The sequence below is a fragment of the Nostoc spongiaeforme FACHB-130 genome, assembly GCF_014698475.1.
Taxonomy (GTDB): Bacteria; Cyanobacteriota; Cyanobacteriia; order Cyanobacteriales; family Nostocaceae; genus Nostoc_B; species Nostoc_B spongiaeforme.
In genome coordinates, this window is the sequence record NZ_JACJTB010000012.1 from 1 (window position 1) to 57,671 (window position 57,671).

Sequence of the window (57,671 nt, forward strand, 5' to 3'; positions counted from 1 at the left end):
ACCTGCTCTGTAACGATACAACACTGCTTCTACAAACAATCGATTATCTTTAGCTGTGACTCCCACATAGCCCTCTCTCCCTGGCAACAGGTTTTTGATTCTCTCCCACTGGTCATCACGCAAGAGCGTATCGGCGTGTCATCCTTTTTCTGTTATTTATGTTTTCTTCAACAGTTTTGATTCCAGTTTATCTAATTGATGACACACCCTAGGTATTTTAAGAAAATTTGCAATCGAACAAAAAATCAGTTCGCTACAGTATTTTGAATTACTTGAAGGACTGGAAGCATACATAAATGTACAACCTACTTTACGCCAAAGTTTAGCAAATGACTATTTTGGTTTAGCGATCGCTGAAATAGATAACGCATTACGTCAAGAAGAAATCGAAGCACCTTTTTTTCAAGATTTAAAACGTGCATTACTCTGTCTTAACTCAGATTCAGCAAATGAGCTTGTTGAGTATCGCCAGCAACGTCGTGCTGAGGCTACTAGGCTGAATGTACAAGTAGCTTCAGATGACAACATAGTATTAACAACTCAAAACTTGGCATCTATAAATCTTGCGTTAGTGGGTGGACACCAAGCAACTCGACGAGAAGTCATCCGTGAATTGTGCGAAAACTACGGTTTAAAAAATTGTGTTGAGGTTGCCCCCTCAAGTGAAGCATATATAAGTCGCAGTAACGTACAGGCACAGATAAGCAATTGTAATTTAATTGCAATAATTACTGGATATATGGGTCATGATTTAAGTCAAATTGTCTCTGACTTAAAAAAAGATGGCACTTTAACAGGTGATGTCTTTTTTCTAGCTTGTCGGGGCAAAAGTGGTGTAGTTCGCGCAATTCTTAATAAGGTGCAATAATAAAATGGCTGATTACACACTTGGAAAAATCTAATTTCATCACATCAATTTCTTTATGTTGTCCACACTTGAGATTAATTGTTAGAACACCAATGTATTAAACCTTTTTGCAAAAAGAAGTGACTTCGACAATCAACTGTACGCCAAACGGAAGGATGTAAACTAATTGTGCCGTCTAGACCTTCTGTTAAGTGCCACCTCGGTGAACCTTCTGGCATTAAACTCATATGTAACGTTGCACCACAACCACAAGGACAGCACATTGCAGCGTACCAAAGATACTCACCTTCACCAGCAATGTAAACACATTTGGAATGCAGTTGTTCGGGTAAATCCATTACCCATACAGTTCTTAGTGGCAATGGTTTTCTCAACAGCCATAGCTTTAGTACTCGACAGGCATAATAAAACCACTTCATATACAAATCGCCTCTGTGTCACTTAACTCAGGATTATCTAATAGAGGAATCACATCACCCCGGCCTATATGCTTCACTAAAGTTGGACAAAGAGTTGTCATTGGCTCAGTGTATAGTTGCATTTGACTAAAACTGAACATCAAGGAATCATACTGTGAATTAGGTTCTTCTCGGTAAGGACGCAGTCTTACTAAGAATTCCAGCACGGCAAACGATGCAATGTTCATATTGACGCTAATAACAGCAGGTCGTTCATCTGGTGGTAATCCAGCAATATATTTGTCACGATGCTATTGCCTAAACTCACAAAACTTTTGGCTGGAGAGCTTTTGCCAGCAATGCTCCCAAGAGTATGTTATCTCTTGAACACGCTGTACTGATTTATCGAGACGAATGGATTGCTGAACGTGGTTTTCATCGTCTCAAGGGTGCGTCACTTTCGATTGCCCCAATGTTTGTGCAACGTGATGACCAAGTTACAGGTCTGATTAATTTACTGAGTCTAGCCCTACGTTTGCTGACAATCATCGAGTTTGTTGTTAGACGACAACTGACTGTAATTGAGGTCAACTCTCTTGCTGGAATGTATCCAAAACATCCAAAAAAACGCACTGCTCAACCTACTTTGGAAGGTGAAAAACGGCGAAAATCAAGGTAAGAATTTGAGATACCTTCAAAAAGCACAGATATCTAAAAACAGCAGATTCAGCATAGTGCAAAAAGTATTCTCACCAAAATGCTTGACTATACAATAACTATGCAACGCTGGCCAAAGCAATAAAAAAGCGATCGCTGTTCATATCAGTTATCGCCAAACTACAAAAAATATCTTTTGTGCATAATTTTACCAGCAATGGCAGAAATACGGCTCAGGAAGTTCTACAGGATTTAAGACTAGTATCGAAAAATGAATGGGCCATTAACCTCACTTAGAAATAATGCAGAATCCCTGAGGAATAATTAGCAAATAATTTTCTTGATACTGCCTAAATCTTAAATAGATGTTGACATTAAGAGCTGATTTGCGATCGCTATTAGCTCAGATGAGCAACAGCATTATTATTGTTGGGGATTCTGCTAATGATAGAACTGCTGCATGGATAAAAGCAGCAGGTATTGCTCTCGATAAGGAGCATTGCAAGAAAGTCGCTTGTGCTGAAGATATTGATAGAGAAAGCTATGAGAATAGTTTTGGGAAACAACTGGGGTAAAAATGTAGAGAATTGATCATGGATGAATTTTGTCATTATTTAATTGATTTAAACCAGATAATTGCTGTTATTTTACTAAAGTGATTTGTTAAAAGTAGGCATCTTAAATCAACTAATCAAACCTCCACGACTCCAAAACATAGCAATACTGGTAAAGTTGCAAAAGAACAAGCATCTAGTATCAGCCAGGAGGAAAGTATTGTGAAAGCCGTCTTAATGACCGCAGCCGGTAGTCCCGAAGTACTGCAATTACAGGAAGTCCCAACCCCTAGTATTCCTTTGGATAATACTCAACTTTTAGTCCGTTTGGTAGCGGCTGGTGTTAACCCAATTGATACGAAACTGCGTAAACGTGGCACTTTTTACCCTGATCAAATGCCGGCAATTTTAGGATGTGATGGTGCAGGTGTTGTGGAAGCAGTGGGTGCTGGTGTACAAAAATTTCGTCCAGGGGATGCAGTGTATTTTTGCTATGGTGGTTTGGGTGGACACCAAGGTAATTATGCAGAATATACAGTTGTGGATGAGCGATTTGTAGCACGTAAACCGGCTTCTGTGTCTTTTGCAGAAGCAGCCGCAGCACCGTTAGTACTAATTACGGCTTGGGAAGCTTTATACGAACGGGGAAGATTGGAACCAGGGGAACGGGTGCTAATTCATGCTGGTGCTGGCGGTGTGGGACACGTAGCGATTCAACTGGCGAAACTCAAGGGTGCTGCTGTCGCTACAACGGTGAGTACTCAGGAAAAAGCGGATTTTGTGCAGCAACTTGGTGCAGATTACCCGATATTTTACAAACAAACAGATTTTGTTCAAGCTACTTTAGATTGGACTAGTGGTGGAGGTGTAGACTTAGCTTTTGATACCGTTGGTGGTGAAACTTTTCACAAAACCTTTCCGGCGGTGCGGGTGTATGGTGATATTGTGACGATTCTGGAACCTGATGCGAATACGGTGTGGAAAACGGCGCGGAATCGCAATCTCCGCATAGGGTTGGAATTGATGCTAACACCAATGTTGTTGGGACTGGATGAAAGTTTGCAGCATCATGGGGAAATTTTGTCACAATGCGCGAGTTGGATGGAACAAGGGAAGCTGAAAATCCAGGTTAATCATCAGTTTCAGTTAAAAGATGCAGCAAAAGCCCATGAATTAATTGAAACAGGTGCGATCGCGGGTAAAATTGTCCTGCTGATTAGTGATGAATGATTGACATTTGAGTAATTTATTTCTTCCAGTCCAAAATACGCTGAGAAAAGCGCAGAGGTTCGCTCAGAATCTGATGTTTGTGTGCCTCTGCGGTTTATTTTTGAGTTTTTCGCTACCTGCGTCTGCTGTCGCCGCACCAACGCAACTAGAACGCACACCCCTAACACTGGAAATCTTACAAGAAAGAATAGGTAAACCAATACTCCGCGAAGGTAATTTAACTGTTGATTTGCGGCAGATGGTGATTGATTTGCGTCCAGAAAATAGCAGTTTTCGGGATGCTTTTTATCAGTTGTTACGGAAAGAATTGCAAAAGGCTGGTGCGAAACCCTTGGGTTTAGATTTGAGTTATTCTGTGATTCAAGGTGATTTTATCGGCAGTGATTTGGGTTTACGTACACCTTTATATGCTCAGGCGATCGCACCAATTTTTACCGCTACCGAACAAGCACAATTAGAAAGTTTACGTCTGGTTTGTCTACAGTCACTAGCCATTGCTTTACCTAATTCTAAAGATTGTCGCTCACTTTTAGCAACTGATTCAAATACTTCTGGCGAAATTAATGTTTTTCGTGGCACTTTAACGCTGGTAAATACTCGCTTTAATGGACAAGTTAATTTTCTGAATACTTTCTTTCTTCAAGCTGTAGATGCTCAAAATGCCACATTCTTACAATCAGCTAACTGGAGTGAAACTAGATTTAGTCGTCTGGTTAGCTTTATGAATGCAACTTTCCGCCAAGGAACTAATTTTCAAGGTGGGATTTTTTTTGATAACGTTAATTTTAAACAAGCTCAATTTCAAGAATTAGCTGATTTTCGTAGTAGTTTTTTTGTTCAATCTGCTAACTTTAATCAAGCTTTGTTTAAGCAGTTAGCTAAATTTAATAAAGTACAATGGCAAGGTAATATTAATTTTGCTGATGTTCGCTTTGCTGGTCAAGCCCAATTTACCAAAGCCAATTTTAATCAGTTTCTGTTATTAACCGAGGTAACTTTTGAACAAGCTGTGAGTTTTCGGGAAGCTCAATTTAATCAGCCTGTGAATTTACGTGGTGCTAGTATTCTCAATTTAGCAGATTTTAGTGATGCAATTTTTGCGAAAACTGCTTTTTTAAATGTGCCAGGATTGAGTTTTAATTCTAACCAAGCCAAAATCTTAGGAAATCTTGGTCAAATTGGTAAGAGGTTTTGTGTACCAAGCTTACAAGGTAACCAAAATGTTTTGCGGAATTTAAGCCAGAATTTTCGCCAACAACAACAAATTGCTGATGCTAATCAATTGGAATATATCAAACAGCAACTTAGATTAATTGAGTTAAGTCAACGGTTGCTGAGAACAAATATTAATAGTGCTTCTAGCACGCGGTTGATCAATTCGGGTTTTTCCGCAACCCAAGCAGAAGAAATAATCAACCGTCGTCAGTTCAGAATATTTCAAAATAGTGCTGAGTTATTAACTTTAGCAGATATTAATTTAGAAACATATCATGAATTGAGCGATCGCCTGAGTTTTGGTGAACCTCTAGCTTTAGGTGGATGGATATTACAAGCTTGGAGTTGGTTAGCTTTAAGTTTACTGCTATTACTAAGTGGTTATGGCACAAGTTTTTGGTTAGCTTTTGGTGTAGGTGGTGTAGCGATCGCTTACTTTGGGTTACTCTTTTGGTTAGTAGACCGTTGTCGTCGTCTTCATCCTGTAGCAATAGTTCCCACCTACTACGAAACTGTTTCGATATTGTTAGGTTTTAGTTGTATAGAATTTTTCAGTTTATTAGCTATATTCCGCAATGCCGAACAGCCTTGGCTCACATTGGGATGTTTATTATTGATTATTATTCCAGTGCCAATCACTTTAATAATTCGATTATATCAACAAGGACGCTATCATGATTTAATGGATGTTTCTTACTTCACTGAAGATGGAACATTCCGCCAATTAAGATTATTAATTGGACGTTTACCAGTGATTCCCCGCAATCAAACATTTCGGGAAAGATATATGCCATTATTGAGCGATCGCCGTTGGAATTGGTTGAATTATTATGACTTTAGCCTAAATAATTTAGTGCGATTAGGATTTAATGATATTCGGTTGCGTGACCAACATTTACCAGGAATTATTGCTACTCTTGCTTGGTATCAATGGAGCTTGGGTGTACTTTATATTACCCTCATTTTGTGGACACTTTCACGGACAATTCCTGGCTTAAATTTACTGATTTATCTGAAATAAAGGATCAATATATCATCTCAGCAACGGAGTTTTTTGTGGCTATTTTAAGAACCTTGGAACCTGGTGATGAAGCATTTCTAGAAAACTTTTTGTTGCAACACGCCGATACTTCGATGTTTTTGCGCTCAAATTGGCGTGAAGCAGGGTTACTCGACCAAGGTGCAAGGTTTCAGGGAACATATATAGCTGCGATCGCTAATGAAACTATAGTTGCAGTCGCCGCACATTATTGGAATGGGATGCTCATAGTCCAAGCGCCAGTGCATCTGGTCGAAGTGGTACAAGCAGTAGTTAACCAGTCCCATCGCCCGATTTTGGGAATTGCAGGCCCAGCAGTGCAAGTTGCAGCCACGAAGCAAGTCTTAGGACTAGTTGAACGACCAACTCAACTTGATGAAAGCGAAATATTGTTGTCTTTGGCATTGCAAGATTTACAAGTACCTCCAGCTTTAGCATCAAGAGAAGTTGAATGTCGATTGCCTTACCCAGAAGAATTTGATTTACTTAGCCATTGGTGTGCTGACTATAATATAGAAGCCTTGGGACATCTCTACACCCCTGATTTAGTCGTGAATTGTCGCCGTGAGTTAGAAGCACGCCAAGCCAGGGCGAGACATTGGATTTTAGTCGCCCAAGATACTCCCATAGCTTATACAACTTTTAATGCTTGGCTACCTGATATTGTGCAGATTGGCGGTGTATGGACACCACCAGCCTTGAGGGGTAGAGGTTATGCCAAATGTGTAGTAGCTGGCTCATTATTAGAAGCGCGATCGCACGGAGTTGAACGTGCTATCTTATTTACCAATCGAGAAAATTATCCAGCCCTAGCAGCATACCAAGCGATCGGTTTTCGTCCCACTGGTGAAGAATTTGGTTTGGTGATGTTTCAGTCAACATAAACATGACTATAGGAATCCGATTTGATTTCCGAATCTAGTTGTGTAGGCAGGGAGTAGGGAATGGGGAGTAGGGAGTAGGAAAAAAGCCTGACCTGGGTGTACTGATTTTTTTCATAAATCAAATATGAGTCCTATAGTTGTCGGTGTTAAATTTTCTAGTTCCAGAATTAAATACAATAGAAATTGTCGCAATTGAAACCATAATTGCCACCAGCCGCAGACAGCAATTCCCAATCCAAAATCTAAAATCCCAAATTCAAAATTCTTATGAGAGGTACAAGCCCAATTGTTGCATCTGAGCAACTGGCAACTCAGCAACTCTCAACCGTCAGGCGATTTTTACAATACCTGCGGCCATATCGCAAAGAAATTCCCATTGCCTTGACATTAGTACTAATTGGTGCATCAACTCAGGCGATCGCACCTTTTTTACTTGGTTGGTCAGTTGACCATCTAATTGCCCAAGGTAATTTACCCGGTTTGTTGCTGCTGTTAGGACTATTAGCAATCATCTACGTACTTGGTATTTCGGCAACCCGTGGTCAAATTGTGCGTGTCGGCTGGATTATGCAGCGATTATTGGCACAACTGCGCCAAGATATCTTTCTAAAAATTCAGAGTTTGCCACTCAGCTTTTTTGACCGCAGTGAAGCAGGCGATTTGATGAGTCGCTTATTAAATGATGTCAATACCGTCAATCAAGCATTCGGACAAACTGTCGCCCAAATGTTGGGTAACGTTTTTAGTTTGATTGGGATTGTAATTGCGATGTTGGCGATTAATGTACAACTCGGTTTGTTGAGTAACCTAGTTGTGCCACTGATGATTTTTACTACTAGCTTATTTGCTCGTTGGGCAAGAGCTAGATTTCGCGTCACCCGGCAAACCATTGGCGACCTCTCAGCCAAATTAGAAGAAGATATTAGTAGTGTGCGCGAAGCCCAAGCATTTAACCGCGTACACATCAACATTCAAGAATTCGACCTGCTCAACGCAGCTAACCGGGATGCCAATGTCGAGGCGGTGGCCATTACTGCGGCGTTTTTACCCTCAATTGATTTTCTCAACACCCTCGCCACCGCAGGCGTACTCGCTTATGGTGGTTATCTTGCTGTTACTGGAGCCGCAACCGTTGGTGTAGTTACATCCTTTTTACTCTACGTCCAACAATTTTTTCGCCCGATTCAAATTCTCAGCCAGTTTTATACCCAAGCACAATCAGCCTTTGCTGGATTAGAGCGAATTTTCCTGCTGTTAGATGAACCAGCCCAACTCCGAGATGCACCGGATGCAAAAGAAATGCCAGCAATTCAAGGTGAGGTGAGATTTGAGAATGTCACCTTTGGCTATAATCTAGAACAACTGGTTCTCAAAGGCGTGAATTTACACGCCAGTCCTGGACAAATGATTGCACTGGTGGGGCCGACAGGTTCAGGTAAAACGACAATCATTAACCTAATATTGCGTTTTTATGATGTCTCTGGCGGGGCAGTCAAAATAGATGACATTGATGTGCGGAGTGTCACCCAAGCAAGTTTGCGCCGTCAGATTGGGATTGTTTTGCAAGATAATATTTTGTTCAGTGGCACTGTCGCCGAAAATATTGCCTTTGGCGCTCCTTACGCCAGCCAAGCCGAAATTGAAAGTGCGGCTCAATTGGCAAATGTGCATGAATTTATTACTTCCCTACCACAAGGTTATGCAACCCAACTAGGTGAACGAGGTGCGCCCCTCAGTCAAGGACAGCGACAACTCATTAGTATTGCCCGTGCGGTGTTGATTAATCCCCGGATTTTGATTTTAGATGAAGCAACTAGTAGTATTGATACTCGTACAGAAGCATTAGTGCAGAGTGCGATCGCGCGTTTGTTACAAGGTCGTACCAGCTTTGTCATTGCTCACCGCCTCAGCACCGTCACCCAAGCAGATCAAGTCTTAGTCATTCAACAAGGACAAATAGTCGAACAAGGCACTCATACACAACTCATAGAGCAACAAGGAGTCTATGCAAATCTTTATAGTCTTCAACTAGGGGCAAATAATTCATAGGCATCATCTCATGGTATATAGGGGTAGTCAGATATGTTAGGACAGTTTGAAAGCTTGAATGCAAGGGATAGTAAGACTCTCCCTCCTGCCTTCTGCTATATCTGGAAGTTGTTGCTCAAATTTAATTATGTCTGTTCAAGTCTACGGCATACCCAACTGTGGTACTTGCAAAAAAGCTCTAACTTGGCTGCAAAACAACCAAATTGACTATGAGTTTATCAACACTAAAGAAACTCCGCCCACCCGTGAAGAAATCGAAAACTGGGTAAAATCCCTGGGTTCTGCTGTGATGCGAAATACCTCCGGGCAATCTTACCGCGCTTTAGGCGAACAAAAAAAGACTTGGACTGAACAACAATGGATAGACGCATTCACACTTGATGCCATGTTACTCAAACGTCCATTGTTCGTTAAAGATGGAACAGCCGTATTGACTGGTTTCAAAAATGAGACATTAGTGCGAGAAAAATTAAATCTAAACTGAGTCTATCCCTTCCTTGTCCCTACTCCCACCCAAAAAGCAACGTGAGATCAAATCAGCTTGGTTCCAAAATCGAACCCATGAATAAAATGCTACCTGTTTGATTATCTCGAATGGCACAGAAGAAAGGACGGTCAACAATCATCCGGAATGGTTCTGGCTTTTCTCTCACAGATGTGGCTACAATTCCTACTGATGTCGCCGCCGCCGCTTCTGTACCTTCTTCATTAACTTCTACAAAAGTTTTATGTTTTACCTCGCTAATAGCTAAATCTTTCCCCATTCCCGAAAAATTAGCTTGTGAACTAAAAGCTTCCTGCATTCCTAAAGCTTTTAGCGCATCGTTGAGTGTGATTTCGTAGTCAGTTTTAAACTTGGGTAGGCGAATGAAACCTTCTTGGCTATGAAATTGTGTTAACCATTTTTCCCAATTCTGGGCATTTAAGTTTTGATAAAAAGATTTGAGATTGGAGTTTTGTTTTGGCAGAAAGACATAAAAGCTGACTTTACCATCTTTGCCATAAGGTAAACTTACTGCTTGAAACTGCTCATTTTCATAATATTTATACTCTCCTGTTTGAGACATCATAGAGTGTAGCTTTTTCTGCCCTGATGCGCTGTAAAAAGGATGTTCAGCAGTTTGGTTTTTATCAAACTTTTCACTCCATTGCCCTTTAAAGTAAATAGCATTAATTAAAAACAGCACTTGATTGGGTTGTATTTGGTCAACAATTTTGCTGATTTTGCCTTGGGTATTATCATTAACCCAGTTATTAATGGTATTTAAGGCAGATGCAGATTTAAAGTCTAAATTGGCTACTTTGGCTTTGTAAAATTCTTGATTTCGTTGCAAAAAGTCGGGGCGCAAATTCACATCTTTATTTACCCAAAGTGAGTTAGCAATATTTAACTGCACATTAGCATTGGGATTTTCTAAGTTACTTTTTAAAGCAGCATAGTTAGAGTTAATTGCTGGCAGACTCAAACCTTGTAATTCCAGGGTTTTAGCCATTGCCTGTTGGGTAGAACCACTAGCACCGTTGTAGGTCATAGCTAAGGCGATCGCTACACTACTAGGTGAAATAAAAATGTTTTTTTCGCTACCTTCTGTTTGTAAAACTTCCGAAAACAACTTAAAGCCAAATTTGTTATTAGCATTTACTAATTTTGTATCAGCTTTGACGGTTTTTTTTTGCAATGGTAATTCTGGTTGAGGCATTTTCGAGTCGGCAAGAGCATCACTATTACTATTGACTTGAGAACAACCAAGTACACCTAGCAAAACTACACTTGCAGCCGCTAGAACATAGCGTCTTCCTAGACTCACACCGTAACGTCTTTGTAGAAAACTTGCTTTCATCCCGCTTAACTTTTGCCGATTCATTCTTCCACCTCACTTACCAAAGATTAATCAAGATTTATGCTTAATGCGTTAATGATTAACTATTGCATTAATTCGAGTCTCATCCTTTGACGGTTACAGTTTTTGTAACGGCAATTAAAAGGAAGTGGTAAATGGGAAATGAATCTACTTATGATAGGAATGGGTAAAAATACTATTACATTACTATAGTGATTAGATTCTGCACCAGGGAGTATGGTTGTAAATTTAACTGGGCTGAAATTTGATTTTGTGGCATCATAATAGTTGTACTCCGATATGGGGATTAAAAGAAGGCGATCGCAGTCTTTTGTCTGAGAGCGATCGCTTTTTCCATACCTGAGAATAAGGTATTAGATTATACTAAAATAACCTCTAACTTAAATTAAAAATTCAAAATATCTAACGACTCTTCAATTTGTAAATCTAAAACTCGTCCTCGCGCATCTTTAAGGGCATCTAATTTACCTTCTTTACGATAAAGTTCTACAGCTTTTTGAAAATCTGTCATTGCTGCTTGTTTATCGCCGATTGCTGACTGCACATTGCCGCGATTATAATAAGCATCGGCATAATTTGGGTTTATTTGTATAGCCTGAGTATAATCTTCAAAAGCTCCGGCATTGTCACCTAAATCATAACGAGCATTACCGCGATTATAATAAGCATGGGCATCATGAGGGTTAATCGCAATTACTTGAGTATAATCATCAATTGCACCTTCATAATCACCCATATCTGCACGCGCGTTACCTCGGTTTTTGTAAGCAATAGCATCATGAGGATTTAACTTAATAGCTTTAGTAAAGCTTTGCTGATAACCTAAAAAATAACGGGACATGCCACGGTTTTGATAATTTATGGCATAGTTAGGATTAATTTTAAGTGCTTGGCTGTAATCTTCAATCGCGCCTTGATTATCTCCTAAATGAGAACGAGCATCGGCACGATTTTTATAAGCTACTGCCAGATGAGGATTGATATTAATTGCCTGGGAGTAATCATGAATTGCTGAAGTATAATCGTTTAACTGGTAACTCGCTAACCCACGTTTAATATATAACTTGGCATCATTGAGGTTAAGTTGAATCGCTTGGGAATAATCTGCGATCGCTTCTGCATAATCTCCCAATTGATAATAGCTTAATCCCCGTTGATAATAAATCTCTACATCATTTGGGTGTAATTTTAACGCTTGACTGTAGTTAGCGATCGCATTTGCATATTCTCCCTTGGCAAAACAATCATTCCCTAGTTTGACATAATCAATTTCTGTCTGCACAATCAAAAGTTGATTATCTTGATTAGCTGCGGGACGCGCCACTAATATTGGTGATTTATGGTTATCTTCTGTCCGAGATTCTTGATAATTAATAGTAGATTGATATTGTTCTAAATAACAACGCAAGCCACCACCATATAATAATTGTTCTATCCCAAAGGCAATTCTCCCTGTTTTGAGTTTAATCATCCGAGTCGGTAGAAATCCGGCTAAAAAAAGATGATACTCAGATTGTGCTTCGTGTACTTCTTCTTGAATTAAAATACAAACTACAACTGCATTTTTTTCTACTTCTTCCGAACTAACAGACCATCTCACCCGCTCCAGGCTACCATGCCGAGATTTAACTTCAATTCCCACTGATGGGTTAGTAGTCAGGGTAAAATCTATCTTGCCATCACCACCAAAGCGTTTCTCATAATCAACTTCGGTAATTAAATCAGCCAAACGTTCTTTAACAACTTCCTCACCTAATTTACCTTTGAGGTAGCTGATAAAAACATCACGCACTGGCGAAACCCGCTTGTATTTTTCAGCCATTTGCCAACAAAAGTCGCGGAGTATTTTTAATCTCTCCCCAGAGATTATAGTTAATTCGCTGTATTGACCTTCCGTTTCGCAACGTAGCAGAGAACCAGATGTTAGCCTTTGAATAAAATCAGACTGTAGCGATCGCAGCAGCGTAATCCAGTCCATTGATATATTGCAATCCTATTTGATTTCTAAACATCTTGTCGAGACAGGGAATCAGGAGACTGATATATCTGCGAATCTTGGAATTAGATTATTTTATTCAAATATCCCATATACGTAAACATTTCCCCAGAAAAACACTCTCTACCTTGTCCCCCTTGTCTACCTTGTCCCCCTTCCCTCATCTCCCTCATCCCCTTCTCTCTAAATTTCTCCAGAATAATTTAGTCTGGTCATAGACTTTGCGAATGGCTAATTGCAATAATTATTGATAAACTGAATCAGCGATATGGTTTTACCTAAATCAGTAAAACTATATACAAAAAATTATTGTAATTAACAGTAATACCCGGTACAACCTCAGAACCATTGTATACAGATAGTACTTATCAGTAATTAACCTTATTTATGGCAGTATTACACCCTTCTCCTTTAGGTGGAAAAAAAAATACACGTACAGTCGGGCGCAATTTTCAGTCTATATTTTTGATGATATTCACCCTCACAATGCTGAGTGGCATCGGGGCGCGGTTAGCATATTTGCAAATTGTTGAGGGAAACACACACCGCCAACGCGCCGAGTCTAACCGGATTCGAGTCATTGCGAAACAGCCAGAACGGGGGAATATTTTTGACCGCAATGGCAAACTTTTAGCCAGTACTCGTTATCCTCGTTCCGTGTATCTTTGGCCAATGGCGCACACCAAACCCTCTTGGCCAATTGTGGGGCCGAGGTTAGCCAGCATTTTAGAGATTCCCCAAGCAGACATTGAAAAAAAGCTAGACGAAGCAGGTGCAAATTCATCTTCTTTAATTAGAATTGCCCGTGATTTGAACGAAGCCCAAGTCACAGCAATTAAGGAGTATGAAAACGAACTACCAGAAGTTGAAATTCACACGGAAGCTGTACGTTACTATCCCCACGGCACAGCCTTAGCTCATGTACTAGGTTATACTAGGGAATTAACGGCGGAACAGTTAAAAGAAAGAAAAAAAGACGGCTACCGTTTAGGCGATGTTATCGGTCAAATGGGAGTCGAAAAAGCTTACGAGAAATTATTACGGGGTGAATGGGGTGGTCAGCAAGTAGAAGTAGATGGGGCTGGGCGACCATTGCGGGTGTTAGGGGAAAAACAAGCCAAAGCCGGGAATGATTTGCATTTAACTTTAGATTTAGACATTCAAAAAGCTGCCGAAAAAGCTTTAGGCGATCGCGATGGTGCTATAGTAGCCATCAACCCCAAAAATGGCTCAGTTTTAGCCTTAGTTTCCCATCCCACCTTTGACCCCAACATCTTTTCTAAACAAAAACTCACACAAAAAGACTGGGAATCGGTACAAGGTGAAGACCATCCCCTAGTGAATCGCGCCCTCAGCGCCTTTCCCCCCGCCAGCACCTTTAAAATTGTCACAACCACGGCTGGTTTAGAATCAGGAAAATTTTCTCCCAGCACAATTTTACAAACCTACGGTTCCTTAAATATTGGCGGAACCAGATTTGGCGAATGGAACCACGCAGGTTTCGGGCCTTTGGGATTTGTCGGCGCGATGCAATGGAGTAGTGACACTTTCTTTTATCAAATAGGTAGAGGTGTTGGCGGCCCGACTTTAATTGAATGGACTCGCAAATATGGATTTGGTCAAAAAACTGGCTTTGAGTTCGCCTCAGAAGAAACCAAAGGTTTAGTCCCGGATGAAAACTGGAAACAAAAAGCCTGGAAAATACCCTGGACTGTAGGCGACACAATTAATATGTCTATTGGTCAAGGTGCTTTACAAACCACACCTTTACAAGTAGCAATTATGTTTGCAGTCCCCGCTAACGGCGGCTATCGAGTCCAGCCACATTTACTTAAAGATAATGAAGATGCTCAAAGTTGGCGCGAATCTTTAAATATGAAGCCGATAACCATTAAAATCTTGCGTGATGGACTACGCAAAGTTGTTTCTGACGGTACAGGTAAGGTTTTAAATAAACCCACAATTCCTCCTGTAGCGGGTAAAAGTGGTACAGCCGAAGCTTGGAAACGTCGTGTTAAACAAAATCATGCTTGGTTTGGTGCTTACGCGCCAGCTGATAATCCAGACTTGCTAATTGTCGCCTTTGCAGAACATTCTGGTGGTGGTGGTGGTAGCGTCGCTGCGCCGATGATTCTACAAATTATGGAAGACTACTATCAAAAGAAATACCCAGGTAAATATCAAAAACCAGAGGCGAAAAAACAATAGTTTGAAAGAGTGCTAAGTCTGATAATGTTTGGTTTCTCACAATAACATTCAGGAGTCAGGAGCAAGAATTTGGTATTACATTCTTGGTGATATTCTTGATTTTGACTTCTGAATTATTCTTCAATTAATATTCTGACTGTAGACTATGAATTTTAGGTTGTTATAACTTTAGACAGAGAAAGGAACAGCCTTCTGAGTTGTAGTATTTAAGATGTCTTTGTTGATTCATTTAGTAAGAAGATATTCTCAATCTTCTGACAAATGTATTGCTAATTTAAAAGACTAAAACAAATTAAGTCTTTTATTATTTTTATCATGCCTATATGCCAAACCTGTAGTGCAGAGATTAGGCGTTAATTTGTTTGGAGCAACATATCAGTTCCCAAACTGATGATGTTGGCTATTGATGGGAGTCCGAGCCTGGATTTCTCACAAGAGAGAAATCCAGGGGTGTGGGAAGGGTGGGAGGTGTGGGAGGTGTGGGAGGATGATGAAGAAATCTTTCCCCCCTCTCTTCCCACACTCCCCACACTCCCCTCTCTCCCCAAACTCACCACACCCGCTACCCATACGTGAGAAATTCGGGCGAGATAGCAGAAGTTTTGCAACTAGGATTTTATGAAAGCATTATTGCTCTACCCTCAGTTTCCCCAGTCCTTTTGGTCTTATGATCGCTTCATGGAAATCGCTGGACTTAAAGCCGTTTTACCGCCACTAGGAATTATCACAGTTGCAGCACTACTACCCAAAGAATGGGAAATTAGATTTTGCGATCGCAATGTCAATCTGGAAACAGAAGCTGATTGGGAGTGGTGCGATATCGTCATCTTGTCGGCCATGCTGGTGCAGAAACCAGATTTTCATGCCCTGATTCACAAAGCAGTGCGCTTAGGTAAAAAAGTAGCAGTTGGTGGCCCTTACCCAACATCTATTCCACAAGATGCTTTGAACTCTGGAGCGCATTATTTAATTTTGGATGAGGGGGAATTAACTGTTCCTCAATTTTTAGCAGCCCTCAATCAAGGCCAAGAACAAGGAATATTTCGCTCCCTCGAAAAACCGGATGTCAGCCAAAGCCCCATGCCCCGGTTTGACTTGCTAAAACGGGATGCTTACTTAATGATGGCTATCCAGTTTTCTCGCGGTTGCCCCTTTAACTGCGAGTTTTGCGATATTATTACACTCTACGGTCGCAAACCACGCACAAAAGAGCCTCAGCAAACCATTGCTGAGTTACAAGCTCTGTATGATTTAGGCTGGCGAGGGTCACTGTTTATTGTTGACGACAACTTTATAGGCAATCAACGGAACGTCAAACGTTTCTTGCGAGAGTTGATTCCTTGGATGAAACAACACTCATATCCCTTCACATTCATCACTGAAGCTTCTGTGAATTTAGCCGAAGATGAAGAACTGTTGCAATTAATGAATGAAGCAGGTTTTTATGCAGTCTTTCTCGGTATAGAAACGCCTGACCAAGAAAGTTTGCAGTTAACACAAAAACTGCAAAATACTCGTAATCCTCTTGTGCAAGCCTGTCAAAAGATTAATCAAGCAGGCATACTCATCTATGCAGGGTTTATCCTCGGTTTCGATGGAGAACGCCCAGGCGCAGGAGAACAAATTCAAGCTTTTGTCGAACAAACCAATATTCCTCAACCAATGTTGGGCATTCTTCAAGCTTTGCCCAATACTACTTTGTGGAACCGTCTACAAAAAGAGCAGCGTTTGTTAGAGAGTAAGGGTATTGGTGGAACTGAAGTGGGAGACCAGAATACCTTAATGAATTTCATCCCTACACGCTCCATTGATGAAATTGCTAGAGAATATGTAGAAGGCTTATGGAATTTATATGAACCCAGAAACTATCTAAGACGCTGTTTTCAGCAATGTCTGAGTCTTGGTTCCCTCGCAGGGCGAAAACAAACTATGCAATTTTCTCCAGGAAAGGCATTGCGGCTTGTTGTTCAGTTAATCTGGCTTCAAGGCTTACGTCAACCGGAAATTCGTGTGCAGTTCTGGCAACAACTCTGGGCAATTCTGCTGACAAAACCGCAAGTTCTGAATATGTATTTAGGACTATGCGCTGCTGGAGAACATTTTTGGGAGTACCGCGTTTTAGCTAGACAACGAATTACTCAACAATTAGGCTACGACCCACTCACAGTCTCTGCGTTACCTACGCAAGAACCAGTACTAGTCAAGTAGGGTGCGTGACGCTGATGCGATCGCATACCCTACTTGAGTGCGGCTTTTATGGACATTCCCAAGCTCACTAGCTCAAAGCTAGTCAAGCTACTCTTATATATACGTCTTCAGAAATCAAATAGGATTTCTACAGAGAAATTTCCAAAGCAAGTCTAAAATCTGGCCAGAGACTTTTTAGAAGCTGTTTAGTGTGCATCAAAGCCTTATTTTAGACTTGCTATATTTCCTCAATATCCTGACGAATTTAGTGCGTTTTTATTTATTGTTCATGTTGATTCGCTGAATCAATTGTAGACATAGGGAACCATTAAGAAGTCATCAATGTATCTTGATTTTGTGAAAAACCAAATGCGATAACTATGCCACAATGCTATTCAATGAATTTGTGTTTGTCAATATATTAAACACCTATCTGTTGCTTTAATTTAATTTACAAATCAGGAAATAAGTCACACAATCAGACATTTAAGACAGTTAAAATTATTAAACTAAATAAAATCAGACATTTAAGACAGTTAACTGCTTAATTCAGAATTTCTTATGCAATTTATAAAAATCTTAAAGAAGTCGGGGATCTGATACCAATTCACAATGACGCTCCTTCATCACTAACGCAATTTGCAATGACGCTCGCAGGCTCGCTACCGCTTCGCTAACGCAATTAATAAATCTTGATTTGACAAGGGTTTCTGGGTTTGGATCTGTATCAGAATTTTAGTGAATTGGTATGAACACTCTCAATTTTGAGATTGATCAATGTTTACTATTTCTTAATTCATCTAAAGAAATACCAAAATTTATATTTACATGATGGAAATTACAATTACTGTTTTGGTAGTTGTTTGAACTGGGTAACTGTAGAGAGCTTTGCCAACATTTGAGTGCGAGATGAAACTTCTAGCTTGCGGAACATTCTTTTTAAAGCTTGTTTAACAGAGTTTTGAGTAATCCACAATTCACGACTGATTTCTGCATTGGTACACCCTTGCGCCACTAGGGTAGCAATTTCCACTTCTCTAGGCGTTAAATTTGCTATTTTTAAAGGTGGATGTGAGGGTTTTGTCATTGTTACCCAAGTAGAAATATGCAGACAAATCGCACTCAAATCTGTGAGATTTTGCGAATCGAATGCAGGTACATTTTGTTGACGGGTAAAACCTAATGCACCAATTAATTTACCAGTGCTGACAATTGGCCCGGCCATGACATGATAGTGATCAGGACGGGGACAAATCAATTTCCATATTTTTGGTTCGACTACTAAGGCTTCGTGAACTGGGGCGTGGCGTTCTAGTAAGTAGCGTGCGACTGGGTTGTATTGGGGTGATAAGGCAATTAGTATTGCTTTATCAATCAGATGAGTTTGATCAAAGAAAAACAGCCCACTGCGTGTAGCGGCAAAATACTGACTGATATCTGTGGATATGTGCGATCGCAATGTCTGTTCATCTTGAGCTTGAGCAATTTCCCGAAATATATCTTGTAATGCAACCATAGGCAAATTGTACACTTTCGAGGTCTAGAAGTAATATCGCCCCAAATTTATCTTAGAGCAATGTACTGAGTGCTGAGTGCTGAGTTTTGAGTGTAGATTTTGGGATAAATTAACTATGACTGCCAATTTTGATTACGCTTATCCATCAGTTATCGTTGATACTCAATGGTTAGCAGATCATCTCGATGATCCGAATGTTCGCATTGTTGAAGTAGATACAAGTCCAGAGCCTTACAAAAATGCTCATCTACCGGGTGCTGTATTTTGGAATATTTTTACAGACTTACTTTTACCAGATTTCAAAATTAATTTAGATGCGATCGCTTTTGCCAAACTCATGGCACGCTCTGGTATCACTAATCATACAACAGTTATTGCTTATGGCAATTATCCCGGTATAGGTGGCTGGATTTTTTGGTTATTAAAAGTCTGTGGTCATGATAATGTTCGAGTTCTCAATGGTGGCTATCAAAAATGGCAGTCCGAAAATCGTCCACTCGCAACTGAGTTATCTACATTTCCCACCACTGATTATCAACCCCAAGCGCCTGATCATAGTTTGAGGGTCTTACATTCTGAAGTTGAAGCGGCAATTCATCAACAGGAAAGCATTTTGTTAGATGTCCGCACAATTCAAGAATACAACGGCGAGTGGTTTTTTAACCAACCACCCAAAGCCAATGAACGCACTGGACATATCCCCGGCGCAGTTCATCTTGAGCATATCCTGACACTGAATGAGGACGGTACTTTTAAATCATTTGCTGAGTTAAAAAATCTTTATACCAGCCAAGGTATTACACCTGATAAAGAAATTTTCCCCTATTGTGCGATCGGTGGACGTTCTGGATATATTTGGTTTGTTTTAAAGTATTTACTAGGCTATCCAAATGTTCGCAATTACGACGGCTCTTGGAATGAATGGAGTCGTCTGAATGACTTATCGTAGGGAACAGGTGATAGGTGACAGGTAACAGTTTTGATGATGTTGGGTTCTGTTCCTCTACCCAACTCTAGTCTCTATTAAAGTTTCTGTTCTGTTCCCACCGACGTAGGCGTTTCTGTAGGTGTTTCTATCGGTGTGGGGGTTTCTATGGGTGTTTCTGTGGGTGTTTCTGTGGGTGTCTCCACAGGGATGGGACTTTCCGCAGAGATGGTGAGTTGATAATCTACTGGGGTTGCGGCTGTAGAAACAATTACAAATTCGTAGTATCCTTTTTCTGGTAGCTCTGTAGTTAAAGTGCGTTTTGTTGAGTCTTCTAAGAGTTTGAGTTTGCCAGAAGGGGAATAAATTGATAACAAAACTTTAGAACTAGCTTTGAGATTTAAGTCTAAGGTTTGCCCTTTGGCTAGTCCAGCAATGAAGACTTTACCATTCCCTGGTTTGAGAGTTCCACTGACGGTTTCACTTGTTGCGCCTGTATCAAAGACAATCTTGGCAAAAGCATTGCCATTGAGGATAGCATTTAGTTGATCGTTCACAAACCCATGCCAAACTTGACCGATGGGTTCCTTCATAAAATCTCGTCCACGTTGTTCGGGAAAGACGCGGTAAAAAGCTGCATCGCCTAAATCATATAAAGCGCGACTACCAACGTTAATGTTATTTACGGCAGCTTTCCAGCGATCGCGGTCGGTTGCGGTATAATTCCCTAGTTGCCGTCGGGATTGGTCGCTGAGAAAGGCTAGTTTACCTAATAATTCATCCGCAGTTTTATCCCAAGTCGCCCGCAGACTTTCATCTTCTGGTTTATTGCTGAGGGTGCGTCCTTGTAAACTCGGATTTCTCCGCCAAAAAATTTGATTCACCACGTTTATATAAAAGTCTTGATCAATTCCCAGTGCTTGACGGCGATCGCTTAATTTTTCTTTGCGTTGCTTTTCTTCTGGGGAATAATTATCGGAAGCATCCACAGGTTGAGTAACTGTTGGTGTGGGTGTGGGTTCGACATTTCCACCATCACCACGATTGCGATTTGTGCCTATCCAAACAGCTCCAATCACACCCACTACAGCTAATGTTGCCATAAAAGTTTTCGTTGTTGTCCACCGACTTTTGGCTTGGGGAATAGGTGCGGGAGAGGGCGAAATTGGGCGGGGTGGTGTGGAGTTGATATGAGGAGAAGGAGAGACAGCGACAGTTGCAGATGTTTCTGGCGCTGGTGGTACTGGTGGTTGAGTGATGGGGTAGTTAATTGGTGTTGGGTTCAGGACGTACAGAACTTGACTAGCAGATTGATAGCGATCGCTTGGTCGGGGTGCTAACATTTTGTCTAACACCTGTCCTAACATCGGACTCAGACTAACTTCTTGATGCCATTTCCAAGTTAGGGTGTAGTTATCTAATAATTCTTGCGGTTGTTTACCTGTTAATAATACTAATATGGTGACTGCCAACGCATATAAGTCACTATGGGGAGATACTGCACCAGTTTGCATTTGTTCTGATGGTGCAAAACCGATTTTTCCTAGTAGGGTTGGTGCAGGCATTTGACCTGCTGCATCTGGTTGGTAATATTGAGAAGCTACGGTGGCGACTACTTGTTTAACACCACCAAAATCAATTAAGACTGGCAGTTGGTCGGCGGCGCGTAAAATTAAATTATCTGGGGAAATATCTCGATGTATTACACCCAGGGAGTGAATATAATCTAAAACTGGTAAAATTTGCTGTAATAGTTGTCTGACTTCTACTTCTGTAAATCGTAACCCTTGCTGCTTGCGGGTGTTTAATAAGGAATTGTAAGTTTGTCCTTCGACATAATCTTGGACTAAAAACAAATATTCCTTACCTTGAAGATTTGTGCGAAACAGTTCCCGAAAGCGGGGAATTTGGGGATGTTGCAATTTATAGAGAACGCTGGCTTCGCGCTGAAACAGTTCTTCGGCTTTTTGCAGCACGTAGGCTGTTTGCACTTGGGGAGAAAATTCTTTTAAAACACAAAGTTCGCGGAAACGGTTGATATCTTCCGCTAAATAAGTGCGTCCAAACCCACCTTGTCCGAGTTGACGAACAATTACATAGCGATCGCTTAAAGTTAACCCAGGTTGGATACCATAACTTACAGGTATCTCTTGCAAATTTTCACCACACTGGAGACAAAACCGACTACCTGCGGGATTTACATGACCTTTAGAGCAATAAAATTTAGTCATTTGTCATTTGTCATTTGTCATGTGTGCTTGTCTCCCTTGTCTCCCTTGTCTCCCTTGTCCCCCTTGTCTCCCCATCATCACCCTGACACCTTAACTAATTGTTCGATTGTATTTTACTAACTTTATCAGCCGCGATCGCATACCAAATTTGACCGTAAGTTTGTTGGTTCTGTTTCTCCCGTTGTTTTCCGGGAAATAACTCTTCAAATTTTTGATTGGTTTCTCTGTTCAACTGACTCATTGTATAGTCACCGAACTTTCCACTTCTGGCTTGCTGTCTCCATCTTTCGTAATCTTGTTGACTATAACTACCCAATTTCCGGCGGGCGGCGGGACTAAGTTCAGCCTGTTCTAGTTTATCCAACAAGTCATCAGCAATTCTCAACCATTCATCCCGCAAAGCCTTATCTTCTGATTTTGAGGTGATGGTTCGCCCTTGCATTTCCGGCTTTTGGCTATAAAACAACGAGTCTACCATACGAATAAAGAAGACTTCAGAAATTTCTAATTCTTGGCGACGCGCCATCACATCCCCGTTTCCTTTGTTACTGACTGGTTGCGCTAGGGGATTCGGTAATGATGGCATTGTGGGCAGAGAAATGGAAGGTATGCTGATAGATGTGATACCCCGCACAACCGCATTTACCGCCGCCCAAGTTCCCGCCACGGTTAACCCGACTATGGCTGTCCCCGCCATACTCACAGCAAAGGGACGTAACCACATAGGTAAAGGTAATTTGCGGCTGACAGCTTGAGTTCTTTGATGAATTTTACTGACAATAGCGTTAGCGCGTTTCTGCCCAGGGGCAACAATTTGAGTTTTTAACTTGGTAATATAAGGATTGCTGGGTTGGGTGACAGCAGGCGATGGTAAATCTTTGAGGACTTGTTCGGCTGTTTGATAGCGATCGCTTGGTTTATAAGCCAGCATCTTTTTCAATACCGATTCTAATTTGGGGCTAACTTTAATTTCCTTACCCCAATACCACAGCCCTTGATAGCTGTCGTATAATTTTTGCGGTTCCTTCCCTGTTAATAATACGAGTATCGTCACCGCTAAAGAATATAAATCACTACTTAAAAATACTTTTCCCTGGCGAATCTGTTCTTCTGGTGCGTAGCCTTTTTTACCTAACAAAGTATGATTCACGGCTAACTTAGTAAACCAAAAGCCTTGGGAAGCGGGTAACTGCTTCACCCCACCAAAATCAATTAATACAGGTAAATGGTCAGAACGTCGCCAAATTAAATTATCGGGTGAAATATCCCGGTGAACAACATCTTTAGAGTGGATGTAGGACAACACAGGTAAAATTTGTTGCAGCAGCAGAATCACTTCTTCTTCACTAAAAGTTTGTCCTTGGGTTTGACGCTGTTCTAATAACTGGCAATAATTTTCACCCTGGATATAATCTTGCACCAAAAAGAAAAAATCTTTACTGCCTAACTGCACCTGTAAAGAAGCATGAAACCGGGGAATTTGCGGGTGCTGGAGTTGCTTCAGTACATTGGCTTCCCGTTCAAATAACTCCTTGGCTTTTTGTAAATCTTGCTGTGCTTGGACTTGGGGAGCAAATTCCTTCAGCACACACATTTGATTCGCTTTTTGTTTATCTTCCGCCAAATAAGTACGTCCGAAACCGCCCTGCCCTAACTGACGTATAATTTGATAGCGTTGATTAACAATCTGCCCAACCGCAAGCGGTAACGGTTCACCACAAGAGGTACAAAACCGATTACTTTCAAAATTTGCGTGTTGTTTACTGCAATAAACCTGCATGGTGCTGAAGGATAAGGTAGGGTTTTTATAAATTACTACAGCTGAGGTAGTTCTGTTTACGGACAGCTCACCATATACACCAATCTTCTTAAAATAGACTCTATTGGTGGTAAGGGATACTCAGTCAAATCAATAGTAATTGTACTGTCTTGCAACCGCAGAAAACGCCAAACTGTGCCAGTCGTAACAGTTCCATAAATGGTATCTGCAACACATTGTCCTAAACGACCTTTTAAGAGTCAGGTTGAAATCTTTAGGACTTAAGCAAGAACTTTCTTAAACTCTTAGAACTTCTTGTCCTTTGCGTCCTTTGCGTCCTTTGCGGTACCCTGCGGGAAGCCGCTTGCGCGTCTACGTTTTTTCATACTTCTACGTAAGTCCTAATCTTGAATAACTCTTGGCAAACTAAACTGGCTGTACGACATATTAGTTAGTAAAGTTTTTAGCCAACTGAACACTCAGCCTTACTTCGCGTTTACCAGTGCGTTTAAAATCAAATCTAGCTTGATATTCAACGACTGCATATAGATTTATGAACGCCAATTCCCAACAACAGCGCAGTATTAAGGCATTTACAGACTTTATCTCTACTCCTATAGAAACCCTACTACAGAGACATCACAACACTGTTAGTTCACAAACAGTCTTAACATTGTTTCGGGATGTGGCGGCGAATGTGCCAGCATACAAGGCATTTTTAGCCGAAAGAGGCATTAATCCAGCGACAATTCAAAGTTTAGAAGATTTTCAGCAATTACCTGCGATCGCTAAAGAAAATTATATACAACGTTATCCTCTGCCTGATTTGTGCCGTAATGGACAGTTAGCAGAGTGCGATATGATAGCCGCTTCCTCTGGTTCCACAGGTAAACCCACATTTTGGCCTCGCTTCTTCACCGATGAACTGCAAATTGCTGTCCGCTTTGAGCAAATTTTTCATGATAGTTTTTTTGCAGATACTCGACGCACCCTGGCTGTAGTTTGTTTCACCCTGGGAACTTGGGTAGGAGGAATGTTCACGACAAATTGTTGTCGCTATTTAGCGAGTAAAGGTTATCCCATCACCCTTATTACTCCTGGTAACAACAAAGAAGAAATCTTGCGCGTCGTTCAGGAATTAGGGGGAAACTTTGAACAAGTGGTTCTGTTGGGATATCCGCCATTTCTCAAAGATGTTATTGATACTGGTTTAAGTCGTGGTGTGCAGTGGTCACAATATCACATCAAACTAGTTATGGCGGGAGAAGTATTCAGCGAAGAATGGCGCAGTTTAGTTGGTGACAGGTTAGGTTCCCAAAACCCTTGTTATGATTTCGCTTCACTTTATGGAACTGCGGATGCTGGGGTGTTGGGAAATGAAACGCCGTTGAGTATTTGCATTCGCCGTTTCTTAGCGAATAACCCCGATGCTGCTAGAACTTTATTCGGCGAATCTCGTCTACCCACATTAGTCCAATATGACCCCACCAGTCGCTTTTTTGAGGTGCAGAATAACTCATTATTATTTTCTGGCGATAATGGCATTCCCCTAGTACGTTACGACATCCTCGACACTGGCGGAATTATTACCTACGATGCAATGCTAGAATTTCTCGCCGCCTGGAACTTCAACCCACTAGAAACACTCAGCACTCAAAACTCAGCACTCAAAACCCCCAGAGGAATACACCCCTTACCTTTCGTCTACGTTTTTGGACGTTCTAATTTTACGGTGTCTTATTTTGGTGCCAATATCTATCCCGAAAATGTCTCTGTCGGCTTAGAACAACCCGCAGTACAAGGCTGGGTAACAGGTAAATTCGTCTTGCAAGTCAAAGAAGATGCAGACAAGAACCGATTTTTATCTGTAGTTGTAGAACTCGCACCCGATGTTGAAGAAAGTGAAGACAAACGCCAAGTTATCACCGAGTCGATTTTGGCGCAACTTTTACGCCTCAACGGTGAGTTTGCTAATTATGTCCCCCCAGAATATCAAACACCACAGGTAACTTTAACCGCAACAGGCGATCGCGAATATTTCCCCATCGGCGTTAAGCATCGTTACACACGTAGATAGGAATTTCGTAAAACTTTATTAATCTCCGTAGTATCAGTCTGTTATTACTTTACAAATGCTTGCTAAATATTGTAGTAAGTTGCTTAATAAAACCTTTTTCAACATTAAATATAATGCAAGTAAGTACTTGCAAGCAAAATGACTAAAAACATCCGTTCATCCACCCTCACCCGCACACGTTTAATTACAGCAGCCTCACAGGTATTTGCCAGTTTAGGTGTGCAAGGCGCAACCACCCGCGAAATAGCTCGTGTTGCTGGCGTGAATGAGGTTACTTTATTTCGTCACTTTGCCAGCAAAGAACAACTCCTGAAAGCAGTTATTGAAAATGCTGTAGCACTCCAGTTAGAAGCTTTAGCTCATCCCGAAACCTGGACACAAAATCTCAGTGTTGATTTGAGAAACTATGCCAAACTTTATAACTCCATGTTAGAAGCGCAAGAAGACTTAATTCGTACTTTCATTGGCGAAGCTAAACGTCATCCAGAAGCAGCTAAACAAGTTATTCAAGAAGCGGCTCAACCCTTAAGCGAAAAACTCATTACTTATCTCAAATCTTGTCAGCAAAATGGTACAGTCAGACCGGAACTTGACCCCACACCCGCAGTTGATATGTTTACGGGAATGCTGCTAGCAGGTATGCTCTGTCATAATGCTAAACTCAAATACAAGAGTTATACCAATGATGAATATATTGATACTTGTGTAGATATTTTTGTCCGGGGTATTAGTTTAAGTTCTGTGCCAGTTATCAGTGGGGATAAGATAAATTGCTAAAGCAAAATCCTCCCAGATAATAGCCTCCGCACAAAGCCAAATAAACCAATTGCCACATTAATCTGCGTTTGAGTTTTACTGGCTTCATCTATATTCGCCAAAATTTTCTGCATTTCAGCGAAATTATCAGAATTAACTTCAATCACAATTTTATTAATAATTGCGGCTCTCACGCTATCAATGGTATATTTACATTCTTGAATTGCTGGTCTTAAGGTATTCACCAAATCCCAATTACTTTTATCTTTAGCTTGTTTTAATTCAAATTGCAGCATAAGTAAAATATCTTCTAATTCATCTTCTGTAGACTGCAATTTTGATAAGTCAATGCTATCTTTAGGTTCTGTTTGTAACTGTTGAATAATTGTAGCTAAACTCTCTATTGTTTTGTTGCCAACCACAGCTATAATGTTATTCACAGGCTGATTATTCATAGTGTTCATCTTGCTAAATTTGGCATTTAAGTTGAGATTTATCAGGCTGAGATTGTCCGTTAACAACATCAATGAAGAAACTACTCAGGGTTTTATCCGATTTTATTTCTTGCTCAACAATATTAATTCTGCCTCTGAGTGAACTGTAATTATTCCCAGTGACATCTGTAGTTAAATTTAAGATTTGGGTAATTCTCGCCGCCACCACATCAAAGCTAAGATGGGGATATTCGTCAATGAGTTTGGATAGTCTTTGCCCTTTATCTGCTGCTACTATAAATTTAGCGATCGCTGCTTCTATCAGTTCCTTTTCTTCAACATCCAAACTGCGCCACTGATTAACTAACACACCAACTTGCTTTTCAATTGCTTCCTTCTCGGAATCTGATATATCCACTTGTCTATACGCTTGACGCAACTTAATTAACTCGGCTCCAATATCTGCTCGTTCAGGATTTTTTGGCTTGGGTGGATTTTCTTGCAAAAGTTTCGCTAAACGGAGCATTTTCACCGTTAAACACCTTGCTGGTCGAGCCGTTTGTGCTACTATCTTGCTACTACCATAATCAATTGCTTCTAGATTGCTAAATATCTCAACAACTTGATCATATTCTGCCTGTAAATTGTTTAATGTTGTATCCAGTTCTGTTGGTTGCTTTTTTTCTCCTAAAATAATTAAATCTAACTCTTGAAAATTGATACCACCATTATTATTATCTTCCAGAATAGGATTATTTAATAATTCCTCAATCATTTTCTCTGGATCATCCCTGGTGGAATCTCTCAGTTGCAATTGATTAATCTCTCTATATGAATTAATTGCCTCAGAAGCTTGATTACGAAAGTTTTCCGCCGTAGCTCTGAGCATAGCTCTTCTTTCTGGTGTACAGCTGCTAAGAGTAAAACTAATAGCAACAAAAATTAAAGTCAACTTACCAAGTATATTTTTGGGTAAACAGCAAAACTTGATGGACATAATTTTTTAAAAGAAATATGCCAATCTTGATAAAATACTATTATTGAATATCTGCTACTATAATCTCTTAAATGCTGTAATTTTTAAAACTTAAACAAAATTCAGCATTTTATTTTTCATTTAAGCAGAAAAAATATTTAAAATTCTAACTAAACTAAGAAATGTAAATATATATTTAGCTGTGGAAATAAAAAATTAACCAATCCAAAAACAACATCATCAAACTAAATTAACTGATTTTTTTAGATTTTCTTAATCTGATGTTTTATAAGTGACTAATAAATACATAGTTATATGATTATAATAAAGAATTGTAAAGGGTGTAACTTTAAACCTGTAAAATTAACTCCAAACTCTCAGATAGAAGCGGCAAAGCATAGGAGCAAGTTATAATTCTCTTGCGGACGAGCGTAACAAAAATTTATGAGTAACCCCCTTTTACAAGCCTTTTTTGTAGGCAGAGCAGTAGCGGAAGTGATTAACGAGCGCCTAGAAGTCGCCTTGACTGATGCGTTAAGTGAGTTAGGTAAATTTGATGCCGAAGCCAGAGAGCAACTGCGTCAGTTTACAGAAGAAGTCACAGCCAGAGCAAATCGCGCAGCAGAGGCGGCTAATGTTGGTCAAACCACAACAGTGGGAGAAGACCCAGTTGATTTGCAAGCCAACATTGACGAACTACGCGCCGAAATTGCCCTATTGCGTAATGAACTACAGCGATATCGCAGCAGTTCTGTTTAGTTAATGGTCAAGAGTTAATAGTCAAGAGTCAAAATGACGACTGACAAATGACCAATGACGAATGACAAATGACTCTTTAATCAAACACAGTTTAGGAATCAGAGTGTCTTATCTTCCAGTTGATTCAGTGACAAACCAACGGTACGCAAAAGATATGGAACAAAGTTATTCAGACAAAGCATACCGTTGGAATCGTGAAAACTACTCTAGCAAACGCCGCTTTGTGGACATTTGGTCTTTTGTGTTGACCTTTATGTTCAAAGTTTGGCGTTACAACAAATCTTGGAGTTATCCAGGTGGTGTAACAGAAGCCAAACAAGCAGCAAGGCGCAAAGCCCAAGCTATTTGGGTGAGAAATACATTACTAGATTTAGGTCCGACTTTTATTAAAGTTGGGCAATTGTTTTCAACTCGTGCTGATATTTTTCCGAGTGAATATGTCGAAGAGTTGTCAAAACTGCAAGATAAAGTGCCGGCATTTAGCTATGAGCAAGTAGAAACGATTATTGAGCAAGAATTAGGGAAGAAAATTCCGGAACTTTTTCAAAGTTTTGAACCTATTCCACTAGCGGCTGCGAGTTTAGGACAAGTACACAAAGCTGTGCTGCACAGTGGGGAAGCTGTTGTCGTTAAAGTACAGCGTCCTGGATTAAAAAAGTTATTTGAAATAGATTTACAGATTCTTAAAGGAATTGCTCGTTACTTCCAAAACCATCCTAAATGGGGGAAGGGACGAGACTGGATGGGGATTTATGAAGAATGTTGTCGCATTCTTTGGGAAGAAATTGATTATCTTGGGGAAGGCCGTAACGCTGATACATTTCGCCGCAACTTTCGCGGTTATGACTGGGTGAAAGTGCCTAGAGTTTATTGGCGTTACGCTTCGCCGCGGGTTCTGACCTTAGAATATTTACCCGGCATTAAAATTAGTCAATATGAAGCTTTAGAAGCTGCGGGTTTAGACCGGAAATTAATTGCGCGTCAAGGCGCTCAAGCTTATTTACATCAACTGCTGAATAATGGCTTTTTCCATGCTGACCCCCATCCAGGTAACATTGCTGTCGGTGCAGAGGGTGGTTTAATCTTCTACGACTTTGGGATGATGGGGCGCATTAAGTCCAATGTCCGAGAAGGACTGATGGAAACCCTGTTTGGCATTGCCCAAAAAGACGGCGATCGCGTAGTAGAATCACTAGTTAATTTAGGAGCGATCGCACCAGTCGATGATATGGGGCCAGTCCGGCGTTCTGTCCAGTATATGCTGGACAATTTCATGGATAAGCCGTTTGAAACCCAATCAGTGGCAGCAATTAGTGATGATCTATACGAAATAGCTTATAATCAGCCATTTAGATTTCCTGCAACGTTTACTTTTGTGATGCGAGCTTTTTCCACTCTAGAGGGGGTAGGTAAGGGCTTAGATCCAGAATTTAACTTTATGGAAGTTGCCCAACCTTATGCAATGCAGCTTATGACAAACATGAATGGCGCTGATAGCAATAGCTTTTTAAATGAATTAAGTCGTCAAGCAGTACAGGTAAGTACAACCGCATTCGGCCTACCCCGCAGGCTAGAAGATACCCTGGAAAAATTAGAGCGGGGCGATATGCGGGTGCGGGTGCGTTCTATCGAATCAGAACGTCTCTTGCGGCGACAGGCAAGTATTCAACTCGGAATTAGCTACGCTTTGATAATCAGTGGATTTACTCTGTCAGCTACCATTTTATTGGTGAATCATTATGTATGGTTAGCGGTGGTAGCTGGCTTGATTGCAGCAGCCGTCTCAGTAATTCTGATCCGTTTGCTTCTTCGCCTCGACCGTTATGAACGTATGTATTAAATATTGCCTTAAAAAATTATGAAATTAAAATTCACGGGTTTTAGTGATCCGGGACTTATTCGTTCTAGTAACCAAGATGCTTATTATATCGATCCTGAAGGACGATTTTTTATCGTTGCTGATGGGATGGGTGGTCACGCAGGCGGTGAAGAAGCAAGTCACATTGCTACAAGGGAAATTCAAGCCTATTTAGTAGCCAATTGGGATGGGGCTGAATCAGATGACGAAATCCTCGAAAAAGCTTTATGGCAAGCTAATGAAGCCATCTTACAAGATCAGCAAAATCATCCCGAACGCGCTGATATGGGTACTACTGTAGTTGTAGTACTGTTTCGTCAATCACACATTCCTTTGTGCGCTCATGTTGGTGACTCTCGATTATATCGCCTGCATGATTCACAACTAGAGCAAATCACTGAAGACCATACTTGGGTAGCCAGAGCTATTAAAATTGGTGACATCACGCCTGAAGAAGCCAGAATGCACCCCTTCCGTCATGTGCTGTCCCGGTGTTTGGGTCGAGAAGACCTGAACCAATTTGATGTACAAATACTGGATGTGAAAAGGGGCGATCGCTTGCTATTATGCAGTGATGGTCTTACCGAAGAACTGGCAGACCAACAGATTGCTGATTATCTGCACAACACCCCAGTACTGGAAAAAGCCTCTATCTCCCTCATAGAAGCTGCCAAAGAACAAGGAGGACATGATAACATCACAGTCGTGATCGTAGAAATACAAGACTGAGTAAAGAAATAATCAATTGTCAATGGTCAAAAGTAATTTTGACCAAAAACTTCTTGTGTTTTCCGCCAGCCAATAGCCGCGCTAGCGATGTTTGTTGTGGCTAATGGCAAGTTTCTTCATTTCTATGTACCACCTGACCATACAGCCCACCTCCACCAGCCTAGAATGTAGGACTTATGCAGTGATATGAAAAATCCAGGGTGAAAGGGTGTAATATCCAAAACCCTTATACTCCATACCCTTTTACCCCTAAACCCAAGCTTTATGCGTAAGTCCTGAAATGAACCGACTCAAATTTTCGCCAAAGGTTATCTTTAGTAGATATACTCAGCAATTTGTTCAGCCTGAGCATTTTTATTTTTTACAACTTGATAAAAATACTCTTAACTTCCAAAATTTAGCAGTTGGAGGTAGAGTTTATATAATTTGTTGAATTGACATCTTGCACCTAATACGGTATAGCGAATATAATTCAGGTTTAATACCTTATATTTACCTTTACGCTCACCAGTTTCTCCCTCCCAGAGAAGCTTGACTCGGAAAGGCTAAAATCAGGTATTGAGATTAACTATTTGTGAAATTTCCCGGAATTTGCCTCAATATACTTGAGTTGTATACCAGTAGGTTTAGGCGAAGACGGTTAAGGACACAAAAAATTTAATCCCCAAGGGTGTGGGCAAAGAGTCAAACAATTGTTATCTTTCTTAATACGTAGGAACAAATGTAGAGCTACTGCTAGTCCCAAAACTATCCTTTGAGGGATTTCTGACCCTAAATCTCACTTTTTTGCGTTGTTTTTCGGAGTTTACTATGAACCAGCCAATTGAATTATCTTTGGAACAACAATTCAGCATTCGTTCATTTGCTACTCAAGTACAGCACATGAGCCATGACCAAGCAAAAGATTTTTTGGTCAAACTCTATGAGCAAATGGTTGTGCGCGAGGCCACCTACCAAGAGTTACTTAAGCACCAGTGGGGCTTAGATTCAGGTTCCACTCTGGCATAGACTTATTTTTGTGTCGCAGTGGGCGACCTCCTTCTCTTGCTCGGTTCCAAGAAGGAAAGGAGCTGGGGATGCTGGGGCGTCAACTTTAGTTCCGCGATTGTAAATTGATCGTTTTAACCCAAAACTATGACCAGCCAACTGAAAGGCTGCACATAATTGTTAAGAGTAAATTGTATTGTAGGGGATAAATTAGCAACTTTAGGTAGCCAAGGTAATTAACTCAAGGCTAGTTAAGCAAACTAATTTAGGTGCTGTATTGGACACATAGCACAATCTGCGTAGATCCAATTAAATTTAGTTGACCACTCGCCATCGCTAATCATTATATTTGCTATAACGTAAGGCTTACAACCGAATATAGTTTTTTCGTCACAAAAGTTTACATTTTGCAATCTGCCACATTCTAACTGGAAAGATCAAAGGGAATGTCTGTAGCTGTTGCTTCTAATTTAGATAAGATTTGGGGTTTAATTCTTTCGTATTCGCTTTTTAATACATTTTTACTAAGTTGCGGATCAACAGATGAAGCTGAGATTTGACTTTCTTCAGCCCATTGTTCAAGATTTTGGCGTTGAGCTGTAGCGATACTACAAAGTAGGATATGAGAACAGCGACTGGGTGCTTCCCGCGCAAAGAATAACAAGCGATAATAACCAGTTTTTGCGAGTAATCTAGCTATTTCTTGGCCAAAACTAGTTTTGAGGTCAAGATAGTAAGGCAGCCACTTTACACCATGTTGACGATTGTAGATAACAGTAATCCAAAGTGTCATCGGATGCGGTGCAGGCAGAAAGAGAAATTGATTATAACGATTACAAGCAAACCTTTTAATAATTTCCTGCTGTGGTAGCATCACCCAAAGAGTTGGTAAAACTTCGTTATTCACACGAATTGTTTTGGGGAAGACAATATCAGCAATTGGCTTGTTGTCTGGCCAAGCAGTAGAACGTAGGATTTCATCATGTGAAGATAAGACATGTACATCAGCTTTTGTCTTGGGCTGAACTTCTACAGGAATTGTTAAGCTGCGAGTCGCTACAGCTTTAGGTGCTGGTTTATCTGGTTGAATTATGGGCGAGCGATCATTCTGTTCGATGGATTCTAACACCTTCAGAATTTCGCTCACCTTTTGGGGGCGATCGCTTGGTGATTTAGCCAGACAACTCATGACCAAATCTTCTACTTGTTTAGGTATTTCCAACCCAGGGTTCACTTCAGCAAAAGAACGTGGTTCAAGCAAATGATGGGTTTTGTACCATGCACCAAAGGAATGAGTTGCAGCTACTAACGGCATTTTGCCAGTTAGCATTTCAAACATCATCACACCTAAACTGTAAATATCCGACCGATTATCTAATTCCTTACCCTCCATCTGTTCGGGAGAAGAATAAGCTAAAGTTCCTAAATAAAATTTTGTTTGGTCGTTGTTATTGGCTTGGAGTAACTTAGCAATGCCAAAATCAAGAATTTTGATTAACTCCCCAAAGCTGGAGTCTTGAATGACGAGTATATTACTGGGTTTAATATCACGGTGAATAATCGGGTAAATAGCGCCATCAACAGGAATCCCATCATGGGCGCACTGTAACCCCAGCCCAATTTGACGCACCATACTCAAGAATCTGGGTAAAGCTAAATGATGCTGACGAATAATCTGACTCAGGCCATGTCCTTGAAGATATTCCATCACGTAAAAGGGCGTATTATTTTCATCTACGCCATAATCCATGACTCGCACAATATGAATGCTTTTTTGTCCTAGCAAAGCACAGGTTTTTGCTTCTCGCTCAAAGCGTTCTTGTAACCGCATTTTTTCATTTTGAATCGAGAGGGCGAGAAACTTAACTGCAACTGGTACACCTCCCAACAAAATATCTTTAGCACGATAAACTCGACCCATTGCTCCAGTACCAATTAGTTCCTGAAGCTGGTAGCGTTTGCCGAGTAAGCGTCCAATGTTGGGGTCTGACATAAAATATTCGACTCCAAAAGCAGATTGATGTTAAGTGTGTAGGAAAACAAGTATTTTCAAACTGGCATTTTTGATTGATCTAGAATTAGTTTCTAGATCAATCAAGTTCAGAAGCAGTTTTTACTTCTCTTGGGGAGAACTTATACTCTTGGCCTGCGGTTTGTCAGCAATTAGTGTTTACAATTGGTGGAAGATGCCAATTCAAATCTACGGAATGGTAGATTCATCCTGAAGTTTGCTCACATTCCGCACGCTGATGTTGATGTATTTCTAGTCTGCCCAAATTTAATTAAATAATTATCTATAGTTTCTATTGATTTACAATCGCTGATATATGGCAAAGTGCTGAATGCTGAGTAGAAACCCAGTAATTTCAAGGACAGGACTCAATACGGTTCAGTTAAGGTGATGAGAGTTGATTTCTCAATTTCTGCTCTACCTATTAGACAATGAGAAAGATTTGGGGGATTCTCCCCCACGCCCCCGATTGGGGGACGGTTGCGTCCCCCAAACCCCCTCCAAAATCATTTTTTCGTTTTTTATTGAGTCATTAGTTATTATTTGTTGCTTTTGTTGTCAGTTAGGATTCTTATCTGAACCGTATTGGGTCAGAACTGATGCACAGGCTATGGAAAGTTAAACCACTCCAGACGCAAGACGCAGAGTCCAAGGAGAAGTGAGAGTTTGAGGGGTTTTTGCGTCAGTTCTGAGTGAATATCTTTACAACTCATCACTCAGCACTTTCAACTCAGCATTATTTGAGCGGTTGCCGTTCTAAGCTGGCTTCCATTGTACTCGTGAGGGAATGACCGGACATGACACCACAACTTAGATAGTAAGCGTCATCGGAGAGACGATACACTGTTTCAAAGCCACTGCGACGTTGACGATCGCTCAGTACCCAATAACGTTGCACAATTGTATCGAGACCAATCCAACCTTCGCCTTCGATCTGCCCGAACAAATTATGCTGAAGTAAGAAAGTATACTGACGTTCACCTTCATGCAACCGCCCTTTGTATACTAAGGAAATTTCTGAGCGATCGCTACCAGGAAAAATCAGCTTGGTTGCCATTGTGAACCAGTTATCTCGATTCCAAGCAACTAAGGTCATACCCTTAACGCTGATTGGCATCCCATTGTGTTCTAGCCAATTGCCTTGTAATGACCAGCGTCCTGGTTCCATTAAAAAAGTATGACCCACCTTCTCAGTTCCTTGTCTTAATCAAGTACCCTTACGACTTAAAGATATATTTGAAACCTAAAAATGTCAGGTGCTAAGTCCGCAAAACTTATTTTTCGGCTGGATGAATTTCTCCCAGCAGGACTTCATGGGGTGCGCCTGTGGCTGATGGTAGGTTTCCGGGCATATCTAGCTGTCGCCAGTAGGCTAAAACTGCAAAAGCGATCGCTTCTTTAAAGTCTCCACTCAAGCCGACTTCATCGGTAGTTAAAACGGGGATTGTCTTTAATAATGACTGCAAACGTTCTTTTAAATACAGGTTTCGACTACCACCACCACATAAAAATACCCGTTGTGGCATTTGCGGTAAAAAGGTTTGATAACTGTGAACAACAGAAGCTGCTGTCAGTTCCGTGAGGGTAGCGAGAAAGTCCGCCGGACTGAGTTGGTATGGCCCGGCATCTTTTAAACATTGATTTAAGTAATCTACACCAAATAACTCACGTCCTGTAGATTTGGGCGGTGGTAAATGAAAGTAGTCTTGCTGTAACCATTGTTCTACTAGAGATTGACAAGGACTACCTGTAGCTGCCCATTTACCATCTTCGTCATATTTTTTAGCACCATTAGTTAAATGCTCTACGGCTAAATCTAACAAGCTATTGCCTGGGCCTGTATCCCAACCGCGCATTTTTTCTAACCAGTTATCGCGGCGGGGTGGGATGTAAGCAACATTACCAATACCGCCTAAATTTTGAATGCAGCGTGCTTCATCTGGATGACTGAGTAAATAGGCATCAACTCTCGGTACCAGGGGTGCGCCATGACCACCAATTGCAATATCAGCGACACGGAAATTACTGACGGTGGTAATTCCTGTGATACTAGCAATCAATTCACCTCGTCCCAGTTGCAGTGTATAACCCAGGGACTGGGGTTTGCCGATTCCCTGGCTTTGTGGTGGTCTATGGTATACTGTCTGCCCGTGAGAACCGATTAAAATTGCTGGCTGATGACCTGTTTGAATGTTTTGCGCCGCTTGAGCAAAACTAAAGGCGATCGCATCATCTAATGCTGCTAATTCTGCCATTGAAATGGCTTTACCTGCACAAACAGCTAAAATACTGTCTCGGAGTTCAGCAGGATAAGGATATGTTTGTCCTGCTAATAACTCGACTTTCAGGTCTAAATCTGTACCAGAAATATCTACTAAAGCAGCGTCAATGCCATCTACAGATGTACCGCTGATTAAACCGATAATGCGAGTCATAAAAGATGATGAATAGTTTGATTGCTCAATAGTCATCAGTCAATCAATTTTGGATGGACTGTGACCACAAGGGTACAGTTGGGGACTTTAAATAAATCAGACAAGTTACTATATCAGTCTGATGACGTATAGTAAATCTATCTTAAGTATGTTATGTGAGATTGCTACTCAATACATAATTACTAATGTTCCACTTTTGTTTGTGCAGCGATCGCTCCCTTAATTTAGGCTAATAGGAGCGATCATTCCTCTATATAGTCAGACCAGATTATTTGGCTGATTAATTTAGTTTTATAGCAATTATCAATCATTAGTGAATAGCAAGATCCCCGACTTCTTGAAGAAATCGGGGATCTAAGTTTGAGGAATATACTAATCTAACTGACTTAAAACTGCCCTTACATCAACAGCTAACTTTTGACCTAATTTTAATAACTGCCGACATTGACTAGTATCCTGTTTATTAATCAGGCTGGCAAAACAAGCGGGTACTATCTGACTGTGCAGACAACTAAAGTATAGTTCTTGAGAACGATAGAGAGAAATACCCAAGTTGAGTTGATATCCCACATCAATCAATCTTTCTAATAGTTGGATATCGGTGGCAAAACTACCGTTGGTGTCATGTAATAATTGCCAGAGCGATCGCAAAATTAATTGCTCTAATATTTGCTTACCTTCGGGAATATTGAAGCGACAACGCAAATGTTTGGCCTCTGTGGCGATCGCTTCTAATTCTACAATGTGATTTCCACAAGATTGCGGTTCTGTGATGTCTTGCTCTAGCGATCGCAATGTCGTCATACAGCGATATCCTAAAGCAATCTCGGCTGCAACTTGCAATTCTTGGGGTACTTCGAGTTCATCCCGATGAAAGGCCATGAGTACGCCGTAGTTTTCGCGGTATGTTTGGGTATACAGTTGATCAAGTCGAGTTAAGGTTTCTTGACTAATTAACCGCATAATTCGGTGGCGTTCTTCAGCAAATAAATTCTGTAAGCTAAAGGTTTCATTGCCAAATACCTGTGTCATCACCAAAATAGTCTGGGCTGCACTGGCTTGCTGGAGTGCGGTAAACAATTTTTCTTTTAACTGGCTGTAATCACGTCGCCCTGTAAACTGTTGAATGCAGCAGTGAAAATCCCAACCGCCTAAATGCAGCACTGCAAACACTAAATGTTCGCTTTCCCAGGTAATTTCGGAAACTAATTTTAAATGTCCGACAACTAAAGTCAACGCCCCCATTCGTTGCCGTTGATAGTCTAACTCATTAGTTGTGTAGCAATAAACTCGCTTCTGGCAATGATGACGCAGTTTACCAGAGGTATCTTGCCCTGGTAAATTGCAAGTCTCTACGGGTCGATGATTATTAAACAGCGAAGTAATGGCATAGTGAGCCGCAACTTGCTTGAAGCTAACTTGAGCAGTTAACACTAACTGACGATATATTTCACCGCCATGTTTGAATAAGTCTACATTGCTTGGTGCTAAACCCAAACGTTTGACGAAGCCTTTTTCTAATTGCACACCTGCGACATCTCCCGCCAGTTCTAAGGCGCGGGCGGCGTAACGCAGAATTTGAGTACCTTCTGGGCGAGATAGTTCTTCAAAAAACCAGCCGCAACTGGTGAACATTAATAAGGAGTGACGCTGCATTTCTAATAAACGCAAAGCATCTACTTGTTCGGCGGCGTTGAGTTTGTGGGTTTGATGGCGGGAGAGAAAGCGGCTGACATTGGCGGGTGAGCGATCGCGGATGACTTTGATATACTCATCCCTAGCTAACCAAGGATCTTTGAAAAATTGCTGCCCATATTCTTCATACACGTCCACTAACTGATCCCGCAGCCAATTTAAGGCATTACGTAAAGGTCGCCGCCATTTTTGATGCCAAACACCACCCTCACCACCACAACCACAGTCATCTTGCCATCTATCGACACCGTGGGCGCAACTCCAAGCAGTGACAGGCTTGAGTTCGACTTCCCAAGTCGGGGGGTTTAAGCTGAGGTAGTGGGCAAAGTTGGTGACTGTCCAACCATGACGGGGAAGTTCTGCTGTAAAGGCGTAGGCGATGGTTTTTTCTGTGCCTTTTTTATGATGTCCAAAGGTTTCCCCATCGGTAGCCACAGATATCAATTGGGCGGGACGATGATCCCCACGCACAGCTGAACCTATACGTCCGGCTAAGTGATGGGAACTATAGGTGACATCTGTAAAACCCATATCGCGGGATATGGGGCCATCGTAGAAGAAGATATCTATATATTTAGAAGTGTCCGGTGTCGGGAGTGGTGAGTTGAGAATGTCTCCTTTGTCAACTCCCCATTCTTTATTTCCTTTCAAATAGCAACGATAGGGACGGGTGGGATCAATCTGACTACCGCCAACTTCGTGCCATTCTGGTTGGGGATCATTTTTGGTGGGTAGAGGACGACAACGTTGTGCTTGGGATGGTGCCAAGATAATGAAACGAATCCCTTCGGCAATTAAAGCCTCTATAGTTGCGTAGTCTACACCTGTTTCTGCTAACCAGATGCCTTCGGGATCACGACCAAAGCGGGATTTGAAGTCTTCTTTGCCCCAGCGAATCTGCGTATATTTATCCCGTTCGTTAGCCAAAGGCATGATGATGTGATTATATACTTGCGCGATCGCATTGCCATGACCTTGCAGGCGATCGGCACTTTTGGCATCTGCTTCTAATATTCGCTGATAAACCTCCACATCATAGCGTTCTAGCCACGACATCAAGGTAGGGCCAATATTAAAGCTGAGATACTCGTAATTATTCACGATCCCCATCACTTCGCCTTGGTCATTGACGATTCTGGCAAAGGCATTGGGACGATAGCATTCATAGTGAATCCGCTCATTCCAATCATGGAAAGGTGCAGCACTTGGTTGACGCTCAATTGCGTCTAGATAAGGGTTTTCACGCGGTGGTTGATAAAAATGACCATGCACTGTGACATACACACCAGTAGCTGTTTTTAGGGGATCATGCTGGTGAGTATCGTGGGTAGTGGGATGATTAATAGACGTAGCGCCAGAGCTGGCTGGCAATTCAGCAGCAGAAGTCATGTAGTATATTTATCCAAAACAAAAAACTTGCAGCAACACGGAAAGGCTTGTTTTCCAACCTCATCTACACAGGGTTGGAGACAAAATCCGGTATAGACTAAAACTATGGCTATAGGATACAGTTTAATTCCTGAGACAGCAGTCTGACTAGAGTGTGAAATCTGCGTTATCCTATTTCTGTTTCTCAAGTATTACTAATTTTTCAGCTATTTCACAATTTTAGATTTTAGACTGACCCCGCAGATAAATCTGGGTATTTGCACCATTTAGGGACTATTGGTCAACATGAATTGTCTTTTAATCTATTAAACTCTATTTTCTGTGTAGTATGCTACCTGAAAATTGATAGTTTTGCTACAAAATGTTGCAGAAAATCTGTAAAACACAACGTTAGTTTACATTGTGCATTGATCTGTTTTCATCAATTTTGATAAATTGCCACGAGTTTAGTAAATTCTCTCAATGGGTTAAGTAAAGGTTGAGAGTATCCTATTGGAGTGCTGAGTTATGAGTACTGCGGGGGATGAGGAAGAGAAGCAAAACAAGGAAGAATCATTTTTATTAACTCACTTTACTTACTTCACTGCCTCATCTTCCCCATATTTCACTCAGCATTTTTCCAGGATAACTTTTACTAAAGTAACCAAATGTCAGGTAAAAACATTATTTTTTTCGTGCTGTTACTGTTTATTCCCGTGTCGCTGGCGGCGCATTTTCTCGAATGGGGAGACTTAATTGTGTTTGTCGCTGCTGGTTTGGCGATTTTGCCTTTAGCAGCTTGGATGGGAACAGCAACAGAGGAAATTGCTGTGGTAGTCGGCCCAACGCTGGGAGGGTTATTAAACGCCACCTTTGGTAATGCGACAGAATTAATCATTGCTTTAGTTGCTTTGAACGCGGGACTGGTTGGTGTTGTCAAAGCCAGTATCACAGGGTCAATTGTCAGTAACTTATTACTGGTGATGGGTCTTTCGATGTTTTTAGGAGGACTGCGCCACAAAGAGCAAACATTCCAACCTATTGTAGCGCGTGTAAATGCTTCTTCGATGAATTTGGCGGTGATTGCTATGTTACTTCCCACAGCAATGAACTATACTTCCAAAGGCATTAATGAACAAACTCTCCAAAATCTTTCCTTGGCTGTGGCAGTGGTGTTAATTGTGGTTTACGCCTTGACATTGCTGTTTTCGATGAAAACCCATACTTATTTGTATGATGTGGGCGTGGCTGAGGCGGAAGACAATGAAGGTTCCCACGAGAAACCAAATATGTGGTTGTGGACTGGGGTGTTATTGGTTTGTACCTTGCTAGTCGCACTGGAATCAGAAATGTTAGTAGATTCCTTAGAAACCGCCACATCCCAATTAGGTTTAACAGCACTGTTTACAGGTGTAATTTTAGTGCCGATTGTGGGTAATGCCGCAGAACACGCCACGGCGGTGACTGTAGCGATGAAAGATAAGATGGATCTTTCTGTATCTGTAGCTGTGGGTTCTAGTATGCAGATTGCTTTATTTGTAGCCCCAGTATTAGTCATCGCTGGGTGGATACTTGGTCAACCAATGGATTTAGATTTTAATCCATTTGAATTAGTAGCCGTGGCTGTGTCGGTATTAATTGCAAACAGTATTAGTTCTGATGGTAAATCTAACTGGTTGGAAGGTACTTTGTTGTTAGCTGCATATACAGTTTTAGGTTTTGCTTTTTACTTCCATCCAGTAATTACCAGTATTGGATAGTGATAATTATTCAGATAGCGATCGCTGTTACTTTGATGAGCGATCGCTTCTGCTGAGAGATAGAATTAATTTGAATTTTTGTTCGCTACGTAACCATATTTTTGTATCTTTATCAAGTCTGAAAAATCAAAGTAATTTCTTATTCAAATCTTCTTAACCATCAGAGATACCGCTTCCGATAGAGTCAATTTTTTATTATCTAGAGTTTATTATTTTCAAGGAAAGCAGGGACATAAAAGCAAATAGACTAGTGATGCTCGATTGTGTCAGACATGATTGAGTATTGCTAGGCGATCGCGGTTGTTTATGATTACGCAAAATTATTATATTTTTGATTTTTAGGACACACCATTCCGGAACTACGACAATTTTTCTGTCAAAGGAAATATGGGTGTTAATAACATCAAAAAAAATGAGTGATATTGTCCTGCTGATGACGGGCGTGTTAATTGTCAAACAACCATCTCCGTCTCATATCAACCAGCAGCCTGTAATTCAGCTAGACAATGGCGTGCAGAAAACACCACAGGGGCAGTCATCTCAATTCGATTTAGATAAACAAAACACGCCGCCTGAATTCATGCAGCTTCAAGAAAAACCTCAAGCTACTCTAGTAGCTTTTAATGCTAATTCTGAAAAAAATCTAGTAAAAAAAACAGACAAAAAACCTGCTAAAGACTTATATAGCGTATCAGAATTTAAGAACTTTCAACCTGTAAATATCAAGTTTCCACGTTCACAACGCTTCATCACCCAAAAACTGAGTGACGATGAACTTTTATTAGCTAGGTCTACAAGATTAGGTGGTCGTACTGTACCTAATTTACGTTTTGGAAATTCAGGTCTAGCCGTGAGAGTTTTACAAAAGTTACTCATAGCTAATGGCTATACAATTCGTGTGGATGGGGTTTACGGTGCATTGACAGAAAGTGCTGTTAAAGCCTTTCAAAATCGTCGCAATATCAATGTCGATGGCATAGTCGGGCCAAGAACTTGGTTTCATCTAACAAGATAAGAATAAAAGTAAAAAGTTAAAAGGCAAAAGCTTATTTTCTTTTATCTTTTAACTTTTACCTTAAATAATTATCGATATTTATGCTGTTCTAGAAGTTGTTGCGCCCTTGGTTTATAAATTAAGTAAAACAGTGCTTCTAGATAGCGCAATAAATCTTCGCGATTTTCTTGGGAAGTAAAATTCCAGAAGCCGTAAATTCTGGCTAAAGATAACAGCTTTGTGGTGTGAATTTTCCAAGTATATGTACTATAAACTCGGTTAATTGCTTTTTGAGAAATTGTTTCCCAATAGTCTGAATTTTGTTCGCATTTAGTAACAAAATTTAAAATCTTTGTGGCTGTTTCTGTTACATTTGTGGGGTTAATGTAGAATCCATTAACTTTATCTTGAATGATTTCTAGCGGCCCGCCAAATTGAGTAGCAAAGGTTGGTAGTCCAGAAATCATTGATTCTAAAATTGTTAAACCAAAGGCTTCAAATAAAGCAGGTTGGACAAAAATACCTTGATGGTCAGCAATCACGCGATAAATTTCGCCAGAATCGCTTTTTGACAACCTGACACCTAACCAACGAATTTTGCCATGAAGATTATATTCATCAATGATGTGATAAAGTTTGATAATTTCGTCACGTTCTTCGTTGTCGTCTGATTCTTCGGTGCGTAATTTACCCGCAACTAAAATCAAGTTACAATGCTCTTGCAAATCTTTACTTTGACCAAAGCATTCAGCTAAACCAGTCAAGTTTTTAATGCGGTCGAGACGCGCCATTGAAAAGATAGGGCGCTTGTTGGGGTCATCGAGTTTGCCGAAAATTTGGCTAGAGTCTTCTAAAGTAAATAACATTTCAGCGAGACGCAAGCGATCGCTTTCTACCCGTTCTTGAGTCTTGGTGTAGGGGAAGTAATAACTCTCGTTCACCCCCGGCGGGACAACGTTAAATTTCGGGCTGAATAACTCAATGCCATTCACCACATGATACAACTCTGGCATGGTGAAGCATTTATAAGACTCATATTGTCCGACACTATCAGGTGTACCGACAATTTCTTGATAAGTGCTGCTGACGACAAAGTTAGCAGCATTCATAGCTATCAAATCAGCAGTAAATTGTAGAGAGAAATGATATTTATCTTCTAAATCTTGCCAGTAGAGGTTACTGAACAAGTATTTAGATTTTTCTAAAGCATGGGCGATATTACACTGAGTAACTTTCATCCGTCGCGCCAAGAGAAAGGCGACTAAGTTCCCATCAGTGTAGTTACCCACAATTAAGTCGGGTTTACCGTGGAATTCTGCTAACAATTCTCTTTCTGAGTCGATAGCGAAGGTTTCGAGATAAGGCCAAAACTCAAAGCGAGAAATCCAGTTTTGAGTCATGTTGGGATTGAAGTCCCGCAAAGGTACGCGCAAAATCCACGCATTATCTGTACCGTAGACTTTCTCTAACCTTTCGTTACATAAAGTACCATCACTATTGGGAATCAAGCGCGAGAGAATAATTACTTTTGGTTGGACGTTCAGTCCGTCTAAACCAGCGAGTAAGACATCTTCTTGTAGTTGCTTTTCTAAATTTCTGGCTTGGTCGAGTACATAAACTACTTGACCACCTGTATCGGGTCTTCCTAAAACTCCCTCTTGTCCAAACCAACCATGTGCGGAAACCAAGACGATTCTAAAAATCATCGGGACGCGGGAAATAAATTCTTCGAGAATTTGGGGGGCTGGTGAGTCAATTAATTCATCTAAAATATTCAGGGTTTCTTGTACTCGTTGGGCGGTGTTACCCCAACCAGGTTCAAAACCCATTGTTTGCAATTGAAAGCGAAATTCATCGTATTGTTCATCACTGGGGCGTTCGTTGACAAATGCGATCGCTTTTTTAACTTGCTGCGAAAGTTGCTGCTGTGATTGAATCCGATTGTTAATTAGGAGTTGAATGCCGTTATATTGGTGCAGACGCAAAAAGTTAAATAAGCTTTCTAGCCATTGTTTGGGGTCTTGGAAGAGTTTACTAGAAAGATAACGGTTGAGATACTGCACACCCTTACCAATATTTTTGGGGTCACGGATAACTGGGGTGTAATCGTAAAAAGGGCCGAAGTCTAATTCTAGCAAGTCGCCTTCGTTGGGATGATATTTATTGACGAGGCGATCGCGCAGATCCAGCAGTTCTTGTACTGTCATTGCTTCGGCCGTCAAATCTGCTGTGAGTCGGTAAATTTCTTGACTAGCAATATAAGGGCGGATAATTAAACAAAAATTGGAGTCTTCCTGAATAATCTCTTGCGTGTAATAGAGGAGTTTTCCTAAACAAGAAAAACCATTCAACTTTTCGGGTTTCCCGTTTTTAGCACAATATTCACTATATACATGGAGTATGTCATTTCTCAGTAAATAATTCTTTTCTTGTTGGCGTAATTCACTAATAAAAGCACGCAAATCATTTTTTTCTTCACTTTCTAGAACTGCTTGAATCAATTCAGACATATTCACCTCACAGTCAATAAGTACAAACACGAATAAACACAGATAAACTCTTTCTATCTGTGTTTTACAAAGCCTATGGACTTCTTGCGTGTTCTTATTTACCTAAAGTATCGAAGATTCCGTATGATTCCCTCTAACTATAGATGGACAATTTTCCTAACTTTAGACTGATTCAGCAAATTTATTGCTAGAAATGCCTCAATTCCCACTTGATATCGAAAAGCGATCGCCTGATAAATTATCTCCTTTTCTCCTTGGCTTAATTTATCAATCACGGCCAATTAAAAAGTAAAATTGTTTTGCTTTAAATGTAAAAAATTCATACTTATTCGTGGTCAGTACACTCATCATTTTATATAGATTTTGTTACAATTAATTATCTTAAAGCATTTTTCATCTCCATGAGGTAAATTCCTCTAGTCTTGAGCATCCTAGCCTCTATCAACTTTTACCGCACTCAACTAAAAAATTCTTTATTCATGCAATTTAAAGTTCTATCAACTAACAAAATCATCACCTAATTTTTAGCAACAAAAATTAATCTTTATGTTGTGATATCAACAATGAGTTTGTATTTAAATCACATAAAATCAACTTTTGATATTAGTGAGAATAATTTAAATTTGTCCTCGCTATAATTGCATCACAAAGTAATTAGAAACAGGGACGGTGTATATGCAAGACCATTCACATAAATTAACAACTACCGATCACAGCATAGGCAACATTTTAATTGTCTCATTCATGATATTCTGTGGAATGACTTTTATCTTTCTTTTAGGAATTTTCTAACAGTGACATTGGGAAATCAAGGATTTATGGGGAAGCAATCAACTAAATTTGCTTCCCTTTTTAATTAGAATTTACGCAAAAAACTATGAAACTTATCCAGCCTAGAACTAAAGTTCCAGGCTAATAGCCAAAGTCCGCTTAAGTGGTTTGGAATGAATTTTTGCTTGAGTTTTCTCAGAGAGGACTTGCGCGATAAGACTCAAAATCAATTCCGAGGCGTGACTTAAAATTAAAGTTTTGATAAAAGTGTGACTGAGATAGCTAAAGGTGATTGTAGCCATTCCGGTTTATAACTTTTAATTAGAGTAATTTGTATTATCTAGGGCGAACGATGGGACTCGAACCCACGGATGGTGGTACCACAAACCACTGCCTTAACCACTTGGCTACGCTCGCCATTGACTTATCGATTAATAATCATAGCATCTATTTAGTGATTGAGCAAGGGTTTTTTTCAAGGAACGGACTTTACTAATGTATAGTCCAGGAACACTAATGGCTATCAGAAGATGACAGTGAGAAATATGAAGCTTTTGACGATGATGGCATTGGCGATCGCTACTAGCATAGCTGTAGTTAGCGTAGCCATGTCTAAAACCAATCCGACCTCCAAGGAGTATGAAGATTATGCAGTCAATCAACTCACCCAATATCTCAAAAATGATGTGTGTCAAAAAACCTCAAAGTTGATTGAGAGCTTACTTAATTCTCGCTGTGACAAACTTGTTGATTCCACTAACCCCCAAATGCGAGATTTGATCAGAACAACAACGGAACGGCAAGATTTTTTGTTGTTCAGTGTGTATCGTACAGATTTAACCCTTGGTGCTTGGCTACCAGGGTACAAGTTTGAAACAGTAGGAGCTTTTCATAATTTTTATACCTACAGTGCTGAACAGCAATAGTCTTCACTAACTCCCGCATCTAAGATTAAGCTTAGTTAGCAAGAGTTACACCTTTACCCATGTCAACTGCATATCTGTTGGTATCTCACGGAAGTCGTGACCCACGTCCAGAAATTGCTTTACAGCAATTGATAAAATTCCTCAATCAAAAACAGCAAAGTTACTCATCAAGCAAAAAGCTAGTAGGCTTGGCTTACTTAGAAACACGTCCAGAACCTCTGCACATCCAAATCAAAGAATTTGCTCATAGTGCCGTTTTGGCTGGATGCGATAGTCTCAAAATCATACCGCTATTTCTCTTACCGGGAGTCCATGTGATGCAAGAAATCCCGGAAGAAATAGCAATAGCACAACAAGTCCTGGGTAAAAATATTAATTTGGAATTACTACTATATATAGGTAGTAACCCTGGTTTAAGCAAGTTGCTGTCTCAACAAATGGCTGAAATCATCACCCAAGCCTGGGTTTTAATTGCTCATGGTAGCCGCCGTCCGGGTTTTCAACAGCCAGTGGAAACCATAGCAGCAAATATAGGTGCAGTAGCAGCTTATTGGTCTGTGGCTCCTAGTTTAGAAGCACAAGTAGAACCGTTGGTAGCTGCTGGTAAAGAAAAAATTGCAATTTTGCCATATTTTTTATTCGCAGGTGGCATAACCGATGCGATCGCACAACAAACAGAAACGCTAAAATTGAAATTCCCTGCTGTGACTTTCCAATTAGCTCAACCTTTGGGAGCAAGTGCAGAGTTAGCTGATTTGATTTGGGATTTGATGAAGGAATGAACTGCACAGAAAAAGAAGAGCAGAAGAATTTGGGAAAAGTTTATTTAGTAGGTGCAGGGCCGGGAGATCCCGGACTGATGACTCTCAAAGGCAAAAGTTTATTAGAATGTGCCGATGTCGTGATTTATGATGCGTTGGTCAGTCCAGCCATTTTAGCTATGATTAACCCCCAAGCCGAAAAAATCAACGCTGGTAAGCGGATGGGGAGACATTCACTATTACAAGATGAAACTACGCAGTTATTAATAGATAAAGCCCAAGACAACACCATAATAGTACGACTCAAAGGCGGCGACCCGTTTATTTTTGGTCGTGGTGGCGAAGAAATGGCAGATTTAGTCCAAGCCGGGATTCCTGTTGAGGTTGTGCCAGGAATTACATCGGGAATTGCCGCTCCAGCTTATGCTGGCATACCTTTGACCCATCGCTTGCATAGTTCTTCAGTAACTTTTGTTACTGGACATGAGTCGGCTGGCAAGTATAGACCGACGGTAAATTGGCAAGCGATCGCCCAAGGTTCGGAAACCATTGTCATTTATATGGGCGTTCATAATCTGTCGCACATTATTGAAGAGTTAACGGTAGCGGGTTTAAGTTTAGCAACACCAATTGCGTTAGTGCGCTGGGGTACAAGACCAGATCAAGAAGAACTCATTGGTCAGCTAGGCACAATTGTAGAGCAAGTTGAACAAACAAAATTTGATGCACCAGCGATCGCGGTTATTGGTTCTGTAGTGAATCTGCACGATATCTTATCCGGTTGTCGTCCAGAACATTCATCTTTTCATTTAAATACAAACAATCAATCACCTGTTGAATCTGAACCTGAGAAAGAGTCAGTATCTTCATCTCAATTCGCTTGGTTTCCAGAAATGAGATTTTACCTCTTGGTGATCATCGGTTTTATCTTATTGATTTACTATCAAGCATTGTTTTCCAGGCTAAGTGTAGTTATTGATATTTGTGTTTTGCTATTGCTTAGTCTACTCATCGCCATTATGGCTGGGTTTCCTGTTCGTCAAGCGTTCAACACCATTATTAAAAACATACTACAAAGTATCTAAATACTTATTTATGTTTTGCTAAATACTTGTGCGTACCTTAATAAGAATGTGATTTGCTCCTGAAAAGCAAATCATTAGGACTGATGAAGGCTACTTTTACCCTCTTTATTTCTGCTGTAAAACTTGACATCAGCAATTAACTTAACACGCAAAAAAATAAATGTATTTTAGTTAAAGATTAAAGCAAAAATTTAAATTTACTCCAAAGAAAATCTCGGTAATATCACTATACAACTAAACATATTTTACCTACGTAGATACGCACTTACAAATTATATTAAGTTTATATGACGTTATTTAAATTACTCAATTTTGAAAAATTATTAAAGGCTAAAGAGTATATACTTTTTCCTGAAATACTCGATTTTAATAGCATTGTACTTCTGCTTTGAATTAACTAATAAGTTACTTACTCATATTCATTTACCGTATTAGCACTATCGGTAATGTATTAATTAAATTTAGATTTTGTGTATAAAAAACAGCATTATAGCACGTCACCTAAATTCCTTTTTTATTATTTGTAATAAATCCGTATGTTTTTACTCGTGAATATTTTATTTAGAATCCAAAAAAGCTAAGTTATACTACTTACTAGTGTCGATAGAATTAACCTTACTCTTAGAGGATGTCTGAAAACTTTTTGATGTTGTAATGAAATCTGACAGATTACTCTAAATCACCCTTAAAAAAGGATACTTTGAAGCATTCTGGGGGAATGAGTATAGGTGCTGATGACCTCTCGAAAATCCTCTAAAGAGGATGTTTTGAAAACCTTCTTGATTATTAGCAACAAGTATTAGATTCTCTCAAATCCTCCCACGAAATAAAAGCCAGTTTGTTGAATATCAATAGCTGTGTTAAGGCTGTGCAGTCTTAGGATTTCTCCTGGAAATAACTGCTGCAATCATCGGCTGACTTAAAGCGGCTGTTGTTGTATGTAACAACTTCTGGTCAGACTCTGTTTGCCTATTCATACTCTATAGACATATCTGAATAGGGTCACTTTGGAGGATGAAGGGAAGACACAATGCTGATAATTACAAGCAAATTCTGTTGAAATAACCTCCCAACTTTCAGCTAATTGTTCACTTTGGTCAGAATCAACACACCTACTTGTAGAGATAAAACCATCATGAATACACCCTTGATTAAATTGGAAGAATTGCAACAAGGTAAAGTTCTTGTTGATGAGTTGGGGTTGCTAACCGAAATGCCTGATGAGATAGTTCAACTCTCTCAGAGAGTTAAACAAATCATGGGTGCTTCTAAAGTAGTCCAAGGTATGTGTGCTGGTGATTATTTTTCTCTAGTGTCATATTCAGCAATTTATTGGGGAATAGTCAAAACCTTTCCTCGCACTGTTATTAGAAACGTCAAAAAGTTTTTGAACCGTTTCTCTGAACAAAATTCCAGCCGTAATTTGCTTTTAGTCTTCAACTACACAGGTAAAGAACGCGAAAAAATCTTAGCTTCTCTACAACATGGTATTTCTGGTATTGCCAAAGACTATGGTTTTGAAGAAGGTAGTCATTTAGATTATTGGAAAAAGTTGATGACTGCTGTCGGAATCATGACTGATTCCCATACAGGTAAACTTTCTCCTGAAGGTGCTAAACTTCTAGCCCAGCTTGAAAAAGCAGAACCAATTATGACGATGGATACTTTGATTAATAAAGAAGCCGATATGCGAAACGCCTTAATAGCGATGTTAGCTGTTGAATTTATCGCTGTAGGTATTTCAGAATGTGTTATCGACTCTCCAGAGTCTCAAATACTGTTTGCACCCAATGGAAGAGGAATTACTAGAGAGTGGTTTGATGTTCATTACCATTCTGGAGACCATCATATATTAGAGAATAGCGAATATGATTTGACTCCAGATTTTGACCAGCTAAAATTACCCCATGATACTATCAACTACAATATGTTGAAAATGGCACATGCTGCTGATTATGAGGGTGAGTCATTGCAAGATGTTTTAGAAGCAAAAATATTACAAGTAGCTGAGGCTTTTGCTACTGCGGGCAATTACACTTGGAAATTTGACGAGTCGATTAATCTGCATTTGGCGACTCTAGCTTAAAAATTTCAAGCTAGAGTCTAGTATGTGTAGTGGCGTGTCAAGGCTAAAATGTTGCATTAAAAAACTTATTTCATCCGCGTTTATCCGCGTTCATCTGCGGTTAATTTTTCCAATCTAATGCACTACTTTAGTCTAGACAATCCACTACGTACATTTCAGAAATCAAATATTGAGTATATTGAGTATTAAGTAATGAGTAATAAGTAAATTTCTGACTCATTACTCATTATTTTTTTCAATCAGTTGCTGTACCTTATAAACATCGAATCTGCTGTAATTAGTTAATCTCAACCAACTGAATGACATTCAGCAATTCTTCGGCGGTGTAAGGCTTGCTTAAATAAGCATCCGCACCCTGTTTTCTACCCCACACCAAATGACTGGTTTGATTTGTGGTACTACAAATTAAGATAGGTGCTTTGGCTTGACTGGGATGACTTGTGAGGAAGCGACACAATTCAAAACCATTCATCCCTGGCATAAATACATTAGTAATAATCGCATCTGGCTTTTCTTCTAAAGCCATTTCTAAAGCTTCTTTTGCAGTTTTAGCTTTAATAATTTTATAACCTTTATCTCCCAGAACATTTGCTAGTTCACTGAGAGTGTCTTCTAATATCAGAATTGTCCCTACCCATGCAATACTCAATTCTGAATCTCCATATCAGCGATTTAGTTGATTTATTCTAACTAAATCTGAAAATTAGACAATATGCTTAAAGATAATTTTCATTAAATCTCCTTGGTTAAAAGGTTTAGTTAAATAGCCAGAAGCTCTGACTATTTTAGCTTTTGCTCTGTCGATGAGGCTGACTTTTTCGGTCAGCATAATTATGGGTGTATTTTTGAAATATGCGTGCTGTCTTAATAAAGTGCATAACTCATAGCCATCTAAATCAGGCATATCTACATTTAATAAAATAATGTCTGGTTTAGTCCGCAAAATTTCCATTAAAGCTTTTAAAGAATCTGTAACTCCAATTACAGAAAATATTTGCTCATCTAAAGCATTCTTCACGACATTTAATAAAGCAGGACTATTATCAATACAAAAGATTGTGTAGACTTTCTTCTCTGGTGATGGTGAAGAATTTGTTTGATAATTATGATGGCTAGGGCTAGTAGCCTGTGATGGATAGCGGTTGATTTTGGGTAATTGTGGTTCCGGTTTAGGTTGTGTTCGGGTGGTGGTGGTAAATGGTGATGGCTGCGCCACAGTTGTTGATGAACGGAAATCTTGATGATTGAACCCAACAGAGCTACTTTCTGTATATGGTGAAGTATCTTGATAAATTCCCTCTTTTCCCCGCTTTTGACAGCGTTCGACTAACAATCGGAGATTAAGATGACAGAATTTAGGCATATCATCCAAAAAGCTTTCGGGGATGAATTCATAACTACCTTCTTCTAAGTTCAAGAATGAGTCGAGAACTTCTAATGCTAATTGTTCGATGAGTACGGCTGCTTCTGTTGGGCTAATATACTTTTGATTAACTAACCAGCAAATTGCCAAATAATCTGGGTTAGGTATGGCTTGACTACCAGCGCCATTTTCAAATATTGTCCTGAGTTGAGCGTCAATACCATAAGGTAAGGTCGAAATTTGCTCACTCAAATGTTGTAAATTCCGGTAAAGCGGTTCAAACATCTTTTCGGAATAGCAGGCATAGATTAGCTTACCTTCATCTATATATATTGACCAAGCGCCAGAGGTACTAAAGACTTGTAAACAACCAGTCACAGATTTACTGGTGATTTTCTTCAATAAAGATAAGGGCTGGATTTTTTGGAAAAATCTATATCTACTAATAGGGAGGGTTTTCATAGGAATATCTTTAGATAAAAGTACATATTGGTATGTCAAATTTGTGAATTACCTAGTTGGTATCCACAAACAAATATTTTTGAGATTCTATTCAGCTAAATATAGCGGTCATATTTGGGTTCGTACAGAGATTCTTTACCCCTAACTCTAAAGTAGTCAATCTCTGATAAGATGTTGCTAACCTAACTACATTTAACTAAGAAATACCAAACTAAGCGATCGCTCAACAAAAAAGTGGTTGGATTTGTTCACGATAAACATTATCCAAAAAACAATTTTGCTTTCTTCGCTTGCAATAATCTGGCTAGTTTAACAGTACATCATATTTTGCATTTAGAAGTATTGGCTCCAACCCATCAGTAGCAAAATTATCTTTTAAATACGGATGTTTTGGCTAAAAATGCAAATTTCAGTATATACTGACTCATCTATTTTTTTGTGGTTTTAGTATATTTTAAAACTCCGTAAAATAATTTTTCTCAGTAATAAGTTGAAAATTGATTCTGAACAAGACTTACAGCAGTTAATGGAAGCATCAGCACTAAAAACAGGCTTTGCTGTTATCAGTCGAAAAATATTTATCCGGAAATATTTTTGTGTTCTGTCAATCCAATCTGATGTAAAAGTCAAAAATGTACTTGATAGAAGCTGGATATCTAAACTCAGCTAAATGGTAAATGGCAACATCATAGATTTTTCTGTATTCAGATAAAAACTAGTTATTTTTATGATAAACAACCTCTAAAGATATGAATATAATTATTATTTAAAGATTTTAATGGTCGGAAATATAGCAATAAATCCGGAGAATTTAAAGAAGTACAGTATTTAATCATCTTGAGTAGGGGTAAAAAAAAGGTAAGAATTCAGTGTTCAAAAGTCAAGATTTATTTGCTGCTTATTTGGCAATGCTTGGTGAGTTATTCAAATCTAATGAATTCTGACTTATGGATTCTGAATTCTAGCTATTGAATGATTAAGCTAAAATTAACTATGCCACTTGTGTAATTTGGACTTACGCTCATGGTGACTCAATTACCTTCTTCTACCAAAAAAGACATCATCTACCCGGAAACTGATGGACAGCCGATGGCGGAAAATACGAAACAATATCGCTTGATTGTAACGATTCAAGGCGGATTAGATACTTTATTTCAAAATGAGCCAAATGTATTTGTAGCGGGTGATTTGTTTTGGTACCCTGTTGAGGGTAATAACCTAAATCGAAGAGCGCCTGATGTGATGGTGGTGTTTGGTAGACCAAAAGGCGATCGCGGTTCCTATTTACAATGGCAAGAAGGTAACATTCCGCCACAGGTGGTATTTGAAATTCTTTCCCCTAGCAACACTGCTAAAGAAATGATTGCTAAGTATAAATTCTACGATCGCTATGGGGTAGAAGAATACTATATATATGACCCAGAGACAACAGAGTTAAGTGGTTGGTTGCGTTCAGAAAATGAACTAGCCGAAATTCCCCAAATGATTAACTGGATAAGTCCACGTCTGGGTATTCGCTTTGACTTATCAGACGGCGAACTTCTAATTTATCGTCCCGATGGACAGAAGTTTCTTACCTATTTAGAATTAGCGCAACAACGCGAACAAGCACAAATAGCAGCCGAACAAGAACGTCAACGTGCTGAACGAGCCGAAACTCAACTAGAAGCACTCCGCGCTTTACTCCGCGATAGGGGAATTAATCCTGATGAAGTGTGAAATTTAATTATTTATTTAGTTTTTAGCTGAAATACTTGAAATTCCCTATTCCCCATTCCCCACTCCCTATCCTCAATGCAGACTGATATTAATTTAGAAGTTTTAGAAAATAGCGCACGTTTAGACCGTTATCTTGCACAAGAGTTATCGGATGTTTCTCGTTCTCGCATTCAGCAGTTGATTGAACAGGGAAATGTCCAAGTTAACGGTCAAGTCTGCACGTCTAAAAAGGAGAATGTGAAAATAGGCGATCGCATTACTCTACAAATACCAGAAGCCCAACCCCTAGAGCTACAAGCAGAAGATATTCCCCTTGATATTCTTTACGAAGACGAACAGTTACTCATACTCAACAAACCTGCTGGCTTAGTTGTCCATCCTGCACCGGGACATTATGATGGCACATTGGTAAATGCTTTGTTGGCACATTGTCCTAACCTTCCCGGTATTGGCGGAGTTCAGCGTCCGGGAATTGTGCATCGATTGGATAAGGATACCACTGGTGCGATCGCGATCGCTAAAACCGACATCGCTTATCAACACTTACAAGCACAACTCCAAGCCAAAACCGCAAGGCGAGAATATTTAGGTGTAGTTTACGGTGCGCCAAAAATTGAAAGTGGTAAGATAGATTTTCCGATCGGTCGCCATCCCCAAGACCGCAAAAAAATGGCTGTCATTCCAGTAGAACAAGGTGGACGCACAGCAGTTACACACTGGCACATATTAGAACGATTAGGCAATTACACATTAATTAAATTTCAATTAGAAACAGGTCGTACCCATCAAATTCGAGTTCATAGTGCCAAAATTGGTCATCCTATTGTGGGTGATCCTGTTTATAGTTCTGGTCGTTCGGTGGGTGTAAATCTTCCTGGTCAAGCATTACACGCTTGGCGACTCAAGTTACAGCACCCCATTTCACAAGATTGGATTGAAGTTACAGCACCCATACCCCAAACGTTTACAACTTTGTTAGAAGTCCTCCGCCGCAGAATCACAGTCTCTTCTTGAAAAGAGAATATAAATAATTTTTAGATTCTGCTTTACTTTGGTTTACAAAAGCTTACACATAGGTTTTGGGCAAAAATCTCATTTACAAGCTGTAGTAATAGGTGAAAGGCTTGTAAACAGAAAGTTATAAGCAAATTAAGAATATCTTTCAGACTTGACCTCTCTCTTATTTTTATCTGAGGCATAAAAATTAAAAATTGTTATTTAAATTACAAATTTTTTCTAACAAATTTTTCACAGTCTACTAACACCTGCTAGAAACCAAAATTTCAAAGTTAACAATCAAGAAGCCTGAATTTTCAACTTTTGGTTCTGATTGAACAGTAGCTTGATTCCTGCTGTGCTGATCATTTCCCCAAGCCACACTGTCAGAAATTCTTGATATATAAGTTTTATTTGTTACTAAGCTCAAAAAAATCTAGGGAATATATGAAGTAAGTTGTCTAAAAGTGTTTGAATGTAAAGCAAAAATTTTCTGATAATGGGTCAAAGCTTTGTAGAGCAATAGTTTAGCGAAAAAGCTGTATGGGGAAATACTATTTCATAAAACTTAAGAATAAACTAACTCAACCAATATATAAAATACGAACAAGGTTTTAAAAGCGATTAAAAAACAAGCAAAGTTAGCTGTTTTAAAGAATAGTTAATTGCGGCAAAAAGTTATTATTTCAAATTAAATTTTTGAAATAGTGGTTTTGTAATGCGATAAATTTTGCTCCATAGATTAATTGCTATAAACCACATAAATATCTGCAATGAATGGTCGGAGGAATAGAAAATGCTCGACGCTTTTTCCAAAGTAGTTGAACAAGCCGATAAAAAAGGTTCATATTTAAGTGGTGAAGAAATTAACGCATTATCAGCGATGGTTGCTGATAGCAATAAGCGGTTAGATATCGTTAACAGACTTACCAGTAATGCTTCTTCAATTGTAGCTAATGCTTATCGGTCTTTAGTAGCTGAACGTCCACAAATTTTTAATGCTGGTGGTGCTTGTTTCCACAACCGCAACCAAGCTGCATGTATCCGTGACTTAGGATTTATTCTACGTTACGTTACTTATTCTGTATTAGCGGGTGATGCTAGTGTAATGGACGATCGCTGCTTAAATGGTCTGCGTGAAACCTATCAAGCACTGGGTACTCCTGGCGATGCTGTAGCTTCTGGAATTCAAAAAATGAAAGATGCTGCTGTTGCAATTGCTAATGACTCTAATGGTATTACAAAAGGTGATTGTAGCCAATTAATTGGTGAATTAGCTAGCTATTTTGATCGCGCTGCTGGTGCTGTTGTTTAACAAATTTTTGGTTCCAACTGTTCGCAAACTGGTTGTTAGGAATTAGTTAAAAATCGAGGAGATTAGGAGAGTTATGAAAACACCTTTAACGGAAGCGATCGCTGCTGCTGATTTGCGTGGTTCTTATCTCAGCAATACCGAAATACAAGCAGTATTTGGTCGTTTCAACCGCGCTCGCGCAGGTTTAGAAGCTGCCAAAGCATTTAGCAATAATGGCAAAAAATGGGCAGAAGCAGCAGCTAATCATGTTTATCAAAAATTCCCCTACACCACTCAAATGAGTGGCCCTCAATATGCGTCTACTCCCGAAGGTAAATCCAAGTGTGTACGCGATATTGATCACTATCTCCGCACCATCAGCTATTGCTGTGTGGTTGGCGGTACTGGCCCCTTAGATGAATATGTAGTTGCTGGTTTAAGTGAACTCAATAGTGCTTTGGGTTTATCTCCTAGTTGGTATGTAGCTGCACTCGAATTTGTGCGTGACAATCATGGTTTAAATGGTGATGTTGCTGGTGAAGCTAATACCTATCTCAACTATGCAATTAACGCTTTAAGCTAATACAAACTTGTGGGTCTTTGTCAATAGATAATTGCTCAATTAGTAGGAAAAATTTCTACTGGAATTGTAGCTATTTTCTACTGCCAAAGACCCAAATTTATTGCTAACCAAAATTTCAAAAGGAGCGATAGTTTAAATGAGTGCTTCTGTTGCAGACCGACTAGGCATTAGAGATGCAATTGCCATTAAAGTAGAGCTACGCCAAAATTGGAGCGAAGACGAATTACAAAAAGTATTTCGCGCTGCTTATCAGCAAATTTTTGGTCGTCAAGGAATCTACGCCAGCCAAAAATTTACTAGTGCCGAAGCTTTATTGCGAAATGGCAAAATTAGCGTGCGGCAATTTGTAGAAACTTTGGCAAAATCAGAATTTTACAAAGAATGCTTTTTTTATAACAATTCCCAAGTGCGTTTTATCGAATTAAACTATAAGCACTTATTGGGACGTGCGCCTTACGATCAATCAGAGATTGCTTACCATGTAGATTTATATGCTGCGCGTGGTTATGATGCAGATATTGAATCTTACATTTACAGCCCAGAATATGACAATTCTTTTGGAAATTCTGTTGTGCCTTATCACCGGGGATTTCAATCAATTCCTGGGATGAAAACTGTAGGTTTTAACCGGATATGTGAGCTTTATCGCGGTTCTGGTAATAGTGATAATGCTCAAATGGGACGCAGAAATTCTCGCT

The 57,671-nt window shown here is 40.0% G+C and carries 45 protein-coding genes, 1 tRNA gene and 3 pseudogenes (1 of these 49 running past the window's edge); 29 read left to right on the top strand and 20 right to left on the bottom strand.

The window, feature by feature from the left end:
* Positions 1-142, bottom strand: a pseudogene (locus tag H6G74_RS11535) (transposase); the annotation flags it as partial.
* Positions 143-547: 405 nt separating this feature from the next.
* Between H6G74_RS11535 and H6G74_RS11540 the strand changes: the two are divergent.
* Positions 548-868: a hypothetical protein gene (locus tag H6G74_RS11540; protein WP_190967809.1), complete on the top strand. Its 321-nt coding sequence runs from the start codon at positions 548-550 to the stop codon at positions 866-868.
* Between the two features lie 74 nt (positions 869-942).
* On the opposite strand, the gene H6G74_RS11545 is transcribed toward H6G74_RS11540, so the two are convergent.
* Both H6G74_RS11545 and H6G74_RS11550 read right to left on the bottom strand, forming a co-directional pair.
* The gene (locus tag H6G74_RS11545; protein WP_144427524.1) at positions 943-1,287 is read right to left on the bottom strand and encodes a DUF6527 family protein; all 345 of its coding nucleotides are present in this window, start codon (positions 1,285-1,287) and stop codon (positions 943-945) included.
* Positions 1,284-1,514 (bottom strand): hypothetical protein, encoded by a 231-nt coding sequence (locus tag H6G74_RS11550; protein WP_190967810.1) that lies wholly within the window; start codon positions 1,512-1,514, stop codon positions 1,284-1,286. Before H6G74_RS11550 ends, H6G74_RS11545 begins: the two co-directional genes overlap by 4 nt.
* A gap of 74 nt (positions 1,515-1,588) precedes the next feature.
* Here H6G74_RS11550 and H6G74_RS11555 point away from each other — a divergent pair.
* From H6G74_RS11555 to H6G74_RS11585, 7 genes and pseudogenes are all read left to right on the top strand, one after another.
* A pseudogene (locus H6G74_RS11555) lies at positions 1,589-1,918 on the top strand (IS1634 family transposase); the annotation flags it as partial.
* Between the two features lie 370 nt (positions 1,919-2,288).
* A complete protein-coding gene (locus H6G74_RS11560; RefSeq protein WP_190967812.1) occupies positions 2,289-2,498 on the top strand; it encodes a hypothetical protein in 210 nt (69 codons plus the stop codon).
* 201 nt (positions 2,499-2,699) lie between these two features.
* Positions 2,700-3,707, top strand: coding sequence for a zinc-dependent alcohol dehydrogenase family protein (locus tag H6G74_RS11565; RefSeq protein ID WP_190967813.1), 1,008 nt, complete (start codon positions 2,700-2,702; stop codon positions 3,705-3,707).
* 73 nt (positions 3,708-3,780) lie between these two features.
* A complete protein-coding gene (locus tag H6G74_RS11570; protein WP_190967814.1) occupies positions 3,781-5,943 on the top strand; it encodes a pentapeptide repeat-containing protein in 2,163 nt (720 codons plus the stop codon).
* Positions 5,944-5,978: 35 nt separating this feature from the next.
* Positions 5,979-6,845 (top strand): GNAT family N-acetyltransferase, encoded by an 867-nt coding sequence (locus tag H6G74_RS11575; RefSeq protein ID WP_190967815.1) that lies wholly within the window; start codon positions 5,979-5,981, stop codon positions 6,843-6,845.
* Positions 6,846-7,112: 267 nt separating this feature from the next.
* Positions 7,113-8,894, top strand: coding sequence for an ABC transporter ATP-binding protein (locus H6G74_RS11580; RefSeq protein ID WP_190967816.1), 1,782 nt, complete (start codon positions 7,113-7,115; stop codon positions 8,892-8,894).
* A gap of 127 nt (positions 8,895-9,021) precedes the next feature.
* Positions 9,022-9,378, top strand: a complete 357-nt coding sequence (locus tag H6G74_RS11585; protein WP_190967817.1) for a Spx/MgsR family RNA polymerase-binding regulatory protein — start codon at positions 9,022-9,024, stop codon at positions 9,376-9,378.
* A 52-nt stretch (positions 9,379-9,430) separates the two neighbouring features.
* Here the strand turns inward: H6G74_RS11585 and H6G74_RS11590 are convergent, their stop codons facing one another.
* Positions 9,431-10,759, bottom strand: coding sequence for a serpin family protein (locus H6G74_RS11590; RefSeq protein WP_190967818.1), 1,329 nt, complete (start codon positions 10,757-10,759; stop codon positions 9,431-9,433).
* Between the two features lie 382 nt (positions 10,760-11,141).
* Positions 11,142-12,734: a tetratricopeptide repeat protein gene (locus H6G74_RS11595; RefSeq protein WP_190967819.1), complete on the bottom strand. Its 1,593-nt coding sequence runs from the start codon at positions 12,732-12,734 to the stop codon at positions 11,142-11,144.
* A 405-nt stretch (positions 12,735-13,139) separates the two neighbouring features.
* Between H6G74_RS11595 and mrdA the strand changes: the two genes are divergently transcribed.
* From mrdA to H6G74_RS11610, 3 genes are all read left to right on the top strand, one after another.
* Entirely contained in the window at positions 13,140-14,960 is a 1,821-nt protein-coding gene (gene mrdA / locus H6G74_RS11600) for a penicillin-binding protein 2 (RefSeq protein WP_190967820.1), read from the top strand.
* 390 nt (positions 14,961-15,350) lie between these two features.
* Positions 15,351-15,536 carry a hypothetical protein gene (locus H6G74_RS11605; protein ID WP_190967821.1) on the top strand — a complete coding sequence of 62 codons (186 nt, stop codon included), beginning with the start codon at positions 15,351-15,353 and terminating at the stop codon, positions 15,534-15,536.
* Positions 15,537-15,578: 42 nt separating this feature from the next.
* Positions 15,579-17,168 (top strand): B12-binding domain-containing radical SAM protein, encoded by a 1,590-nt coding sequence (locus H6G74_RS11610; protein WP_190967822.1) that lies wholly within the window; start codon positions 15,579-15,581, stop codon positions 17,166-17,168.
* 823 nt (positions 17,169-17,991) lie between these two features.
* On the opposite strand, the gene H6G74_RS11615 is transcribed toward H6G74_RS11610, so the two are convergent.
* A complete protein-coding gene (locus tag H6G74_RS11615; protein ID WP_190967823.1) occupies positions 17,992-18,663 on the bottom strand; it encodes a LuxR C-terminal-related transcriptional regulator in 672 nt (223 codons plus the stop codon).
* Positions 18,664-18,778: 115 nt separating this feature from the next.
* Here H6G74_RS11615 and H6G74_RS11620 point away from each other — a divergent pair, with 115 nt between their 5' ends.
* Positions 18,779-19,612, top strand: coding sequence for a sulfurtransferase (locus H6G74_RS11620; protein WP_190967824.1), 834 nt, complete (start codon positions 18,779-18,781; stop codon positions 19,610-19,612).
* A gap of 74 nt (positions 19,613-19,686) precedes the next feature.
* On the opposite strand, the gene H6G74_RS11625 is transcribed toward H6G74_RS11620, so the two are convergent.
* Both H6G74_RS11625 and H6G74_RS11630 read right to left on the bottom strand, forming a co-directional pair.
* Positions 19,687-21,819, bottom strand: a complete 2,133-nt coding sequence (locus H6G74_RS11625) for a serine/threonine-protein kinase (protein ID WP_190967825.1) — start codon at positions 21,817-21,819, stop codon at positions 19,687-19,689.
* Positions 21,820-21,913: 94 nt separating this feature from the next.
* On the bottom strand, positions 21,914-23,599 hold the full coding sequence (locus H6G74_RS11630; RefSeq protein ID WP_190967826.1) for a serine/threonine-protein kinase: 1,686 nt from the start codon (positions 23,597-23,599) through the stop codon (positions 21,914-21,916).
* 532 nt (positions 23,600-24,131) lie between these two features.
* On the opposite strand from H6G74_RS11630, the gene H6G74_RS11635 reads away from it, so the two are divergent.
* Positions 24,132-25,655 (top strand): phenylacetate--CoA ligase family protein, encoded by a 1,524-nt coding sequence (locus H6G74_RS11635; RefSeq protein ID WP_190967827.1) that lies wholly within the window; start codon positions 24,132-24,134, stop codon positions 25,653-25,655.
* 138 nt (positions 25,656-25,793) lie between these two features.
* Positions 25,794-26,432 (top strand): TetR/AcrR family transcriptional regulator, encoded by a 639-nt coding sequence (locus H6G74_RS11640; RefSeq protein WP_190967828.1) that lies wholly within the window; start codon positions 25,794-25,796, stop codon positions 26,430-26,432.
* Here H6G74_RS11640 and H6G74_RS11645 read toward each other — a convergent pair.
* Together H6G74_RS11645 and H6G74_RS11650 are read right to left on the bottom strand one after the other, a co-directional pair.
* The gene (locus H6G74_RS11645) at positions 26,429-26,866 is read right to left on the bottom strand and encodes a hypothetical protein (protein WP_190967829.1); all 438 of its coding nucleotides are present in this window, start codon (positions 26,864-26,866) and stop codon (positions 26,429-26,431) included. The genes H6G74_RS11640 and H6G74_RS11645 overlap by 4 nt on opposite strands.
* A gap of 13 nt (positions 26,867-26,879) precedes the next feature.
* Positions 26,880-27,842, bottom strand: coding sequence for a hypothetical protein (locus H6G74_RS11650; RefSeq protein ID WP_190967830.1), 963 nt, complete (start codon positions 27,840-27,842; stop codon positions 26,880-26,882).
* A gap of 423 nt (positions 27,843-28,265) precedes the next feature.
* Here H6G74_RS11650 and H6G74_RS11655 point away from each other — a divergent pair, with 423 nt between their 5' ends.
* The 4 genes from H6G74_RS11655 (at position 28,266) to H6G74_RS11670 (ending at position 32,175) form a co-directional block, all read left to right on the top strand.
* The gene (locus H6G74_RS11655; RefSeq protein WP_190589789.1) at positions 28,266-28,580 is read left to right on the top strand and encodes a DUF6825 family protein; all 315 of its coding nucleotides are present in this window, start codon (positions 28,266-28,268) and stop codon (positions 28,578-28,580) included.
* 154 nt (positions 28,581-28,734) lie between these two features.
* Positions 28,735-30,420, top strand: coding sequence for an ABC1 kinase family protein (locus H6G74_RS11660; protein WP_190967924.1), 1,686 nt, complete (start codon positions 28,735-28,737; stop codon positions 30,418-30,420).
* Between the two features lie 18 nt (positions 30,421-30,438).
* Positions 30,439-31,167 carry a Stp1/IreP family PP2C-type Ser/Thr phosphatase gene (locus H6G74_RS11665; RefSeq protein WP_190967831.1) on the top strand — a complete coding sequence of 243 codons (729 nt, stop codon included), beginning with the start codon at positions 30,439-30,441 and terminating at the stop codon, positions 31,165-31,167.
* A gap of 810 nt (positions 31,168-31,977) precedes the next feature.
* Positions 31,978-32,175 carry an NblA/ycf18 family protein gene (locus H6G74_RS11670; protein WP_015113604.1) on the top strand — a complete coding sequence of 66 codons (198 nt, stop codon included), beginning with the start codon at positions 31,978-31,980 and terminating at the stop codon, positions 32,173-32,175.
* Between the two features lie 403 nt (positions 32,176-32,578).
* On the opposite strand, the gene H6G74_RS11675 is transcribed toward H6G74_RS11670, so the two are convergent.
* From H6G74_RS11675 to H6G74_RS11690, 4 genes are all read right to left on the bottom strand, one after another.
* A complete protein-coding gene (locus H6G74_RS11675) occupies positions 32,579-34,147 on the bottom strand; it encodes a serine/threonine protein kinase (protein ID WP_190967832.1) in 1,569 nt (522 codons plus the stop codon).
* Positions 34,148-34,901: 754 nt separating this feature from the next.
* Positions 34,902-35,351 carry a hypothetical protein gene (locus tag H6G74_RS11680; RefSeq protein WP_190967833.1) on the bottom strand — a complete coding sequence of 150 codons (450 nt, stop codon included), beginning with the start codon at positions 35,349-35,351 and terminating at the stop codon, positions 34,902-34,904.
* Positions 35,352-35,439: 88 nt separating this feature from the next.
* The gene (locus tag H6G74_RS11685; protein ID WP_190967925.1) at positions 35,440-36,600 is read right to left on the bottom strand and encodes an anhydro-N-acetylmuramic acid kinase; all 1,161 of its coding nucleotides are present in this window, start codon (positions 36,598-36,600) and stop codon (positions 35,440-35,442) included.
* 372 nt (positions 36,601-36,972) lie between these two features.
* On the bottom strand, positions 36,973-39,684 hold the full coding sequence (locus H6G74_RS11690; RefSeq protein ID WP_190967834.1) for a DUF3536 domain-containing protein: 2,712 nt from the start codon (positions 39,682-39,684) through the stop codon (positions 36,973-36,975).
* 647 nt (positions 39,685-40,331) lie between these two features.
* Between H6G74_RS11690 and cax the strand changes: the two genes are divergently transcribed.
* Positions 40,332-41,423, top strand: coding sequence for a calcium/proton exchanger (cax, locus tag H6G74_RS11695; RefSeq protein ID WP_190967835.1), 1,092 nt, complete (start codon positions 40,332-40,334; stop codon positions 41,421-41,423).
* A 412-nt stretch (positions 41,424-41,835) separates the two neighbouring features.
* The gene (locus H6G74_RS11700) at positions 41,836-42,438 is read left to right on the top strand and encodes a peptidoglycan-binding domain-containing protein (RefSeq protein WP_190967836.1); all 603 of its coding nucleotides are present in this window, start codon (positions 41,836-41,838) and stop codon (positions 42,436-42,438) included.
* A 68-nt stretch (positions 42,439-42,506) separates the two neighbouring features.
* Here H6G74_RS11700 and H6G74_RS11705 read toward each other — a convergent pair whose 3' ends face one another.
* The 4 genes from H6G74_RS11705 to H6G74_RS11720 form a co-directional block, all read right to left on the bottom strand.
* A complete protein-coding gene (locus H6G74_RS11705; protein WP_190967837.1) occupies positions 42,507-44,927 on the bottom strand; it encodes a sucrose synthase in 2,421 nt (806 codons plus the stop codon).
* Between the two features lie 137 nt (positions 44,928-45,064).
* Positions 45,065-45,202, bottom strand: coding sequence for a hypothetical protein (locus H6G74_RS11710; protein ID WP_190967838.1), 138 nt, complete (start codon positions 45,200-45,202; stop codon positions 45,065-45,067).
* Positions 45,203-45,826: 624 nt separating this feature from the next.
* Entirely contained in the window at positions 45,827-46,000 is a 174-nt protein-coding gene (locus H6G74_RS11715) for a hypothetical protein (protein ID WP_190967839.1), read from the bottom strand.
* A gap of 42 nt (positions 46,001-46,042) precedes the next feature.
* Positions 46,043-46,115 (bottom strand) — tRNA-His (locus tag H6G74_RS11720).
* A gap of 128 nt (positions 46,116-46,243) precedes the next feature.
* Between H6G74_RS11720 and H6G74_RS11725 the strand changes: the two genes are divergently transcribed.
* From H6G74_RS11725 to H6G74_RS11740, 4 genes and pseudogenes are all read left to right on the top strand, one after another.
* Positions 46,244-46,624, top strand: a complete 381-nt coding sequence (locus H6G74_RS11725) for a DUF4359 domain-containing protein (protein WP_190967926.1) — start codon at positions 46,244-46,246, stop codon at positions 46,622-46,624.
* Between the two features lie 59 nt (positions 46,625-46,683).
* On the top strand, positions 46,684-47,406 hold the full coding sequence (locus H6G74_RS11730; protein WP_190967840.1) for a sirohydrochlorin chelatase: 723 nt from the start codon (positions 46,684-46,686) through the stop codon (positions 47,404-47,406).
* Positions 47,403-48,176: pseudogene (gene cobA, locus H6G74_RS11735) on the top strand (uroporphyrinogen-III C-methyltransferase); the annotation flags it as partial. The gene H6G74_RS11730 and the pseudogene cobA, both read left to right, overlap by 4 nt.
* A 1,429-nt stretch (positions 48,177-49,605) precedes the next feature.
* On the top strand, positions 49,606-50,556 hold the full coding sequence (locus H6G74_RS11740; RefSeq protein ID WP_190967841.1) for a hypothetical protein: 951 nt from the start codon (positions 49,606-49,608) through the stop codon (positions 50,554-50,556).
* A gap of 277 nt (positions 50,557-50,833) precedes the next feature.
* Here H6G74_RS11740 and H6G74_RS11745 read toward each other — a convergent pair whose 3' ends face one another.
* Entirely contained in the window at positions 50,834-51,205 is a 372-nt protein-coding gene (locus H6G74_RS11745; RefSeq protein WP_190967842.1) for a response regulator transcription factor, read from the bottom strand.
* Between the two features lie 54 nt (positions 51,206-51,259).
* Complete coding sequence (locus H6G74_RS11750) at positions 51,260-52,381, bottom strand: response regulator (RefSeq protein WP_190967843.1); 1,122 nt, start codon at positions 52,379-52,381, stop codon at positions 51,260-51,262.
* A 1,023-nt stretch (positions 52,382-53,404) separates the two neighbouring features.
* On the opposite strand from H6G74_RS11750, the gene H6G74_RS11755 reads away from it, so the two are divergent.
* From H6G74_RS11755 to H6G74_RS11775, 5 genes are all read left to right on the top strand, one after another.
* Positions 53,405-54,100 (top strand): Uma2 family endonuclease, encoded by a 696-nt coding sequence (locus H6G74_RS11755; RefSeq protein WP_190967844.1) that lies wholly within the window; start codon positions 53,405-53,407, stop codon positions 54,098-54,100.
* Between the two features lie 75 nt (positions 54,101-54,175).
* Positions 54,176-55,114, top strand: coding sequence for an RluA family pseudouridine synthase (locus H6G74_RS11760; RefSeq protein WP_190967845.1), 939 nt, complete (start codon positions 54,176-54,178; stop codon positions 55,112-55,114).
* 778 nt (positions 55,115-55,892) lie between these two features.
* Positions 55,893-56,411, top strand: coding sequence for a phycocyanin/phycoerythrocyanin subunit beta (locus H6G74_RS11765; RefSeq protein ID WP_190967846.1), 519 nt, complete (start codon positions 55,893-55,895; stop codon positions 56,409-56,411).
* A 73-nt stretch (positions 56,412-56,484) separates the two neighbouring features.
* Positions 56,485-56,973: a phycocyanin alpha subunit gene (locus H6G74_RS11770; protein ID WP_190967847.1), complete on the top strand. Its 489-nt coding sequence runs from the start codon at positions 56,485-56,487 to the stop codon at positions 56,971-56,973.
* Positions 56,974-57,109: 136 nt separating this feature from the next.
* Positions 57,110-57,671: the 5' portion of a phycobilisome linker polypeptide gene (locus tag H6G74_RS11775; RefSeq protein ID WP_190967848.1), read on the top strand. It continues 275 nt past the right edge of the window; the window shows 562 of its 837 coding nt (coding positions 1-562); the start codon lies at positions 57,110-57,112; its stop codon lies off the right edge, out of view.

Coding starts and splice junctions, on each gene's coding strand:
- H6G74_RS11635 (WP_190967827.1), top strand. CDS start 24,132: ATGAACGCCAATTCCCAACAACAGCGCAGTATTAAGGCATTTACAGAC.
- H6G74_RS11725 (WP_190967926.1), top strand. CDS start 46,244: ATGAAGCTTTTGACGATGATGGCATTGGCGATCGCTACTAGCATAGCT.
- H6G74_RS11570 (WP_190967814.1), top strand. CDS start 3,781: ATGTTTGTGTGCCTCTGCGGTTTATTTTTGAGTTTTTCGCTACCTGCG.
- H6G74_RS11675 (WP_190967832.1), bottom strand. CDS start 34,147: ATGTCAGACCCCAACATTGGACGCTTACTCGGCAAACGCTACCAGCTT.
- H6G74_RS11760 (WP_190967845.1), top strand. CDS start 54,176: ATGCAGACTGATATTAATTTAGAAGTTTTAGAAAATAGCGCACGTTTA.
- H6G74_RS11685 (WP_190967925.1), bottom strand. CDS start 36,600: ATGACTCGCATTATCGGTTTAATCAGCGGTACATCTGTAGATGGCATT.
- H6G74_RS11590 (WP_190967818.1), bottom strand. CDS start 10,759: ATGAATCGGCAAAAGTTAAGCGGGATGAAAGCAAGTTTTCTACAAAGA.
- H6G74_RS11620 (WP_190967824.1), top strand. CDS start 18,779: ATGACTGCCAATTTTGATTACGCTTATCCATCAGTTATCGTTGATACT.
- H6G74_RS11615 (WP_190967823.1), bottom strand. CDS start 18,663: ATGGTTGCATTACAAGATATATTTCGGGAAATTGCTCAAGCTCAAGAT.
- H6G74_RS11560 (WP_190967812.1), top strand. CDS start 2,289: ATGTTGACATTAAGAGCTGATTTGCGATCGCTATTAGCTCAGATGAGC.
- H6G74_RS11655 (WP_190589789.1), top strand. CDS start 28,266: ATGAGTAACCCCCTTTTACAAGCCTTTTTTGTAGGCAGAGCAGTAGCG.
- H6G74_RS11750 (WP_190967843.1), bottom strand. CDS start 52,381: ATGAAAACCCTCCCTATTAGTAGATATAGATTTTTCCAAAAAATCCAG.
- H6G74_RS11740 (WP_190967841.1), top strand. CDS start 49,606: ATGAATACACCCTTGATTAAATTGGAAGAATTGCAACAAGGTAAAGTT.
- H6G74_RS11755 (WP_190967844.1), top strand. CDS start 53,405: ATGGTGACTCAATTACCTTCTTCTACCAAAAAAGACATCATCTACCCG.
- H6G74_RS11550 (WP_190967810.1), bottom strand. CDS start 1,514: ATGAACATTGCATCGTTTGCCGTGCTGGAATTCTTAGTAAGACTGCGT.
- H6G74_RS11640 (WP_190967828.1), top strand. CDS start 25,794: ATGACTAAAAACATCCGTTCATCCACCCTCACCCGCACACGTTTAATT.
- H6G74_RS11630 (WP_190967826.1), bottom strand. CDS start 23,599: ATGCAGGTTTATTGCAGTAAACAACACGCAAATTTTGAAAGTAATCGG.
- H6G74_RS11730 (WP_190967840.1), top strand. CDS start 46,684: ATGTCAACTGCATATCTGTTGGTATCTCACGGAAGTCGTGACCCACGT.
- H6G74_RS11580 (WP_190967816.1), top strand. CDS start 7,113: ATGAGAGGTACAAGCCCAATTGTTGCATCTGAGCAACTGGCAACTCAG.
- H6G74_RS11595 (WP_190967819.1), bottom strand. CDS start 12,734: ATGGACTGGATTACGCTGCTGCGATCGCTACAGTCTGATTTTATTCAA.
- mrdA (WP_190967820.1), top strand. CDS start 13,140: ATGGCAGTATTACACCCTTCTCCTTTAGGTGGAAAAAAAAATACACGT.
- H6G74_RS11545 (WP_144427524.1), bottom strand. CDS start 1,287: ATGAAGTGGTTTTATTATGCCTGTCGAGTACTAAAGCTATGGCTGTTG.
- H6G74_RS11645 (WP_190967829.1), bottom strand. CDS start 26,866: ATGAATAATCAGCCTGTGAATAACATTATAGCTGTGGTTGGCAACAAA.
- H6G74_RS11705 (WP_190967837.1), bottom strand. CDS start 44,927: ATGTCTGAATTGATTCAAGCAGTTCTAGAAAGTGAAGAAAAAAATGAT.
- H6G74_RS11690 (WP_190967834.1), bottom strand. CDS start 39,684: ATGACTTCTGCTGCTGAATTGCCAGCCAGCTCTGGCGCTACGTCTATT.
- H6G74_RS11650 (WP_190967830.1), bottom strand. CDS start 27,842: ATGTCCATCAAGTTTTGCTGTTTACCCAAAAATATACTTGGTAAGTTG.
- H6G74_RS11660 (WP_190967924.1), top strand. CDS start 28,735: ATGGAACAAAGTTATTCAGACAAAGCATACCGTTGGAATCGTGAAAAC.
- H6G74_RS11625 (WP_190967825.1), bottom strand. CDS start 21,819: ATGACTAAATTTTATTGCTCTAAAGGTCATGTAAATCCCGCAGGTAGT.
- H6G74_RS11605 (WP_190967821.1), top strand. CDS start 15,351: ATGATGTTGGCTATTGATGGGAGTCCGAGCCTGGATTTCTCACAAGAG.
- cax (WP_190967835.1), top strand. CDS start 40,332: ATGTCAGGTAAAAACATTATTTTTTTCGTGCTGTTACTGTTTATTCCC.
- H6G74_RS11670 (WP_015113604.1), top strand. CDS start 31,978: ATGAACCAGCCAATTGAATTATCTTTGGAACAACAATTCAGCATTCGT.
- H6G74_RS11715 (WP_190967839.1), bottom strand. CDS start 46,000: ATGGCTACAATCACCTTTAGCTATCTCAGTCACACTTTTATCAAAACT.
- H6G74_RS11585 (WP_190967817.1), top strand. CDS start 9,022: ATGTCTGTTCAAGTCTACGGCATACCCAACTGTGGTACTTGCAAAAAA.
- H6G74_RS11770 (WP_190967847.1), top strand. CDS start 56,485: ATGAAAACACCTTTAACGGAAGCGATCGCTGCTGCTGATTTGCGTGGT.
- H6G74_RS11665 (WP_190967831.1), top strand. CDS start 30,439: ATGAAATTAAAATTCACGGGTTTTAGTGATCCGGGACTTATTCGTTCT.
- H6G74_RS11765 (WP_190967846.1), top strand. CDS start 55,893: ATGCTCGACGCTTTTTCCAAAGTAGTTGAACAAGCCGATAAAAAAGGT.
- H6G74_RS11610 (WP_190967822.1), top strand. CDS start 15,579: ATGAAAGCATTATTGCTCTACCCTCAGTTTCCCCAGTCCTTTTGGTCT.
- H6G74_RS11700 (WP_190967836.1), top strand. CDS start 41,836: ATGAGTGATATTGTCCTGCTGATGACGGGCGTGTTAATTGTCAAACAA.